The organism is Curtobacterium sp. LFS084, from assembly GCF_047977705.1.
GTDB lineage: Bacteria > Actinomycetota > Actinomycetes > Actinomycetales > Microbacteriaceae > Curtobacterium.
Genome location: NZ_JBFPFM010000003.1, coordinates 57,672 through 115,342 on the forward strand (window position 1 = coordinate 57,672; position 57,671 = coordinate 115,342).

At 71.7% G+C, this 57,671-nt stretch carries 56 protein-coding genes (2 of these 56 cut by a window edge); 50 read left to right on the top strand and 6 right to left on the bottom strand.

The annotated features are described in order from the left end of the window. From ACNQOV_RS03065 to rbfA, 12 genes are all read left to right on the top strand, one after another. On the top strand, window positions 1–263 hold the 3' portion of the coding sequence (locus tag ACNQOV_RS03065; protein WP_416393339.1) for an OsmC family protein. 214 nt of this gene lie to the left of the window's left edge; 263 of the gene's 477 nt are visible here — the last part of the coding sequence; its start codon lies off the left edge, out of view; it ends in the stop codon at window positions 261–263. Between the two features lie 6 nt (window positions 264–269). Next, the gene (locus tag ACNQOV_RS03070; protein WP_416393340.1) at window positions 270–1,241 is read left to right on the top strand and encodes an FKBP-type peptidyl-prolyl cis-trans isomerase; all 972 of its coding nucleotides are present in this window, start codon (window positions 270–272) and stop codon (window positions 1,239–1,241) included. Window positions 1,242–1,243: 2 nt separating this feature from the next. Then, complete coding sequence (gene dxr / locus ACNQOV_RS03075; protein ID WP_416393342.1) at window positions 1,244–2,374, top strand: 1-deoxy-D-xylulose-5-phosphate reductoisomerase; 1,131 nt, start codon at window positions 1,244–1,246, stop codon at window positions 2,372–2,374. A 128-nt stretch (window positions 2,375–2,502) separates the two neighbouring features. Continuing rightward, on the top strand, window positions 2,503–3,837 hold the full coding sequence (locus ACNQOV_RS03080) for a M50 family metallopeptidase (protein WP_416393343.1): 1,335 nt from the start codon (window positions 2,503–2,505) through the stop codon (window positions 3,835–3,837). Window positions 3,838–3,872: 35 nt separating this feature from the next. After that, on the top strand, window positions 3,873–5,318 hold the full coding sequence (locus tag ACNQOV_RS03085) for a purine-cytosine permease family protein (RefSeq protein ID WP_402263271.1): 1,446 nt from the start codon (window positions 3,873–3,875) through the stop codon (window positions 5,316–5,318). After that, a complete protein-coding gene (locus tag ACNQOV_RS03090) occupies window positions 5,315–5,875 on the top strand; it encodes a cysteine hydrolase family protein (RefSeq protein WP_416393345.1) in 561 nt (186 codons plus the stop codon). The genes ACNQOV_RS03085 and ACNQOV_RS03090 overlap by 4 nt, the downstream gene beginning before the upstream one ends. 74 nt (window positions 5,876–5,949) lie before the next feature. Then, the gene (gene ispG, locus ACNQOV_RS03095; RefSeq protein ID WP_031261050.1) at window positions 5,950–7,080 is read left to right on the top strand and encodes a flavodoxin-dependent (E)-4-hydroxy-3-methylbut-2-enyl-diphosphate synthase; all 1,131 of its coding nucleotides are present in this window, start codon (window positions 5,950–5,952) and stop codon (window positions 7,078–7,080) included. A 721-nt stretch (window positions 7,081–7,801) separates the two neighbouring features. After that, window positions 7,802–9,553 carry a proline--tRNA ligase gene (locus ACNQOV_RS03100; RefSeq protein WP_416393346.1) on the top strand — a complete coding sequence of 584 codons (1,752 nt, stop codon included), beginning with the start codon at window positions 7,802–7,804 and terminating at the stop codon, window positions 9,551–9,553. 218 nt (window positions 9,554–9,771) lie between these two features. Next, window positions 9,772–10,767, top strand: a complete 996-nt coding sequence (gene nusA / locus ACNQOV_RS03105; protein ID WP_022905479.1) for a transcription termination factor NusA — start codon at window positions 9,772–9,774, stop codon at window positions 10,765–10,767. Between the two features lie 66 nt (window positions 10,768–10,833). Then, complete coding sequence (locus ACNQOV_RS03110; protein WP_083857828.1) at window positions 10,834–11,151, top strand: YlxR family protein; 318 nt, start codon at window positions 10,834–10,836, stop codon at window positions 11,149–11,151. 75 nt (window positions 11,152–11,226) lie between these two features. After that, on the top strand, window positions 11,227–14,079 hold the full coding sequence (infB, locus tag ACNQOV_RS03115) for a translation initiation factor IF-2 (RefSeq protein ID WP_416393348.1): 2,853 nt from the start codon (window positions 11,227–11,229) through the stop codon (window positions 14,077–14,079). 89 nt (window positions 14,080–14,168) lie between these two features. Next, a complete protein-coding gene (gene rbfA, locus ACNQOV_RS03120) occupies window positions 14,169–14,642 on the top strand; it encodes a 30S ribosome-binding factor RbfA (RefSeq protein ID WP_416393350.1) in 474 nt (157 codons plus the stop codon). 9 nt (window positions 14,643–14,651) lie between these two features. Here the strand turns inward: rbfA and ACNQOV_RS03125 are convergent, their stop codons facing one another. Next, complete coding sequence (locus ACNQOV_RS03125) at window positions 14,652–15,419, bottom strand: A/G-specific adenine glycosylase (RefSeq protein WP_416393351.1); 768 nt, start codon at window positions 15,417–15,419, stop codon at window positions 14,652–14,654. 196 nt (window positions 15,420–15,615) lie between these two features. Here ACNQOV_RS03125 and ACNQOV_RS03130 point away from each other — a divergent pair, with 196 nt between their 5' ends. From ACNQOV_RS03130 to ACNQOV_RS03150, 5 genes are all read left to right on the top strand, one after another. Beyond that, a complete protein-coding gene (locus tag ACNQOV_RS03130) occupies window positions 15,616–16,062 on the top strand; it encodes a hypothetical protein (RefSeq protein WP_022905482.1) in 447 nt (148 codons plus the stop codon). A gap of 28 nt (window positions 16,063–16,090) precedes the next feature. After that, window positions 16,091–17,032 carry a tRNA pseudouridine(55) synthase TruB gene (gene truB, locus ACNQOV_RS03135; protein WP_402263254.1) on the top strand — a complete coding sequence of 314 codons (942 nt, stop codon included), beginning with the start codon at window positions 16,091–16,093 and terminating at the stop codon, window positions 17,030–17,032. Continuing rightward, the gene (locus ACNQOV_RS03140; RefSeq protein WP_402263251.1) at window positions 17,029–17,394 is read left to right on the top strand and encodes a hypothetical protein; all 366 of its coding nucleotides are present in this window, start codon (window positions 17,029–17,031) and stop codon (window positions 17,392–17,394) included. Before truB ends, ACNQOV_RS03140 begins: the two co-directional genes overlap by 4 nt. Window positions 17,395–17,476: 82 nt before the next feature. Continuing rightward, entirely contained in the window at window positions 17,477–17,920 is a 444-nt protein-coding gene (locus tag ACNQOV_RS03145) for a hypothetical protein (protein ID WP_416393352.1), read from the top strand. Window positions 17,921–17,928: 8 nt separating this feature from the next. Beyond that, window positions 17,929–18,891, top strand: a complete 963-nt coding sequence (locus ACNQOV_RS03150) for a bifunctional riboflavin kinase/FAD synthetase (RefSeq protein ID WP_416393353.1) — start codon at window positions 17,929–17,931, stop codon at window positions 18,889–18,891. A 78-nt stretch (window positions 18,892–18,969) separates the two neighbouring features. On the opposite strand, the gene ACNQOV_RS03155 is transcribed toward ACNQOV_RS03150, so the two are convergent. Both ACNQOV_RS03155 and ACNQOV_RS03160 read right to left on the bottom strand, forming a co-directional pair. Continuing rightward, window positions 18,970–20,202 carry a DUF349 domain-containing protein gene (locus tag ACNQOV_RS03155; RefSeq protein WP_416393354.1) on the bottom strand — a complete coding sequence of 411 codons (1,233 nt, stop codon included), beginning with the start codon at window positions 20,200–20,202 and terminating at the stop codon, window positions 18,970–18,972. Window positions 20,203–20,315: 113 nt separating this feature from the next. After that, entirely contained in the window at window positions 20,316–21,131 is an 816-nt protein-coding gene (locus ACNQOV_RS03160; protein WP_416393355.1) for a peptidylprolyl isomerase, read from the bottom strand. Between the two features lie 128 nt (window positions 21,132–21,259). Here ACNQOV_RS03160 and ACNQOV_RS03165 point away from each other — a divergent pair, with 128 nt between their 5' ends. The 9 genes from ACNQOV_RS03165 to aroB all read left to right on the top strand — a co-directional run bounded on the left by ACNQOV_RS03165 (window position 21,260) and on the right by aroB (window position 31,624). Next, a complete protein-coding gene (locus ACNQOV_RS03165) occupies window positions 21,260–22,636 on the top strand; it encodes a replication-associated recombination protein A (protein WP_031261054.1) in 1,377 nt (458 codons plus the stop codon). A 241-nt stretch (window positions 22,637–22,877) separates the two neighbouring features. Further along, window positions 22,878–23,507 (top strand): 30S ribosomal protein S4, encoded by a 630-nt coding sequence (gene rpsD, locus ACNQOV_RS03170; protein WP_022905490.1) that lies wholly within the window; start codon window positions 22,878–22,880, stop codon window positions 23,505–23,507. A 129-nt stretch (window positions 23,508–23,636) separates the two neighbouring features. Continuing rightward, the gene (locus tag ACNQOV_RS03175; RefSeq protein ID WP_022905491.1) at window positions 23,637–23,819 is read left to right on the top strand and encodes a hypothetical protein; all 183 of its coding nucleotides are present in this window, start codon (window positions 23,637–23,639) and stop codon (window positions 23,817–23,819) included. A gap of 49 nt (window positions 23,820–23,868) precedes the next feature. After that, complete coding sequence (gene alaS / locus ACNQOV_RS03180; protein ID WP_416393356.1) at window positions 23,869–26,526, top strand: alanine--tRNA ligase; 2,658 nt, start codon at window positions 23,869–23,871, stop codon at window positions 26,524–26,526. Between the two features lie 8 nt (window positions 26,527–26,534). After that, the gene (gene ruvX / locus ACNQOV_RS03185; protein WP_031263196.1) at window positions 26,535–26,978 is read left to right on the top strand and encodes a Holliday junction resolvase RuvX; all 444 of its coding nucleotides are present in this window, start codon (window positions 26,535–26,537) and stop codon (window positions 26,976–26,978) included. 100 nt (window positions 26,979–27,078) lie between these two features. After that, on the top strand, window positions 27,079–28,671 hold the full coding sequence (gene mltG / locus ACNQOV_RS03190) for an endolytic transglycosylase MltG (protein ID WP_416393357.1): 1,593 nt from the start codon (window positions 27,079–27,081) through the stop codon (window positions 28,669–28,671). 45 nt (window positions 28,672–28,716) lie between these two features. Continuing rightward, on the top strand, window positions 28,717–29,937 hold the full coding sequence (gene aroC, locus ACNQOV_RS03195; RefSeq protein WP_416393358.1) for a chorismate synthase: 1,221 nt from the start codon (window positions 28,717–28,719) through the stop codon (window positions 29,935–29,937). Continuing rightward, window positions 29,934–30,521 (top strand): shikimate kinase, encoded by a 588-nt coding sequence (locus tag ACNQOV_RS03200; protein WP_402263228.1) that lies wholly within the window; start codon window positions 29,934–29,936, stop codon window positions 30,519–30,521. Before aroC ends, ACNQOV_RS03200 begins: the two co-directional genes overlap by 4 nt. Before the next feature lie 20 nt (window positions 30,522–30,541). Next, window positions 30,542–31,624, top strand: a complete 1,083-nt coding sequence (gene aroB, locus ACNQOV_RS03205; RefSeq protein ID WP_402263829.1) for a 3-dehydroquinate synthase — start codon at window positions 30,542–30,544, stop codon at window positions 31,622–31,624. Window position 31,625: 1 nt separating this feature from the next. Here the strand turns inward: aroB and ACNQOV_RS03210 are convergent, their stop codons facing one another. Together ACNQOV_RS03210 and ACNQOV_RS03215 are read right to left on the bottom strand one after the other, a co-directional pair. Continuing rightward, on the bottom strand, window positions 31,626–31,820 hold the full coding sequence (locus tag ACNQOV_RS03210; RefSeq protein WP_022908381.1) for a hypothetical protein: 195 nt from the start codon (window positions 31,818–31,820) through the stop codon (window positions 31,626–31,628). Continuing rightward, the gene (locus ACNQOV_RS03215; protein WP_416393359.1) at window positions 31,820–32,119 is read right to left on the bottom strand and encodes a hypothetical protein; all 300 of its coding nucleotides are present in this window, start codon (window positions 32,117–32,119) and stop codon (window positions 31,820–31,822) included. The genes ACNQOV_RS03210 and ACNQOV_RS03215 overlap by 1 nt, the downstream gene beginning before the upstream one ends. 122 nt (window positions 32,120–32,241) lie before the next feature. On the opposite strand from ACNQOV_RS03215, the gene ACNQOV_RS03220 reads away from it, so the two are divergent. From ACNQOV_RS03220 to ACNQOV_RS03295, 16 genes are all read left to right on the top strand, one after another. Then, window positions 32,242–33,933, top strand: coding sequence for an ABC1 kinase family protein (locus ACNQOV_RS03220; protein WP_416393360.1), 1,692 nt, complete (start codon window positions 32,242–32,244; stop codon window positions 33,931–33,933). Window positions 33,934–34,052: 119 nt separating this feature from the next. Next, window positions 34,053–34,616, top strand: coding sequence for an elongation factor P (efp, locus tag ACNQOV_RS03225; RefSeq protein ID WP_022906721.1), 564 nt, complete (start codon window positions 34,053–34,055; stop codon window positions 34,614–34,616). 11 nt (window positions 34,617–34,627) lie between these two features. After that, window positions 34,628–35,080 carry a transcription antitermination factor NusB gene (gene nusB, locus ACNQOV_RS03230; protein WP_402263220.1) on the top strand — a complete coding sequence of 151 codons (453 nt, stop codon included), beginning with the start codon at window positions 34,628–34,630 and terminating at the stop codon, window positions 35,078–35,080. 24 nt (window positions 35,081–35,104) lie between these two features. After that, complete coding sequence (gene pyrR, locus ACNQOV_RS03235; RefSeq protein ID WP_416393361.1) at window positions 35,105–35,701, top strand: bifunctional pyr operon transcriptional regulator/uracil phosphoribosyltransferase PyrR; 597 nt, start codon at window positions 35,105–35,107, stop codon at window positions 35,699–35,701. After that, entirely contained in the window at window positions 35,698–36,669 is a 972-nt protein-coding gene (locus ACNQOV_RS03240; RefSeq protein ID WP_402263214.1) for an aspartate carbamoyltransferase catalytic subunit, read from the top strand. Before pyrR ends, ACNQOV_RS03240 begins: the two co-directional genes overlap by 4 nt. Continuing rightward, window positions 36,666–38,024: a dihydroorotase gene (locus tag ACNQOV_RS03245; protein WP_416393362.1), complete on the top strand. Its 1,359-nt coding sequence runs from the start codon at window positions 36,666–36,668 to the stop codon at window positions 38,022–38,024. Before ACNQOV_RS03240 ends, ACNQOV_RS03245 begins: the two co-directional genes overlap by 4 nt. Beyond that, window positions 38,021–38,563 carry a hypothetical protein gene (locus ACNQOV_RS03250; protein ID WP_402263209.1) on the top strand — a complete coding sequence of 181 codons (543 nt, stop codon included), beginning with the start codon at window positions 38,021–38,023 and terminating at the stop codon, window positions 38,561–38,563. The genes ACNQOV_RS03245 and ACNQOV_RS03250 overlap by 4 nt, the downstream gene beginning before the upstream one ends. Then, a complete protein-coding gene (carA, locus tag ACNQOV_RS03255; RefSeq protein ID WP_416393363.1) occupies window positions 38,563–39,783 on the top strand; it encodes a glutamine-hydrolyzing carbamoyl-phosphate synthase small subunit in 1,221 nt (406 codons plus the stop codon). Before ACNQOV_RS03250 ends, carA begins: the two co-directional genes overlap by 1 nt. Then, the gene (gene carB, locus ACNQOV_RS03260; RefSeq protein WP_416393364.1) at window positions 39,783–43,076 is read left to right on the top strand and encodes a carbamoyl-phosphate synthase large subunit; all 3,294 of its coding nucleotides are present in this window, start codon (window positions 39,783–39,785) and stop codon (window positions 43,074–43,076) included. The genes carA and carB overlap by 1 nt, the downstream gene beginning before the upstream one ends. Beyond that, a complete protein-coding gene (gene pyrF, locus ACNQOV_RS03265) occupies window positions 43,073–43,960 on the top strand; it encodes an orotidine-5'-phosphate decarboxylase (protein WP_416393365.1) in 888 nt (295 codons plus the stop codon). The genes carB and pyrF overlap by 4 nt, the downstream gene beginning before the upstream one ends. Next, entirely contained in the window at window positions 43,957–44,871 is a 915-nt protein-coding gene (gmk, locus tag ACNQOV_RS03270; protein WP_416393366.1) for a guanylate kinase, read from the top strand. Before pyrF ends, gmk begins: the two co-directional genes overlap by 4 nt. A gap of 38 nt (window positions 44,872–44,909) precedes the next feature. Further along, a complete protein-coding gene (gene rpoZ, locus ACNQOV_RS03275; RefSeq protein ID WP_022906709.1) occupies window positions 44,910–45,173 on the top strand; it encodes a DNA-directed RNA polymerase subunit omega in 264 nt (87 codons plus the stop codon). A 5-nt stretch (window positions 45,174–45,178) separates the two neighbouring features. Further along, the gene (gene metK / locus ACNQOV_RS03280) at window positions 45,179–46,393 is read left to right on the top strand and encodes a methionine adenosyltransferase (protein ID WP_416393367.1); all 1,215 of its coding nucleotides are present in this window, start codon (window positions 45,179–45,181) and stop codon (window positions 46,391–46,393) included. 8 nt (window positions 46,394–46,401) lie between these two features. Beyond that, window positions 46,402–48,384, top strand: coding sequence for a primosomal protein N' (locus ACNQOV_RS03285; protein ID WP_416393368.1), 1,983 nt, complete (start codon window positions 46,402–46,404; stop codon window positions 48,382–48,384). Between the two features lie 326 nt (window positions 48,385–48,710). Further along, on the top strand, window positions 48,711–49,760 hold the full coding sequence (gene tdh / locus ACNQOV_RS03290; RefSeq protein ID WP_416393369.1) for an L-threonine 3-dehydrogenase: 1,050 nt from the start codon (window positions 48,711–48,713) through the stop codon (window positions 49,758–49,760). Next, window positions 49,760–50,962 carry a glycine C-acetyltransferase gene (locus ACNQOV_RS03295; RefSeq protein ID WP_416393370.1) on the top strand — a complete coding sequence of 401 codons (1,203 nt, stop codon included), beginning with the start codon at window positions 49,760–49,762 and terminating at the stop codon, window positions 50,960–50,962. The genes tdh and ACNQOV_RS03295 overlap by 1 nt, the downstream gene beginning before the upstream one ends. Window positions 50,963–50,984: 22 nt before the next feature. Here the strand turns inward: ACNQOV_RS03295 and ACNQOV_RS03300 are convergent, their stop codons facing one another. Beyond that, window positions 50,985–51,443 (bottom strand): DUF4383 domain-containing protein, encoded by a 459-nt coding sequence (locus tag ACNQOV_RS03300; RefSeq protein WP_416393371.1) that lies wholly within the window; start codon window positions 51,441–51,443, stop codon window positions 50,985–50,987. A gap of 86 nt (window positions 51,444–51,529) precedes the next feature. Between ACNQOV_RS03300 and fmt the strand changes: the two genes are divergently transcribed. The 8 genes from fmt to ACNQOV_RS03340 all read left to right on the top strand — a co-directional run. Then, on the top strand, window positions 51,530–52,465 hold the full coding sequence (gene fmt / locus ACNQOV_RS03305) for a methionyl-tRNA formyltransferase (protein WP_416393372.1): 936 nt from the start codon (window positions 51,530–51,532) through the stop codon (window positions 52,463–52,465). Beyond that, the gene (locus ACNQOV_RS03310; protein WP_416393373.1) at window positions 52,462–54,132 is read left to right on the top strand and encodes an RsmB/NOP family class I SAM-dependent RNA methyltransferase; all 1,671 of its coding nucleotides are present in this window, start codon (window positions 52,462–52,464) and stop codon (window positions 54,130–54,132) included. Before fmt ends, ACNQOV_RS03310 begins: the two co-directional genes overlap by 4 nt. Window positions 54,133–54,199: 67 nt before the next feature. After that, window positions 54,200–54,859 (top strand): ribulose-phosphate 3-epimerase, encoded by a 660-nt coding sequence (gene rpe / locus ACNQOV_RS03315; RefSeq protein WP_416393374.1) that lies wholly within the window; start codon window positions 54,200–54,202, stop codon window positions 54,857–54,859. Between the two features lie 101 nt (window positions 54,860–54,960). After that, window positions 54,961–55,224, top strand: coding sequence for a phosphoribosyl-ATP diphosphatase (locus ACNQOV_RS03320; protein WP_031259753.1), 264 nt, complete (start codon window positions 54,961–54,963; stop codon window positions 55,222–55,224). Window positions 55,225–55,269: 45 nt separating this feature from the next. Beyond that, complete coding sequence (gene hisG, locus ACNQOV_RS03325) at window positions 55,270–56,109, top strand: ATP phosphoribosyltransferase (protein WP_022906699.1); 840 nt, start codon at window positions 55,270–55,272, stop codon at window positions 56,107–56,109. After that, complete coding sequence (gene hisF / locus ACNQOV_RS03330; RefSeq protein ID WP_402263171.1) at window positions 56,106–56,870, top strand: imidazole glycerol phosphate synthase subunit HisF; 765 nt, start codon at window positions 56,106–56,108, stop codon at window positions 56,868–56,870. Before hisG ends, hisF begins: the two co-directional genes overlap by 4 nt. 25 nt (window positions 56,871–56,895) lie before the next feature. After that, window positions 56,896–57,378, top strand: a complete 483-nt coding sequence (gene hisI, locus ACNQOV_RS03335) for a phosphoribosyl-AMP cyclohydrolase (protein ID WP_416393375.1) — start codon at window positions 56,896–56,898, stop codon at window positions 57,376–57,378. An 8-nt stretch (window positions 57,379–57,386) separates the two neighbouring features. Continuing rightward, on the top strand, window positions 57,387–57,671 hold the 5' end (the start) of the coding sequence (locus ACNQOV_RS03340; RefSeq protein WP_416393433.1) for an anthranilate synthase component I. 1,248 nt of this gene lie beyond the right edge of the window; 285 of the gene's 1,533 nt are visible here — the first part of the coding sequence; its start codon is at window positions 57,387–57,389; the stop codon falls past the right edge of the window.

The window sequence follows — 57,671 nt, forward strand, 5'->3', positions numbered from 1 at the left end:
GCTACCTGCACGTCGCCGTGACCGAGGGCTTCACGGTCGTCGCCTACGAGGATCGTGCGACGGCGAGCCTGAACCTCAACCGCGACGGGTCCGGCGAACTCACCGAGGCGACGCTGCACCCGGTCGTCACGATCCTCGAGGCGGACCGCGTCGCCGACGCCGAGGCTGCGCACGCGAGGGCCAACGCCCTCTGCTTCATCGCTCGCTCGGTGGCCTTTCCTGTGCACCACGTCCCGCGCACCGAGATCCGTGGGGCAGACTAGGGCCTCGTGAAGCGTCTGCGTCTCCTCCCGATCGCCCTCGTCCCCGCCGTCGTGCTGGGGCTCGCCGCGTGCTCCGGCTCCGGGTCGAGCGGTTCGACCGCCACCCCGAGCGCGTCCTCGAGCGCGAAGGCAGCCGCCATCACGTCGTGCCCCGACCCGGGCTCGGCGTCGAAGGCGATCACCGTGACCGGTGCCTTCGGTGGCACCACTGCTCCGACGGTGAAGTTCACGGGCGGACTGACGGCGAAGACCCCGCAGGCCAGCACGGTCGTGCGCGGCAAGGGCGCGGCGCTCGACGACGGTGACTACGCGCAGGTCTCGTACAGCGTGTACCAGGCGTCCGACGCGAAGAAGCTCGGCACGGTCGGGTTCGACCAGGGCAACCCGCAGGTCCTGTCGGTGGGCGGTTCCGGGTTCGGCGCCCTCCTCGCGTGCTCCAAGGTCGGCGACCGCGTCGCGGCGGTCGGCCAGTCGTCGGCGCTCGGCTTCAACACCGGCGGCGAGATCGTCGTCGTCGCCGACATCGTCGCGCAGACCCCGACGAAGGCGAACGGCACCGCCCAAAAGCAGGACCCGGCGCTGCCGACCGTGACGGACAAGTCCGACGATGAGCCGGAGATCACGATCCCGTCGGGCGTGAAGGCACCGTCCAAGACCACGGTCGAGGTCCTCAAGCAGGGCAGCGGCGCCACGATCGCCGACGGTGACACCGCGCTCGTGCAGTACAAGGGCGTCGTCTACGACACCGGCAAGGAGTTCGACTCCTCGTGGTCGAAGGGCGCGCCGACGACCTTCACCATCTCCGAGGGGTCGCTCATCAAGGGCTTCGTCACGGGGCTCGTCGGCCAGAAGGTCGGCTCGCAGGTCCTCATCGTCGTCACGCCGGAGGACGGCTACGGCGCGAACCCGCAGGAGGGTTCGGGCATCCCGAAGAACGCGACGCTCGTCTTCGTCGTCGACATCCTCGCCAAGGGCTGAGCGTGGGCGAGACGGTGGTGCCGACGCCGCACGCCTCGGACGGAGCCGGCCCGGCGAAGCGCCGCATCGTCGTCCTCGGCAGCACCGGTTCCATCGGCACCCAGGCGCTCGACGTCGTCGCGCGCAACCCGGACCGCTTCGAGGTCGTCGGCCTCACGGCGGGGAGCAACCGCACCCTCGTCGCCGAGCAGGCGGAGCGCTTCGGCGTCCGCGACACGGCCTTCGGGGCCGAGGACGCCGAACGCCTGGTCCGCAGCGTCCAGGCGGACGTCGTCCTCAACGGCATCACCGGCTCGGTCGGGCTCGGCCCCACCCTGGCCGCGCTCGAGTCCGGCGCGACGCTCGCCCTGGCGAACAAGGAGAGCCTCATCGTCGGCGGCCCGCTCGTGCAGGCCGCCGCGGCCCCAGGGCAGATCGTGCCGGTCGACAGCGAGCACTCCGCCATCGCCCAGGCGCTCCGGTCCGGCACCGCGGACGAGGTCCGTCGACTCGTCCTCACCGCGAGCGGGGGTCCGTTCCGCGGTCGATCGCGCGCTGAGCTCACGGACGTCACGCCGGCCGAGGCGCTTGCCCACCCGACGTGGGACATGGGCCTGGTCGTCACGACCAACTCCGCGACGCTCGTGAACAAGGGGCTCGAGGTCATCGAGGCCCACCTGCTCTTCGGTGTCCCCTACGACCGCATCGACGTGACGGTGCACGCGCAGTCGATCGTGCACTCGATGGTCGAGTTCGTCGACGGGTCGACGATCGCGCAGGCGTCGCCGCCCGACATGCGCCTGCCGATCGCCCTCGGGCTCGCGTGGCCGGACCGCGTCCCCGGAGTCGGCGTGCCGCTCGACTGGACGACCGCGAGCACCTGGACGTTCGAGCCCCTCGACACCGAGGCGTTCGGTGCGGTGGCGCTCGCGAAGCGCGTCGGGCAGCTCGGCGGGACCTTCCCCGCCGTGTTCAACGCGGCGAACGAGCAGGCCGTCGCCGCCTTCCACGCGGGTGCGATCGCGTTCCTCGACATCGTCGACACGGTCGAGCGCGTGGTCGACGAGCACACGGCGGGGGAGTCGTCCCTCGAGGGCGTGCTGGCAGCGGAGCGCTGGGCGCGCACCGCGGCCGACCGCATGCTGTCCCGCTGACGCGGGTCGCGCCTCCAGTCACGTCCCTGCGGCTGCGGGAGCAGACGGACGGAACGGTCCAGGAGGCGCGGTGCACCTCTCAGGGTGCGCTCGGCTCGGTCATGGCAACCGTCCCGTACCCTTTCCCGGTGACCGTCGAAACCGTCCTGCTCTTCGTCCTCGGCGTGGTCGTCTTCATCATCGGCCTGCTGGTCTCGATCGGACTCCACGAGCTGGGCCACCTGGCCTTCGCGAAGCTGTTCAACGTCAAGGTGACGCAGTACTCGTTGGGCTTCGGCAAGGCGATCTGGTCGTTCCGGCGCGGCGAGACCGAGTACGGCATCCGACCGATCCTGCTCGGCGGCTACATCTCGATGGTCGGCATGCTGAAGCCCCGCGCGTCCGGCCGGCCGAGCGCGATCACGAACACGGGCATGTACGGCGCCTTCGTGCAGGACGCCCGGCAGGCGAGCGCGGAGCAGATCGCGGACTCCGGCGGCGACGACTCCCGTGCGTTCTACCGACTGACCCCGTGGAAGCGGATCATCGTGATGGTCGCCGGCCCCGCGATGAACCTCGTGATCGGCATCGTGCTGTTCGGGGTGCTGCTGTGCGGCTTCGGCGCCCCGACGACCACGTTCACGTCGAGCGTCGACTGCGTGCTGCCGACGAGCCAGGCGACGACGTGCACCTCGGGTGACGCCGTCTCGCCGGCGAAGCAGGCCGGCATCCGCTCCGGCGACGTCGTGCTCTCGGTCGACGGGAAGCAGGACCCGACGATCGCCGAGGTCTCGAAGGTCTTCCAGGAGTCCGCCGGCGAGGACGTCACCGTCGTGGTGTCCCGCGACGGCGCCGAGAAGACGCTGCACGTCACGCCGACGACCGCCACGCGGGACGTCTACACCGCGGACGGCACGGTCGCGAAGAACGCCGACGGCAGCACGAAGACGCAGCAGGTCGGCGTCGTCGGAGTCAGCATCGGCCAGTCGCTCGTCCGGCAGTCGCCCGCGGCCGTGCTGCCGGCCACCGGGGCGCAGATCTCGGCGTCGGCGCACCTCATCATCGACCTGCCGCAGCGTCTCGTCGCGGTGTGGAACGCGGCGTTCGGCTCGCAGGCCCGCTCGCAGGACAGCCCGGTGTCGGTCGTCGGCGTCGGCCGCGCGATCGGCGAGGTCTCGTCGATGTCGGGTGTCCCGGTGGTCGACAAGGCGTACACGATCCTCGGACTGCTGGCGTCGCTCAACATCGGCCTGTTCGTGCTGAACATGGTGCCGCTGCTGCCGCTCGACGGTGGCCACATCGCCGGCGCCCTGTGGGAGGCCGTGAAGCGCCGTTCGTTCAAGCTCGTCGGCAAGGCTGACCCGGGGCCGATCGACCTGGCGAAGACGATGCCGCTGACGATGGTCGTCGTGGTGCTGCTCGCCGGCATGAGCGCACTGCTCATCTACGCCGACATCGTGCGGCCCGTGAACCTGTTCGGGTAGCGACGGGGTCTCGACCGCGCACTACGCTTTCGCACATGAGCACAGCTCCGGAAGTCCGCACGGTCGAGCGGCAGGGCACCGACGTCATCGCGGAGTCCGACCGGAAGGGACGTCCGCGAGACCTCTTCTGGCCGTGGTTCGCCGCGAACATCTCGGTGCTCGGCCTGTCCTACGGCTCGTTCGTCCTCGGGTTCGGCATCTCGTTCTGGCAGGCCACGATCGTCTCCGTCATCGGGGTCGCGTTCTCGTTCCTGCTGTGCGGCATCGTGGCGATCGCCGGCAAGCGGGGCTCGGCGCCGACGATGGTGCTCGGTCGTGCCGCGTTCGGCGTGCGCGGGAACCGCCTGCCCGCGTTCCTCAGCTGGATCCTCACCGTCGGGTGGGAGACCGCGCTGGCGTCGGCGGCGGTCCTCGCGACCTCGACGGTGTTCCGGGAACTCGGGTGGGACGGCGGCGTCCTGACGAAGCTCGTCGCGCTCGTGGTCGTCGCCGCGCTCGTCGTCGGTGCGGGCATCGCCGGGTTCGACGTGATCATGCGCCTGCAGACGTGGATCACGGTCATCACCGCGGTGCTCACCGTCGTCTACGTCGTGCTGGCACTGCCGTCGATCGACCTCGGCGCCATCGCCGCGCTGCCGGCCGGGAGTGCCCAGAACGTCGTCGGCGCGCTCGTGCTCGTGATGACCGGGTTCGGCCTCGGCTGGGTGAACGCCGCGGCGGACTACTCGCGGTACCTGCCGCGGTCGGCCTCGACGCGCGGGGTCGTCTGGTGGACCACGTTCGGCGGGGCCCTCGCGCCGATCGTGCTCGTCGTCCTCGGTGTCCTGCTCGCCGGTTCCTCGAAGGACCTCAACACGGCGATCGCCGCCGACCCGATCGGGGCGCTGACGACGGTGCTGCCGGTGTGGTTCCTCATCCCGTTCGCGCTCGTCGCGGTCCTCGGGCTCGTCGGCGGCGCGGTCCTCGACATCTACAGCTCCGGGCTCGCCCTGCTGAGCGCCGGCATCCGGATCCCGCGGCCCGTCGCGGCCGGGGTGGACGGCGTGTTCATGGTCGCCGGTGCCGTCTACGTGGTGTTCTTCGCCGACTCGTTCATCCAGCCGTTCCAAGCGTTCCTCGTGACCCTCGGTGTGCCGATCGCCGCGTGGTGCGGGGTCTTCGTCGCCGACGTCGTCATCCGCCGGGCGCCCTACGCCGAGCGGGAGCTCGAGGACCGCCGCGGCCGGTACGGCGACGTGCGCTGGCTCGCCGTCGGACTCGTGGTCGTCGGGACCGCCCTCGGCTGGGGACTCGTGACGAACACCTACGGGGTGCCGTCCTGGCTCAACTGGCAGGGCTACCTGCTCGAGCCGTTCGGCCTCGGCGGCCGGACCGGTGCGTGGGCGTACGCGAACCTCGGGGTGCTCGTCGCGCTCGTCGTCGGGTTCGTCGGGACGCTGGCGTTCGCCCGGGGCTCGGTCCGACGGCAGGAGCAGGCGTGAACGCGGTGGACGACGCCGTCGCGGGGGTGCCGGACGACGCGTGGCTCGTCGTCGTGGACATGCAGGAGGTCTTCACCGGCGACAGCCCCTGGGCGACCCTGCGCTTCGACCACGCCGCCGCCGGGATCGAACGGCTCCTGCCGCGGTTCACCGGCCGCACGGTGTTCACGCGCTTCGTCGCCCCGGAGCACCCGCAGGGTGCGTGGGTGCCGTACTACCGCGAGTGGCCGTTCGCACTGGTGCCGGACACCGACCCGCTCTGGGACCTGACCGAGCCGTTCGCGACGGCCGCCGCGGACCGACGCGACCCCGTCGTCACCGAGACGTCCTTCGGCAAGTGGGGGACGCGCCTCCAGGCCGTGACCGGCGACCGTCCGCACCTCGTCCTGGTCGGCGTGTCCACCGACTGCTGCGTCCTCTCCACCGCGCTGGCGGCGGCCGACGCGGGCGCGACCGTGACGGTCGTCGCCGAGGCGTGCGCCGGAGCGAGCGACGAGGACCACGAGCGGGCACTCGCGGCGATGCGCCTGTACGCGCCGCTCATCACGGTCGTCTGAACATCCTGCGCACGCGGGGCGGGCCGTCACCGGGAGCGCGTAGAGTGCACCTCGTGCCTGCAGTGAACCTCGGTCTGCCGAAAGTCCCCGAAACCCTGAGCCCACGCCGCAAGTCCCGGCAGATCCGGGTCGGCAAGGTCCTCGTGGGCGGCGACGCGCCGGTCTCCGTCCAGTCGATGACCACGACGCCGACGACGAACATCAACGCGACGCTGCAGCAGATCGCCGAGCTCACGGCCTCGGGCTGTGACATCGTGCGCGTCGCCGTGCCGAGCCAGGACGATGCCGACGCGCTGCCGATCATCGCGAAGAAGTCGCAGATCCCGGTGATCGCCGACATCCACTTCCAGCCGAAGTACGTCTTCCAGGCCATCGACGCCGGGTGCGCCGCGGTCCGAGTGAACCCGGGTAACATCCGGAAGTTCGACGACCAGGTCGGTGCCATCGCCAAGGCGGCGAAGGACGCCGGCGTCTCCCTCCGCATCGGCGTCAACGCCGGGTCGCTCGAGCCGAGCCTGCTGCAGAAGTACGGCAAGGCCACGCCCGAGGCGCTCGTCGAGTCCGCCGTGTGGGAAGCCTCGCTGTTCGAGGAGCACGACTTCCACGACTTCAAGATCTCGGTCAAGCACAACGACCCGATCGTCATGGTGAAGGCCTACCGCCAGCTCGCCGCCGCGGGGGACTGGCCGCTGCACCTCGGCGTGACCGAGGCCGGCCCCGAGTTCCAGGGCACCATCAAGAGCGCTACGGCGTTCGGCATCCTGCTGGCCGAGGGCATCGGCGACACCATCCGAGTTTCCCTCTCCGCCCCGCCTGCGCAAGAGGTCAAGGTCGGCCTGCAGATCCTGCAGTCCCTCAACCTGCGCGAGCGCAAGCTCGAGATCGTCTCCTGCCCGAGCTGCGGCCGTGCCCAGGTCGACGTCTACCAGCTGGCGAACGACGTGACGAAGGGGCTCGAGGGCATGACCGTCCCGCTGCGCGTCGCCGTCATGGGCTGTGTCGTGAACGGCCCGGGCGAGGCTCGTGAGGCCGACCTCGGCGTCGCGTCCGGCAACGGCAAGGGGCAGATCTTCGTCAAGGGCGAGGTCATCAAGACCGTCCCCGAAGCCGAGATCGTCCAGACGCTCATCACCGAGGCGAACCGGCTCGCGGACGAGATGGGGCCGGCCGCCGGGACCGGCAAGCCGCTCGTCGTCACCTCGTAGTCGCGGGCGCGTTGCTCCGCTGACGGGAGGCCCGGTGCCAGGTGGCGCCGGGCCTCCGGTCCGTCGTGGTGTGGGTCGGGTGGGGTGAGCCGGGTTGGGCGGGGTGAGCCCGGTTGGGCGGGGTGTGCCGGCCTGGGGCGGGGTGTGCCGGGTGCGGGTTGGGGCGTGCGCACCGTGCTGGGTTCCCCGTCCCGTGCGGGGTTGCTTGCTGGGTGCGGGTCTGTAGGCGCGCACGGAGCGGCTGGCGCTGCACCGGTTGGCGAACCTCGCACGGTGCGCGGTCGCGTCGGACTGGAGGCGCGGTGCGGCTATCGCGCGCTGCCCCGGTCCGCACCGTGCTGCGTTCGCGGCCGCGTGCGGGGTTGCTTGCTGGGTGCGGGTCTGTAGGAGCGCGCGGAGCGGCTGGCGCTGCACCGGTTGGCGAACCTCGCACGGTGCGCGGTCGCGTCGGCCTGGAGGCGCGGTGCGGCCACCGCGCGCTGACCCGGTCCGCACCGTGCTGCGTTCGCCGCGCGCAGCCGCGGCCCGCACCGTGCTCGGTTCGCCATCCCGTGCGAGCTTGCTTGCTGGATGCGGGTCTGTAGGTGGGCACGGGGCGGCTGGCGCCGCACCGGTCGGCGAACCTCGCACCGTGCGCGGTCGCGTCGGACTGGAGGCCCGGCGCGGAAGCCGCCCGCGACCCCGAGCGCCGCCCGCCCCGCACCGCCGCTAGGCTTGCCCCGTGGTCACACGGCTTTCGCATCTGTTCCTCCGTACGCTCCGCGACGACCCCTCCGACGCCGAGGTGACGAGCGCCAAGCTCCTCGTCCGCGCCGGCTACGTCCGTCGCCAGTCCCCGGGGATCTTCGCGTGGCTGCCGCTCGGGCTGAAGGTCCGCGCCCGCATCGAGGCGATCATCCGTGAGGAGATGGTGGCCGCCGGCGCGCAGGAGGTCCTGCTCCCCGCGCTGCTGCCCCGCGAACCGTACGAGGCGACGAACCGCTGGACCGAGTACGGCGACGGCATGTTCCGCCTGCAGGACCGCAAGGGCGCCGACTACCTGCTCGCGCCCACGCACGAGGAGATGTTCGCGCTCCTGGTGAAGGACCTGTACGGCTCGTACAAGGACCTGCCGGTCACGCTGTTCCAGATCCAGGACAAGTACCGCGACGAGGCACGCCCCCGCGCCGGCCTCCTGCGCGGCCGCGAGTTCACCATGAAGGACGCGTACTCGTTCGACCTCACCGACGAGGGCCTCGAGCGCAGCTACCAAGTCATGCGCGACGCCTACGAGAAGATCTTCGCGCGCCTCGGCCTCGAGTACGTCATCGTCAAGGCGGACGCCGGCGCGATGGGCGGCTCGAAGTCCGAGGAGTTCCTGCACCCGATCGGCGTGGGCGAGGACACCTTCGTCCGCAGCGCCGGCGGCTACGCGGCCAACGTCGAGGCCTACGTCACACCCGTCCCGGACGGGCTGCCGATCGAGGGCCAGCCGGAAGCGGTGCTCCTCCCCGCGTCGGACACCCCCACGATCGACACGCTCGTGGCACACGCGAACGAGGTCGCCCCGCGCGACGGCGCCCCCTGGACGGCCGCCGACACGCTGAAGAACGTCGTGCTCGCGCTGACGCACCTCGACGGCACCCGCGAGGTCGTGGTCGTCGGCCTCCCCGGCGACCGCGACGTCGACCTGAAGCGCGCCGAGGTGGCGTTCGCCCCGGCCGAGGTCGAGCCCGCGGGCGACGACGACTTCCGCAAGCACCGGGGCCTGGTCAAGGGCTACATCGGCCCGCAGGTCCTCGGCGCCGACAGCGCGACCGGCATCCGCTACTTCGTCGACCCCCGCGTGGTCGACGGCACCGCGTGGGTCACGGGCGCGAACGAGCGCGGCGTGCACGTGTCCGGCCTCGTCGCCGGTCGTGACTTCGTCGCCGACGGCGTGGCCGAGGTCTCCGACGTCCGCGCCGGCGACCCCGCGCCGGACGGCTCCGGCCCGCTCGAGACCGCTCGTGGCATGGAGATCGGCCACGTCTTCCAGCTGGGGCGGAAGTACGCCGAGGCGCTGGGCCTCAAGGTGCAGGACGAGAACGGCAAGCTCGCCACGGTCACGATGGGCTCGTACGGCATCGGCGTGACGCGCATCCTCGCGATCCTGGCCGAGGCGCACAACGACGAGAAGGGCCTCGCCTGGCCGAAGAACGTCGCACCGTTCGACGTGCACGTCGTCGCGACCGGCAAGGACGAGGTCGCCTACGACCTGGCGACATCGATCGTCGCCGACCTCGAGGGCGAGCGCTTCGAGGTCCTCTACGACGACCGCCCGAAGGTCTCGCCGGGCGTGAAGCTCCGCGACGCCGAGCTCCTCGGCATGCCGATCGTCGTCGTCGCGGGCCGCGGCGCGGCCGACGGCGTCGTCGAGCTGTGGAACCGTGCGAGCGGCGAACGCCGCGACGTGCCCGTGGCCGAGCTGCTCGAGGCGGTCCGCGCGATCTAGACGCGACCGACCAGCGGACGGGAGGCGCGGTGCCAGCTGGTACCGCGCCTCCCGTCTCGGCCGTCACCCGGCTGGCGCGGTGCGCGGGCACCGGCGGGCGGGGCCCACCTCTCGTCCGTCGTCCGGCCGGGTCCGCCACCCGCAGTGCGGTAGTCTGGTCGCCGACTTCCGCGCCGTTCCATCCGCGGAAGCGACTCATCTGAATACGGAGGCCCTCGGTGAAGATCGATCTCGCAGTCCTGCGACTCATGGAGCGTGAGCGGGAGATCCCGTTCGACGAACTCGTCCAGATCATCGAACAGGCCATCCTGACCGCGTACCAGAAGCACCGCGCGGAGAACGAGGAACCCGTCGACGCGCAGACCCGCGTCGAGCTCGACCGCAAGTCGGGCGAGGTGTCCGTCTTCGTGCCCGAGCGCGACGACGAGGGCGCCGTCATCGGCGAGGCCGTCGACCAGCCGAGCGACTTCGGTCGCATCGCCGCCTTCGCCGCGAAGCAGGTCATCAACCAGCGCCTGCGCGACATCGGCGACGACAAGATCCTCGGCGAGTTCCGCGGCAAGGAGGGCGACATCGTCGCGGGCGTGGTCCAGCAGGGCCCGAACCCGAAGATGGTGCACGTCGACCTCGGCACGGTCGAGGCGATCCTCCCGCCCGAGGAGCAGGTGCCCGGCGAGGAGTACAAGCACGGTTCGCGCATCCGCGTGTACGTGACGAGCGTCGGTCGTGGTGCCAAGGGCCCGCAGATCACCGTGTCGCGCACCCACCCGGGCCTGGTCCGCAAGCTCTTCGCGCTCGAGGTGCCGGAGATCGCGTCCGGTGTCGTGGAGATCACCTCCCTCGCCCGCGAGGCCGGACACCGCACGAAGATCGCGGTCAAGGCCAACGAGCCCGGCGTGAACGCCAAGGGTGCGTGCATCGGCGAGCTCGGTGCCCGCGTCCGCGCCGTGACGACCGAGCTCGGCGCCGAGAAGATCGACATCGTCGACTACTCGTCCGACCTGGCCTCGTTCGTGGCGAGCGCGCTGTCGCCGGCCAAGGTGACGAGCGCCTTCGTGCTCGACGCCTCGACGAAGGCCGTCCGCGCACTCGTGCCGGACTACCAGCTGTCGCTCGCGATCGGCAAGGAAGGGCAGAACGCCCGCCTCGCCGCGAAGCTCACCGGTGCCCGGATCGACATCCAGCCGGACTCGATCCTGGACGGCGAGGACTGACGGTTTCGCTCGTGGCACGTCCGATCCGGGCGCGCCGGATCGCGGTCGTCGGAGGGGAGGAGTAAGGTGGTTCCCGTCAGAACATGCATCGGCAGTCGCCGTCGTGCTCCCCGGTCCTCCCTCCTCCGTGTCGTCGCCCTGAGCGACGGTCGTGTCGTGGCGGACCCGAAGGCAGTCATGCCGGGGCGGGGAGCGTGGCTCACACCGACCGTCGAAGCACATGATCAGGCCGTCAAGCGCCGGGCTTTCCGCCGGGCGCTCCGGCTCGATCATGAACCGGACACGTCCGCGGTCCGTGACTACCTCGAAGCGCTCCGGCGCCCCGAACCTCAGGCACGCGACCAGGACATGACAGAACAGGCTGAACGGCTTATGGACAACTGATGAGCGGCTCGAAATGAGACCCGTCATCCATTGAGTCCTGCCCCTTGCACGGGGTGGGACCCGTGAAGGAGAACAGTGGCAAAACCACGCGTACACGAGATCGCATCCGAACTCGGTGTCGACAGCAAGACCGCAATGGAGAAGCTCAAGGAACTCGGCGAGTTCGTCAAGGGCCCGAGCTCCAGTGTCGAACCCCCCGTCGCACGCAAGCTCCGCGCTGCGTTGCAGGCTGACGGCGCCTCGGCGTCGAAGCCCGCTGCGGCACAGACCCCGAGCGCGCCGGCCAAGACCGCGGCGCCGAAGTCGGGCGCACCGAAGCCCGGCGGCCCCCGCCCCGGTCCGGTCCGTCCGGCCCCCACCCCCGAGCCCGAGCCCGAGGTGCAGGCGCCCGCCGCCGACGTCCCGACCCCGGCCGCCCCGAAGTCCGTCGCTCAGCGACAGGCCGAGGCCGAGGCTGCTCGCAAGGCCGCCGCTGCCGAGAAGGCCGCTGCCGAGAAGTCCGGCGACGCCGGTCCCGACGCAGCAGCCGAGCCGAAGGGCGACGCCGTCAAGCCCGGCGGCGCACCGAAGCCCGGTGCCGCAGCTGGCCCGAAGCCGGGTGGCCCGAAGCCGGGCGCACGCCCCGGCAACAACCCCTACGCGTCGAGCCAGGGCATGGGCTCGCGCCCGCCGCGTCCGGGCAACAACCCGTACTCGTCCAACCAGGGCATGGGCCAGCGCCCCGCCGGCGGCGCCGGTGGCGGCAACGGCATCCCGCGTCCCGCCCCGCCGCGTCCGGGCGTTCCCCGTCCGGGTGCGCCGCGTCCCGGTGGTCCCGGTCAGGGCAACCGTCCGAACGGCTTCGGGCAGCGCCCGGGCCAGGGTGGCGGCGGTCGTGGCGGCCCCGGTGGTCGTCCGGGCGGTGCCGGTGGTGCCGGTGGCGGCTTCCCGCGTCCGGCCTTCAGCGGCCCGCGTCCCGCCGGTGGCGGTGGCCGCGGTCGTGGCCCCGGTGGCGGTACCGCTGGTGCGTTCGGTCGCGGTGGCGGCAAGAGCCGTGCCCGCAAGTCGAAGCGGACGAAGCGCGCCGAGTACGAGATGCGGCAGGCGCCGTCGCTCGGCGGTGTGCAGGTCCCTCGAGGCGACGGCAACACGGTCGTCCGTCTGCGTCGCGGTGCGAGCATCTCGGACTTCGCGGACAAGATCGACGCGAGCCCCGGCAACCTGGTGACGGTGCTGTTCCACCTCGGTGAGATGGCGACCGCGACCGAGTCGCTGGACGAGGCCACGTTCGAGGTCCTCGGCGAGGAGCTGGGCTACAAGATCCAGATCGTCTCGCCCGAGGACGAGGACAAGGAGCTCCTCGAGGGCTTCGACATCGACCTCGAGGCCGAGCTGGACGACGAGGACGACTCGGTGCTGCAGCAGCGGCCCCCGGTGGTCACCGTCATGGGTCACGTCGACCACGGCAAGACCCGCCTGCTCGACGCCATCCGCAACTCGAAGGTCGTCGAGGGCGAGGCCGGTGGCATCACCCAGCACATCGGTGCGTACCAGATCGTCACCGAGCACGAGGGCATCGAGCGCCCGATCACCTTCATCGACACCCCGGGTCACGAGGCCTTCACGGCCATGCGTGCCCGTGGTGCCCAGGTGACGGACATCGCGATCCTCGTGGTCGCGGCGGACGACGGCATCATGCCCCAGACGATCGAGGCACTGAACCACGCGCAGTCGGCCGGTGTGCCGATCGTGGTCGCGGTGAACAAGATCGACAAGGAAGGCGCGAACCCGGCCAAGGTCCGCCAGCAGCTCACCGAGTACAACCTGGTGGCCGAGGAGTACGGCGGCGACGTCATGTTCGTCGACGTGTCGGCTCGTCAGAACATCGGTATCCAGGACCTCCTGGACGCGGTGCTGCTCACGGCCGACGCCGGTCTCGACCTGCGTGCGAACCCCGACAAGGACGCCCGCGGTGTGGCGATCGAAGCACGCCTCGACAAGGGCCGTGGTTCGGTTGCGACCGTGCTCATCCAGTCCGGCACGCTGCACGTCGGCGACGCCATCGTCGCGGGCACGGCCTACGGTCGCGTCCGTGCGATGACCGACGAGAACGGCGTGGCGGTCAAGGCCGCGACGCCGAGCCGCCCGGTCCAGGTGCAGGGTCTGTCCTCGGTGCCCCGCGCTGGCGACACGTTCCTCGTCACCGAAGAGGACCGCACGGCACGTCAGATCGCCGAGAAGCGTGAAGCCGCCGAGCGCAACGCCCAGCTGGCCAAGGCCCGCAAGCGCATCTCGCTCGAGGACTTCACCCGTGCACTCGAAGAGGGCAAGGTCGACTCGCTCAACCTCATCATCAAGGGTGACGTCTCCGGTGCCGTCGAGGCACTCGAGCAGTCGCTCCTGGACATCGAGGTCGACGACAGCGTCCAGCTCCGGATCCTGCACCGCGGCGTCGGTGCGATCACGGAGTCGGACATCGACCTGGCCACGATCGACAACGCGATCGTCGTCGGCTTCAACGTCCGCCCGGACGTCAAGGCCCGCGAGCGTGCGGCGCGCGAAGGCATCGACGTGCGCTTCTACTCGGTCATCTACAACGCACTCGAGGACATCGAGCAGTCCCTCAAGGGCATGCTCAAGCCCGAGTACGAAGAGGTCCAGTCGGGTGTCGCCGAGATCCGCGAGGTGTTCCGTTCCTCGAAGTTCGGCAACATCGCGGGTGTCATCGTCCGCTCCGGCACGATCACGCGCAACGCCAAGGCGCGCGTCATCCGAGAAGGCGTGGTGCTCGCCGATGGTCTGGCCATCGAGTCGCTGCGTCGCTTCAAGGACGACGTCACCGAGGTCCGCACGGACTTCGAAGCCGGTATCGGTCTGGGCAAGTTCAACGACATCCAGATCGGCGACGAGATCGAGACCACCGAGCTCGTCGAGAAGCCGCGCGACTGATCGTGTGACTACCCTGGGCCCCGGCTTCCTTCACGGGAGGCCGGGGCCCAGCCCCGTTCCAGAGCAAGACATCTCCACAGGAGGCACCCATGGCCGATCCGCAGCGCGCACGCAAGATGGCGGACCGCATCAAGGAAGTCGTCGCACGCCGACTCGACAAGGGGCTGCGCGACCCGCGGCTCGGGTTCGTGACGATCACCGACGTCCGTGTGACCGGTGACCTGCAGCACGCGTCGATCTTCTACACCGTGTACGGCACCGACGAGGAACGCGCCGACTCCGCGGCGGCGCTCAAGGCCGCGACGGGCCTGCTCCGGTCCGAGGTCGGCAAGAACATCACCGCACGGCTCACCCCGTCGCTCGAGTTCATCGCCGACGCGCTGCCGGAGACCTCGGCGCACATGGAGGACCTGCTCGTGCAGGCCCAGGTGCGTGACGAGCAGGTCCGTGCGGCGGCGGCCGGTGCGAGCTACGCCGGCGACGCCGACCCGTACAAGCACGACGAGGACGAGGACGAGGACGAGGACGAGGACGCGGACGACGCCGACGAGGCGCGTGCCTGACCCGTCTGGTCAGCCCTCCGGGAGCCGGTAGCCGCTCGCGTCGTCCCCGACGGCCAGTCCGTCGCGCAGGAGCGACGCGAGCGCCCGGTCCCGCTGTTCGGCGTCCGGCCACACCGGTTCGATCTCGTCGCGGGTGACCGGGACGTCGCTGGCGCGCAGCTCCGCCATGATGAGCCCGCGCACCTGGCGGTCGCTGCCGGCGAACTTCGCCTGTCGCGGGGCGCGTGGACCGTCGTGCTCGGGGTACCCGGCGGCGCGCCAGGCGCAACGGTCCGCGATCGGACAGGCGTCGCAGGCGGGGGAGCGGGCGACGCAGACGAGCGCGCCGATCTCCATCACCGCGGCGTTCGTCGCCGCCGCGTCGTCGCGGTCCCGCGGCAGCACCGACTCCATGAGCGGCAGGTCGCGCTTCGCCTTCGCCGGGCCGGGCTCGCCCTGCCCGAGCAGCGCGCGGGCGAGCACACGACGGACGTTGACGTCGACGACCGGGTGCCGGTCGCCGTAGGCGAAGACCGCGACCGCCCGCGCCGTGTAGTCGCCGATGCCGGGCAGCGCGAGCAGCGCGTCGACGTCCCGTGGCACGACGTTGCCGTGCTGCTCGGCGATCGCCGTCGCGGCCGCGTGCAGGGCGAGTGCCCGTCTCGGGTAGCCGAGCCGGTCCCAGGCCCGCACCGCGTCCGCCGGGGGCGAGGCCGCGAGGTCCGCAGGCGTCGGCCACCTCGTGAGCCATGCCTCCAGTCGGGGGATCACGCGCGCGACCTGGGTCTGCTGCAGCATGATCTCGCTGACCAGCGTGCCCCACGCGGGGAAACCCGGTCGTCGCCAAGGCAGGTCCCGTGCCTCGGCACGGAACCACGCGATGAGCGGTGTCGCGATGTCCGCTTGTCGGTTTGCGTCCTGTGGACGGGTCCGGTTGTCCACATCCGGACGGGAGGCACGACTTGCGTTCACCACGACAGCCTACGGTGGGTGCATGGCACGTTGGGCACCCCAGGAGATCGACACCATGGCCGCGATCGCGGCCGAGGTGATCGCGCAGGTCGGCACGAACCGGACCGTCGTCGGCATCGACGGGCAGGCCGGCACCGACCTCGAGCGCGTCGCGGCCGGCCTCGTCGGCGGCTTCGAGCAGCACGGTGTGTCCGCGATGGCGGCGGCGGCACCCTCCGGCGACGTGGACACCCTGCGAGCGGACCTGGTCGCGCCGTTCCGCTCCACCGGCGAGGGCCCCGGCGTGCTCGTCGTGCACGGGCACGGGGTCCTCGCGCACCACACGCGAACGCTCTGGCGCTGGTCGCTGTGGGTGGAGCAGGAGTCCGGGCGCCTCGAGCGTCGTGCGGACGTCAAGATCGCGGCCTCCGCGGTGCTGGACGTCACGGACCCGGACCACCCGCGTCGTGAGTGGAACGACGCCTGCTGACCGGCCGGAGCGCTGGTAATCTCCTCTGGTGCTCGAATCCGCGCCCGACGGCATCCTCCTCGTCGACAAGCCGCAGGGGATCTCCAGTCACCGGGTGGTCTCGATCGCCCGACGTCGGCTCGGATTGAAGAAGGTCGGCCACGCCGGCACGCTCGACCCGATGGCGACCGGTCTGCTGCTCCTCGGGATCGGTCCGTCGACCCGGCTCCTGACGCACCTCGTCGGCCTCGGCAAGACGTACACGGCGACGATCCGCCTCGGCGTGTCCACCGACTCCGACGACGCTGACGGTGCGCCCACCGCCGCGGTCGGCACGGCGTCCGCCGACGTCTCCGAGGAAGCGGTCGAGCGGGCCGTGGCCGCCCAGCGCGGCGTGATCTCGCAGGTGCCCTCGACCGTCAGCGCCATCAAGGTCGACGGTCGCCGCGCCTACGACCTCGCACGCAAGGGCGAAGCGGTCGTCCTGCAGTCCCGCACGGTCACGGTGTCGCGCTTCGACGTCACCGGCCGGGGCGACCGTGTGGTGACCGTCGACGGCACCGACACCGCCGTGGTCGACCTCGACGTGGTCGTCACCTGCTCGTCCGGGACGTACGTCCGCGCCCTGGCCCGGGACGTCGGCGCCGCGCTCGGGACCGGTGCGCACCTGACCGCGCTCCGCCGGACCGAGGTCGGCCCCTTCAGCGTCGACGACGCGATCGACCTCGAGGACGAGTCCGTCGACGTCCGCGCCGCACTCGCCCGACCGGTCGACGTCGCCCGCGCGCTCTTCCCGTCCGTGCCGCTCGACCCGGCCGACGCCAAGGACCTCGCCGACGGCAAGCGCGTCGCCGCCGACCACCCGGACACCGACGGCCCGGTCGCCGCCGTCGCGACCGAGGGGGACCGGCTCGTCGGCCTCGTCTCGGTGCGTCGCGGTCTCCTCCGCGTCATCACGAACTTCCCGACGGCGCCGGGGGTGGGCGCGTGATCGAGTGGTTCATGTGGGTCCAGCTCGTCGTCGCCGTGCTCGCCGGGCTCTTCGCCGTGGTCGTCGGCTTCGTCGGCTGGAAGCCGAACGACTACACGGTCGGGTCCCTCGCACTCATCGAGCTGCTGCTCGTCGCGCAGGGCGTGATCTCGCTCGTCCTGCCGCTCACGGGCAGCCCGCCGGTCGGCAACGCACTCGAGTTCGGCGTGTACGCGGTGTCGGTGCTCCTCGTCCCGCCGGCGGCCATCGTCTGGGCCCTCGTCGACCGGACGAAGTGGAGCACCGTCGTCCTCGGCGCCGGTGCGTTCACGGTCGCGGTGATGGTCTACCGGATGTACCAGATCTGGTTCGCCCTGAACTGACCCGCCCGCAGCCGCACCCCGGCTGCTGCGTGTTCGTCGTGGTGCGTCATGGTGGTCGTCCGCCGTCGGTAGAATCGGTGCAATGGCGACCAGATCCTCCCTCGCGACCGGCATCGGCCGCGTCCTCATCGCCGTCTACGGCATCCTCGCGCTGGCGGCGACGGGTCGCAGCGTCGTGCAGATCATCGAGAAGTTCTCGTTCGCACCGTTCGCGTACACGCTCAGCGCCGTCGCCGCGGTCGTGTACATCGTCGCGATGATCGCGCTCATCGTGCCGGGTCGGTTCTGGTACCGCGTCGCCTGCGTGACCATCGTCTTCGAGATGACCGGTGTGCTCGTGATCGGGACGCTGTCGCTCATCGACCGGCAGCTGTTCCCGGACGACACCATCTGGTCGTACTACGGCCTGGGCTACGCTTTCGCGCCGCTCGTGCTGCCGGCGGCCGGACTCTGGTGGCTCCGCAAGCACCACCGCACCGCCACCGCGACCGAGACGACCCCGTCCGCCGTTCCGGCCGGCGAGTAGGGACCGACGTGCAGTACTACGACGACACCGCCGACGTGGCGCAGGCCTTCGGCCCGAGCGCCGTCACCATCGGCAAGTTCGACGGCGTCCACGTCGGGCACCGCGCGGTCATCGCGCACCTCGAGCGTGCCGCGCGCGAGCACGCCCTCGTCTCCACGGTCGTCACGTTCGACCGGCACCCGCTCAACGTCATCGACCCGGACAAGGTGCCGCCCGCGCTGACGAGCCCCGCCCAGCGCCGGGAACTGCTCGACGAGGTCGGGGTCGACGCCACCCTGCTGCTCCGGTTCGACCAGGACCTGCAGTCGAAGGCACCAGAGGTCTTCGTGTCCGAGATCCTCGTCGACACCCTGCACGCGAAGCTCGTGTTCGTCGGCAGCGACTTCCGCTTCGGTGCGAAGGGCGCCGGCGACGTCGCGCTCCTGCGCACGTTGGGCCAGCGGTACGGCTTCACCGTCGAGCTCATCGACGACGTCGACCTGGTGGACGACGTCCGTCCGGACGGTGAGCGTCGGGTCTCCTCGACGTGGATCCGCGAGCTCCTCGGCGACGGCCGCGTGGCCGAGGCCGCGCGGCTGCTCGGCCGTGAGCACGCCGTGCGGAGCGTCGTCGTGCACGGGAACGAGCGCGGCCGGGCGATGGGCTACCCGACGGCGAACCTCGACCCGGCGTCCGAGGGCTTCATCCCCGCCGACGGCGTCTACGCGGCACGGGTGCTGCACGACGGCACCGTGTACCCGGCTGCCGTGTCCGTCGGCAACAACCCGACGTTCGAGGGGGTCCCGGCGAAGCAGATCGAGGCGCACCTGCTCGACGTCGACATCGACCTCTACGGCGACACGATCTCGGTGCTGTTCGTCTCGTACGTGCGGGGCATGGTGAAGTTCGACTCGATGGACGAGCTCGCCGAGCAGATGCGGCAGGACGACCGTGACATCCGGACGCTGCTGGGCCTGCCCGCGGTCGTCTGACCCCTCTGGTACGACGAAGCCCCCGTGACCGATCGGTCACGGGGGCTTCGTCGTACGGGATCCGTCGGACGGGACGGATCAGCCGCCGAGGGCGTCGAGCCAGATCTTGCGGGCGTCGAGGGCTTCCTGGGCGTCCTTGATCTTGCGGGCGTCACCGGAGGCCTGCGCCTCGGCGAGCTCGGACTCGAGCTTGCCGATGGCGTCCTCGAGCTGGCTCGCGAGACCGGTCTGTCGGGCCTTGCGCTCCGGGTCGGAGGCCTTCCAGTGCTCGTCTTCGAGGCTGCGGACGTGGTCCTCGACGGCGCGCAGGCGGTCCTCGATGCGCCGGACGTCCGCGCGGGGGACCTTGCCGATCTCGTCCCAGCGGCGCTGGATGCCCGTCAGGGTCTTGCGTGCGGCAGCTCGGTCGGTGACCTTCAGGAGCGGCTCGGCTTCGGTCAGCAGCGCCTGCTTCGCTTCGAGGTTCGCCGAGTACTCGACGTTCTCGGCAGCGGCTTCGGCGTGGCGCTGCTCGAACAGCACGTCACCCGCGGCCTTGAAACGAGCCCAGAGCGCATCGTCGTGCCGCTTGCCGGCCCGCCCCGCGCCCTTCCAGTCGTCGAGCAGTTCGCGGTACGCGGGGATCGCGTCGGACCCGCGGGGTGCGAGCGCCTCGGCCTGCTGCACGAGCTCCTGCTTGCGGTTGCGCGCGTCGCGGTGCTGCGCGTCGAGCTCGGAGTAGAAGGCACGACGGTGCTGGTCGACGGTCGAGCGGGCCGCGCGGAAGCGCTTCCAGAGCTCGTTCGCCTCGTTCTTGGGGATGCGCGGGCCGTCGTGCTGGTGCTGCTGCCACCGCGCGAAGACGTCGTCGAGCTGTGCGGTGATCTGCTTCCACTGCGCGCGTGCCGGGTCGACCGCGGCGAGGGCCTCGGCTTCCTCGACCAGGGCGGTGCGGTGCGCCAGGGCGTCCGCCAGTGCCTGCTGGGCCTGTTCCGCCTGCTCCTTCGTCAGGGAGCCGAGCTGCTCGGTCAGGGCGCCGACGCGGGTCTCGAGTGACTTGAGGTCGCCGACGACGCGGGCCTCGGCCACGAGGGCCTGCAGGTGCTCGACCGTGCGGGCGACGTCGTTCGCCGAGGCACCACGCTGGACGCGCTGCTCGGCGATCTTCACCTGCCCCTCGAGGTCGGCGTACTTCCGCGCGAAGTAGGCGAGGGCTTCGTCCGGTGTCGCGTCCGGGTACTCACCGACGGCTTTCTCGGTGTCCTCGTACCGGACGTACACCGTCCCGTTCTCGTCGACCCGCCCCCAGGTCGTTGCTTCGTCAGGTCCCACAGGTCTCGCCTCGATCGTGGTCGTGCATCACCGACGTCGCCGTCGGCACGGTCAGGTCGTCAGCCTATTGCACGGAGCGCATCTGCGACCCGTCCGGTCGGCGCGCCTGTGGACTACTTCTCCCGCGCGATCGTCGCGCCGGTGATCTTGGTCGCCACCTTCGGCTCGCCGGTGCCGTCGCTGCCGGCCGACGAGATGCCCTTCGACGTGATCTTCGACTCGAGTTCGTCGAGGCCGCTGGTGACCTTCCCGACGACGGTGTAGCCGCCGGTGGAGCCGTCCAGCGTGGTGTCGCCGTAGACGATGAAGAACTGCGTGGTCTGCGAGTACGGCGACGAGCCGCGGGCGATGGCGATGGTGCCCTTGGCGTACTTGCCGTCACTCGGGACGTTCTCGAGCGGGCCGTACTGGAAGCCGGCGTCGCCGGTGCCGTCGCCGTTCGCAGAGCCGCACTGCAGGAACGCGAACCCCGTGCTGTCGGCGAGTCGGTGGCAGGTGGTGCCGTTGTAGAACTGCTCCTGGATGAGTGTGATCTCGACGCTCGCGGCCTGGGGTGCCTTCTCGCCGTCCAGCTCGATGCCGAGCTTCACGTCCTTGTTGAGGGTGAGCGAACCGGTCCAGGTGGAGTCCTTCGCGATGGACTTGCTCGGGACGTCGCCGGTGTTCCCCGCGGTGGCACTCGCGGACGGGGTCGGCGTCGCGGTCGCGGAGGCACTCGCGCTCGCGTCCGCCCCGCCGCCCTGCGACCCGGCGAACGCGAGCTGCGAGCCGGTCGCGAGCGCGGCGACGAGCACGAGCACGCCGGCACCGACGACGTTGTCCCGCAGCCGACGGCGCCGCTGCCGTTCGTGCAGGCCCTGCCGTGCCGTGTAGAGGCGGAGGCGCTCACGCGCCTCCCGGTTGTCACGCGCCTGGTTCTTCGGTGCCACGGTGCTGGTCGTACCTCTCGTCGAGTGTGCGACGAGCGTACTGGAAACGGCTCTGTCGGAGGCCTGGAGGCACGCCCCTGTCGGTGGGTCGGCCTACGATTGGTCACATGGCAGCGGACCGTTCGGGCATGCGTGCGCCCACCACCGGCGGTCGCGCCGGGTTGGCGCAGGGGTCCGTCCCGCTCGCGGTCCGGATGCGGCCGACCAGCCTCGACGAGGTCGCCGGCCAGCAGCACCTGCTCGGCCGCGGCAGCCCCCTCGTGCAGCTCGCGACCGGCACGCGTGAGAACCCCGGCGGTGTCTCGGTGATCCTGTGGGGGCCGCCCGGCACCGGCAAGACCACCCTGGCGCAGGCCATCGCCCGGCAGTCCGGTCGCGAGTTCGTCGAGCTCTCCGCCGTCACCGCGGGCGTCAAGGACGTGCGCGAGGTCATGGAGAAGGCGCTCACCCACCGCGACCTCTACGGCTCCACCACCGTCCTGTTCCTCGACGAGATCCACCGGTTCAGCAAGGCGCAGCAGGATGCCCTCCTGCCCGGCGTCGAGAACGGCTGGGTCATCCTCATCGCGGCGACGACCGAGAACCCGTCGTTCTCGGTCATCTCGCCGCTGCTGTCCCGGTCGCTGCTGCTGACGCTCAAGCCCCTCACCGACGAGGACCTCGGCATGCTCGTCGACCGTGCCGTCGAGGACCCGCGGGGCCTCGGCGGATCGGTCGTCCTCGGTGACGAAGCCCGCAGCGCCATCGTCCGGCTCTCCTCCGGCGACGCCCGTCGCGCCCTGACCGCGCTCGAGGCCGCGGCGTCCTCCGCCGTGGCGGCGCAGGCCGACGACGACGCGGACGGCACGCTCGACGGCGTCGACACCGTGCCGGTCGTCGACGCCGACACCGTCGCGGCAGCGGTCGACCGGGCACTGCTCCGCTACGACCGCCAGGGCGACGAGCACTACGACGTGATCAGCGCCTTCATCAAGAGCGTCCGGGGGAGCGACGTCGACGCCGCACTCCACTACCTGGCACGCATGATCGAGGCGGGGGAGGACCCTCGGTTCATCGCCAGGCGGATCATCATCTCGGCATCCGAGGACATCGGCATGGCCGACCCCCAGGCGCTGCCGATCGCGGTCGCCGCCGCACAGGCCGTCCAGCTGATCGGCATGCCCGAGGGCCGGATCCCGCTGGCCGAGGCGGTCGTCTACCTGGCGACCGCGCCGAAGTCGAACGCCGCCTACAACGGCGTGAACGCCGCGATCGCCGACGTCAAGGCCGGTCGGCTCGGGGTCGTGCCGATGCACCTCCGCGACGCCCACTACCCGGGGGCGAAGCGGCTCGGTCACGGCAAGGGCTACGTCTACTCGCACGACGCCGAGCACGGTGTCGCCGAGCAGCAGTACCTGCCCGACGCGCTCGAGGGCACCGAGTACTACACGCCGACGGCGAACGGCTTCGAGCGCGAGGTCGGGCCGCGACTCGAGCGACTCCGGAAGATCACCCGCGGCGAGTAGTGACCGCGCCGAGATCCTGCTAGCATTGCCGGGCCTACGTCCTGGTCCTCGAGCACGGCTGCGTCGAGGACAGAGTGCCACTCCGGTGGTACGGGGGCAGAGGTTCGGACTGTAGCCGTCCGATCCCACAGGCTCATCCCTCTGGATCCCGTCGTCGGGGCTCGTTCCGTCCGTGTGTCTCGTTTCCCACGGTCGAGCGGTTCCCCTCGAGTCATTCAGTTCAGACAGAGAAAAGGACCCTGTGTCTACCAAGTCACGTACCCGCAGCAAGACCCGCCTCTCGCGCGCGCTCGGCATCCCGCTGACGCCGAAGGCGGCCCGTTACCTCGAGAAGCGCCCCTACGGCCCCGGTGAGCACGGCCGCACCCGCCGTCGTGCGGACAGCGACTACGCCGTCCGTCTCCGTGAGAAGCAGCGTCTGCGCGCCCAGTACGGCATCCGCGAGAAGCAGCTCCGCATCGTCTTCGAAGAGGCCCGCAAGACGAAGGGCCTGACCGGTGAGAACCTGGTCGAGCTCCTCGAGCAGCGCCTCGACGCCCTCGTGCTGCGTGCCGGCTTCGCCCGCACCACCGCGCAGGCCCGTCAGCTGATCGTGCACCGTCACATCCTCGTCGACGGCAAGCTCGTCGACCGTCCGTCCTTCCGCGTGAAGGAGGGGCAGCTCATCCACGTGAAGCAGCGCTCCGAGTCCCTCGAGCCGTTCCAGGTCGCCGCCGCCGGTGGGCACCAGGAAGTCCTGCCAAAGGTCCCGGGCTACCTCGAGGTCGAGATCGACAAGCTCCAGGCCCGCCTGGCTCGTCGTCCGAAGCGCGCCGAGGTCCCCGTGACCTGTGAAGTGCAGCTCGTCGTCGAGTACTACGCAGCTCGCTGATCCACTGATCACACCCGAACGGCGGGTCGTCCTCTCAGCAGGACGGCCCGCCGTTCGGCGTCCCCGGTCGGCACCGCCGGTAGGATCGTCTGGGCACGCACCGCTCGCGTGCGCAGAGGGAGAGGCACCGTGAAGCAGCTGTTCTTCGTCGCCGTCGGCGTCGTCATCGGGTTCGCCGTCGCGCACAAGGTCGCGAACACCCCCGGTGGTGCGCGGTTCTTCGCCGACGTGAACGCTCGCACGAAGGCCTTCACCGGCGCCGTCGCGGACGGCTACCGCTCCCGCGAGGCCGAGCTCCGCACCGACGTCTGACGTCCTCCTCGACGCACACTCTCCCGCCGAACCTGAATCAGGAAGCACCATGCAGACCGCAGAGATCCGCCGCCGTTGGCTCCAGTTCTTCGGCGACCGCGGACACACCGTCGTCCCGTCCGCCTCGCTCGTCTCGGACGACCCCTCGCTCCTGTTCACGGTCGCCGGCATGGTGCCGTTCATCCCGTACCTGACCGGACTCATCCCGGCGCCGTACCCCCGCGCCACGAGCGTGCAGAAGTGCATCCGCACGAACGACATCGAAGAGGTCGGCAAGACCCCGCGGCACGGCACGTTCTTCCAGATGAACGGCAACTTCTCGTTCGGCGACTACTTCAAGGAACAGGCGATCGAGTTCGCCTGGCAGTTCCTGACGACGCCGGAGTCCGACGGCGGCCTCGGCTTCTCGCCCGACGACCTGTGGGTCACCGTGTACGAGGACGACGACGAGGCGATCGCGTTCTGGAAGGCGCACTCCTCGCTCCCCGACGAGCGGATCCAGCGGCTCGGCAAGGACACCAACTACTGGTCGACCGGTCAGCCCGGTCCGGCGGGCCCCTGCTCGGAGATCTTCTTCGACCGCGGTCCCGAGTACGGCATCGACGGCGGTCCGGCGACCGACGACGACCGCTACGTCGAGATCTGGAACCTCGTGTTCATGCAGTACCAGATCGCCGACGTCCGCTCGAAGTACGACTTCGAGATCACCGGCGAGCTGCCGAACAAGAACATCGACACCGGCATGGGGCTCGAGCGCGTCGCCTTCATCAAGCAGGGCGTCGACAACATGTACGAGATCGACCAGGTGCGGCCGGTCCTCGACAAGGCGGCGGAGATCTCCGGGCGCCGGTACGGCGCCGTGCACGAGGACGACGTCCGGATGCGCGTGATCGCGGACCACGTCCGGTCGGCGCTCATGCTCATCGCCGACGGCGTCTCCCCGTCGAACGAGGGACGCGGGTACATCCTCCGTCGCCTGCTCCGCCGCACCGTGCGGGCGATGCGGCTCCTCGGTGTCGAGGGCGCGACGTTCCCGCAGCTGTTCCCCGAGTCCCGCGACGCCATGCGCGACGCCTACCCCGAGGTCGCGAGCGACTACGACCGGATCGCGCGCATCGCCTACGCGGAGGAGGAGACCTTCCTCCGCACGCTCGCGCAGGGCACGACGATCCTCGACGTCGCGGTCGAGCGCGCGAAGCAGGACGGTGCGCCCTCGATCGGCGGCGACACGGCGTTCCTGCTGCACGACACCTTCGGCTTCCCGATCGACCTCACCATGGAGATGGCCGAGGAAGCCGGCGTCCGGGTCGACCGCACCGCGTTCGAGACCCTGATGTCCGAGCAGCGTGCGCGGGCCAAGGCGGACGCGAAGAGCAAGAAGACCGCCCTCGCCGACCTCAGCGTCTACAGCGCGTTCCGCGCCAAGGGCGAGACGGTGTTCCTCGGCTACGACGCACTCGAGGCCGAGACGAACGTCCTCGGCATCATCGTCGGCGGCGTGAGCGTCGACCGCGCGGTCGCGGGCGACATCGCCGAGGTCATCCTCGGCGAGACCTCCCTCTACGCCGAGTCCGGTGGTCAGGACGCCGACCAGGGCTCGATCGTCGGCAACGGCTTCGACCTCGAGGTGCTCGACGTGCAGCGTCCCGTCGCCGGTCTCTGGAGCCACACCGTCCAGGTCCGCTCGGGCGAGGTCGGGGTCGGTGCACCGGCGACGACCGTCGTCGACGCCGAGTACCGCCGGGGCGCGACCCAGGCGCACTCCGCGACCCACCTCGTGAACGCGGCGCTGCGGGACATCCTCGGCCCGGAGGCACTGCAGGCCGGTTCGTACAACAAGTCGGGCTACATGCGCCTGGACTTCTCGTGGTCGCAGCCGGTGTCGCTCGAGACCCGCTCCGAGATCGAGGAGGTCGTCAACACCGCGATCCGCTCCGACCTCGAGGTCTCGACCAGGGTGCTGCCGCTCGACGAGGCGAAGTCCCTCGGTGCGCAGGCGCTCTTCGGTGAGAAGTACGGCTCCGAGGTGCGCATGGTCGACATCGGCGGCCCGTGGTCGCGTGAGCTCTGCGGTGGCACGCACGTCGCATCCAGCGCGCAGGTCGGCCTCGTCAACCTCGTGGGGGAGTCGAGCGTCGGTTCGACCAACCGTCGCGTCGAGGCGCTCGTCGGGCTCGAGGGCTTCCGTGACCTCGCGGTCGAGCGCACCATCGTGTCCCAGCTGTCGAGCGCCCTCAAGGCCCCCCGGGAGGACCTGCCCTCCCGCGTGCAGTCCCTGATGGAGGACCTGCGTCAGGCGCAGAAGCGCGTCGCCGAGTTCGAGTCGGCGAACCTGCAGCAGCGTGTCCCGGCGATCGCCCGCCAGGCGACCACGGTGGGCGCGACGACCGTGGTGGCGGAGTCCGTCCAGGGCCTGCAGTCCGGTGACGACCTGCGCGCGCTCGCGACCGGCGTCCGCGGCCAGCTCGGCGACGGCGCGGCCGTGGTCGTCCTCGGCGCGGTGATCAACGACAAGCCCGTCGTGATCGTCGCCACGAACGACGCGGCCCGCGCCGCGGGTGTGCAGGCGGGACCGCTCGCGAAGGAGGCCGCCGGCGTCCTCGGTGGCGGTGGCGGCGGCAAGCCGGACCTCGCGCAGGGCGGTGGCACCGACGCGTCGGCGCTCCCTGCGGCACTCCGCGCGGTCACCGACCGGCTCGCGGCCTGACCGTGGCGATCCGCTCCGGGCGCCGGCTCGGCGTCGACGTCGGCCGCGCCCGGATCGGGGTCGCCGTGTGCGACCGTGACGGGCTCCTCGCGACGCCCGTCGAGACGGTCGCCCGTCACGCCGCCACGGACGTCCGGCGGATCCTCGAGATCGCCCAGGAGTACGACGTCCTCGAGATCGTCGTCGGGCTGCCGCTCTCGATGTCGGGCGGGGACACCCCGTCCACGGCGGACGCCCGGGAGTTCGCGGAGCGCCTGGCGGAACACCGTCCGGTGCGCCTGGTCGACGAACGGCTCTCGACCGTGACGGCCCAGCGCGGCCTCCACCAGGCCGGCAAGAACACGAAGAAGTCCCGCGCCGTGATCGACCAAGCGGCCGCTGTTATCATTCTGCAACACGCGCTCGACCACGAGCGTGCGGCCAGTGCCCCACCCGGGGCCACGCTCCCCTGAACCTGCGGACCATCGCAGTGCTCGCCTGAACGCGGCTGCCACACCGTCGCCCAGCACACCGAGCCCAGGCGGAGTTCCCGACCGAGAGACCCGAGGACCGTTGGCAGACGACCTGGACTGGAACGCGATCATCGCGCCCGGCAACGACGCCGAGCGGCGGAAGACGACTTCCGACCGTGCGGAGACCCCCGACCCGGACGCGACCGGTCGACCGATGTCCCGACGCGAAGCACGCGCGGCCGAAGCCGCGCGTGCACGCGCCGACGCGGAGCCAGCGGACGCGAGCCCGGCCAGCACCGACGCGGCCGGGCCGAGCACCGACCGTCCTGACCTCGTCCGAGCCGATGTCGACCGTCGCGCCGCCGCGGCGGACGCCCCGGTGGCGTCCTCACCCGACGAACTGCACCCGGACGTGCACGCCCTCCTCACCGGGGAGCTCCGTGTCGACGACGACCAGCGCGCCGCGGCGCGCGGGGACTCGGCTGGCGGTGCGGCCGCCGCTGCGGGCGCCGGTGGACCCGACCAGACCGGCCACGGCCCCGGAGGCGCGGGAGACGGCGGTCGCGGCGGTCGCGGTCGACGCGGGGGCGCCTCCAGGCCGCCACGCGGCCCGCGTGAACCGCGTCCGAAGCGGCGTCGCGGCCCGCTGATCGCGGGCATCGTCATCGTCGCGATTGTCCTCGCCGTCGGGGTGTCGGCCTACGCGTTCGCGGCCCCGAAGATCCAGCAGGTGGTCGCGGCGATCAGCGGCTCCCAGGAGCCCGACGACTACTCCGGCGACGGCACCAGCAAGGTGACGATCACCATCAAGCAGGGCGACATCGGCGAGAACGTCGCCGCGACCCTGCAGCGCAGCGGGGTCGTGAAGGACTCGAAGGTCTTCTACAAGCTGCTGCTCGCGTCCCCGGACGTCCAGTTCCAGCCGGGTTCCTACTCGCTCAAGAAGAAGATGAGCTCGAAGGCGGCACTCGCGGCCCTGCAGGACAAGGACAACCGGGTCCAGGCCTCGATCGTGATCCCCGAGGGCACGGCGCTCAAGGACATCGAGGCCGGCATGGTCTCGAAGGCCGGACTCTCCGCCGCCGAGGTCTCCGCCGCCGCGAAGGACCTCAGCGCCTACGACCTGCCGTCGAACGTGACCACGCTCGAGGGGTGGCTGTTCCCGGCGACCTACCCGATCAACCCCGGGTGGACCGCCACGCAGTACTTCAAGTCGATGGTCGACACCATGAAGGAGCACCTGTCGGCGGCCGGCGTGGCCGAGGCCGACCAGGAGCACGTCATCATCTTCGCCTCGCTCGTGCAGAAGGAAGCAGGCCTCGCGGCCGACTACCCCAAGGTCGCGCGGGTCTTCCAGAACCGGCTCGACATCGACATGCCGCTGCAGTCGGACGCGACGGTCGCCTACGGCACGGGGAACACCCACCGGGTGACGACCACCGACGCCGAACGGAAGGACGCGTCGAACAGGTACAACACCTACGTGCACGACGGCCTGCCGCCGGCGCCGATCTCGAACCCGGGCGACATCGCGATCAAGGCCGTCACGAACATGGCGCAGGGCAAGTGGCTGTACTTCGTGACGGTGAACCTCGAGACCGGCGAGACGGTGTTCTCGGACACGTACGCCCAGCACCTCGTCGCCGTGGACCAGTTCCAGGCGTGGCTCCGGGCGCACCCCGACTACCAGTAGCCCGGGGGCGTCGCACGGCACCCGGGCTGTGGGAAGATGGACACCATGCTTCGTTGGTTGACTGCTGGTGAGTCCCACGGACCCGAACTGATCGCGATGCTCGAGGGCCTGCCCGCGGGTGTCCCGGTGTCGTTCGAGTCCATCCGTACCGATCTCGCGCGTCGCAAGCTCGGCTACGGCCGCGGCTCCCGCATGAAGTTCGAGCAGGACGAACTGCACGTCTCCGGTGGTGTCCGTCACGGGTACTCGCTCGGCAGCCCGATCGCGATCCGCATCGGCAACACCGAGTGGCCGAAGTGGGTCGAGGTCATGAACCCCGAGCCCGTCGAGCAGACCGACGCCTCCCGCGGTCGCAGCGCCCCGCTGACCCGACCGCGTCCCGGCCACGCCGACCTCGTCGGCATGCAGAAGTACGGCTTCGACGAGGCCCGCCCGATCCTCGAGCGCGCGAGTGCGCGCGAGACGGCCGCGCGCGTCGTCCTCGGTGCCGTGGCCAAGGCCTTCCTCGCCGAGCTCGGCATCCGCTCGGTCGCGCACACGCTGCAGGTCGGGACGGTCCGTGTCCCGGACGGCACCGCGCTGCCGATGCCCGACGACGTCGACCGCCTCGACGACGACCAGTTGCGCTGCTTCGACGCCGAGACCTCGGCCCGCATGGTCACCGAGGTCGAGGCCGCGAAGAAGGACGGCGACACCCTCGGCGGTGTCGTCGAGGTCCTGTTCTACGGCGTCCCGCCGGGGCTCGGTTCGCACGTGCAGTGGGACCGTCGCCTCGACGCCCGCCTCGCCGCGGCGATCATGGGCATCCAGGCCATCAAGGGCGTCGAGGTCGGTGACGGTTTCGCGACCGCTGCCCGCCGCGGGTCCGAGGCGCACGACGAGCTCTTCCGCGAGGACGGCGAGATCTACCGGACGTCCGACCGCGCCGGCGGCACCGAGGGCGGCATGTCCACGGGCACCGTCCTGCGTGTCCGCGCCGGCATGAAGCCGATCGCGACGGTCCCGCACGCGCTGCACACCATCGACGTCGCCACGGGTGAGGACGCCTCGGCGCACCACCAGCGGTCCGACGTGTGCGCGGTCCCCGCTGCCGGCGTCGTCGCCGAGGCCATGGTGGCGCTCGTCCTCGCCGACGCCGTCCTCGAGAAGTTCGGCGGCGACAACGTCGTCGAGACGAAGCGGAACCTCGAGGCGTACCTGGCGTCGATCCCGGAGACGCTGCGCACCCGCAGCACCGAGGCCGCCGAGCACACGCCGGCCTGGTGACGCACACACCCGAGCCGGCGACGGGTTCGCCGTCGGCCGGTCACGCGGCACCGGTCGTCATCATCGGACCGATGGGCGCTGGCAAGTCGAGCGTCGGCAAGCGCGTGGCGAAGGCCCTCGGTGTGCCCTTCACCGACACCGACCGGGCGATCGTCCGCGAGCACGGCCCGATCCCCGGGATCTTCGCGGACCGCGGCGAGCCGGCGTTCCGCGCGCTCGAGGCCGAGGCCGTGCGTGCGGCCGTCGCGCGCGGTGGCGTGATCGCCGTCGGTGGCGGCGCGGTGACGCACGTCGACACGCGCGAGGCCATGGTCGGCGCGCGCATCGTCCTCCTGACCGTCTCGCCCGAGGCGGTCGCCGACCGGATCGCCGGCAGTGACCGCCCGCTGCTGGCCGACGGCGGCATCGACGCCTGGCAGACCATCATGGACGCGCGAGCGGCGACCTACGCCGAACTCGCGCACGCGGTGTTCGACACCTCACGCCGGCCCATGTCGCACGTCGTCGACGACGTCGTCGCCTGGCTGCGGGACGGACACCGGCCGTCCACCACCGGCACCCCCACGAGCGAAGGAACAGCGTGACCGAAACGACCCAGTCCGTCCTGCCCGACGGAACCACCGAGATCCGCGTCGGCGGCGAGGACGGTTACGTCGTCGCCGTCGGCAACGGCCTGCTCGGTTCGGTGCCGGCGCTCCTCGGTCCCCGCGTCGCCAAGGTCCTCATCGTGCACGCGCCGACGCTGGGCGCCCGGGCGAACGCGCTCCGGGACCTGCTCGTCGACGCCGGCCTCGAGGCGCTCATCGCCGAGGTCCCCGACGCCGAGGGTGCCAAGCGTGTCGAGGTCGCCGCGTTCTGCTGGCAGATCATGGGGCAGTCGGACTTCACCCGCACCGACGCCGTGATCGGCCTGGGCGGCGGCGCCGTGACCGACCTCGCCGGGTTCGTCGCGGCGACCTGGCTGCGCGGGGTCCCGTACATCGCGATCCCCACGAGCGTGCTCGGGATGGTCGACGCCAGCGTCGGCGGCAAGACCGGCATCAACACGAACGAGGGCAAGAACCTCGTCGGCGCCTTCTTCGCACCCCGCGCGGTCGTCGCCGACATCGACCTCGTCGCCACCCTGCCCCGCAACGAGATCCTCACCGGCTTCGCCGAGATCGTGAAGGCCGGGTTCATCGCCGTGCCGGAGATCCTCGACGTCATCGAGGCCGACGTCGCCCGCGTCACCGACCCAACCACGCCCGAGTTCCGCCGCGTCGTGGAACTCGCGATCGCGCTGAAGGCACAGGTCGTCTCGGACGACTTCACCGAGCAGGGCCGCCGCGAGATCCTGAACTACGGCCACACCCTCGGGCACGCGATCGAGCACGCCGAGCGGTACCAGTGGCGGCACGGCGCGGCCGTCGCGGTCGGCATGGTGTTCGCCGCCGAGCTGGCGCGCCTCACCGGGCACCTCGACGACGCCACGGTCGACCGGCACCGCTCGATCCTCGAGTCCCTCGAACTGCCGACGACGTACGGCATCGGCCGCTGGGAGGGGCTGCTCGCCACGATGCGTCGTGACAAGAAGGCCCGCGCCGGCATGCTCCGGTTCATCATCCTCGACGGGGTCGGCAAGCCCCTCACGCTCGAGGGACCCGAGGACCACCTGCTCTTCACCGCCTACCAGGAGGTCGGGGTCTAGCTCAGCGGAGGACGCGTCGGGTCCGTCGCCACCACCACTTCACCCGCATCGACACGGTGACGACTCCGGTCCGTTCGACCTCGTACCACTCCGCCAGGGTGGCGCCGTCGACCCACGCGTCGAGGATCGCGTCGTCCTCGTCGGTGCCGTCGAGCTTGAACTGGGGTGCGTCGGGCAGTGGACGGAAGAGCGGCATCAGTCGGCCTCCGGTTCTCGGTCGCGAACGTGCTCGAACCCGTGCCGCCGGAGTGCCCGTCGCGCGAGGTTCCGGTCGGGTTTCGGCGCCCACGGTACTTTCATCAGACGCTCGAGCACAGTTCTCGAAATGTCGTACTCCGACTGCGTCTCGGCGCGACGGATCGCCCAGGTCAGCCGCCGCCAGGCATGGTCGCGATCGGCTGTCCGGCGGTTCTGGAACGCGCCGAACCAGCTGACGGCGGCGGCCGCGATCGCCGCGCCCGCGGCGATGAGCGCCGTGACGAGTGCTGTCTGCATGACCGCAGCCTGATGCAGTGGAGGCGAGGGGACGGCGGGCCTCGGCCGACCTGTGGAGGGCGAGCCGCGCCTCCGGGCTGTGGAGGACCGGCCACGCAGGACGGGGGAGCAGACTGGGACCCGTGCCCACCCCGCCACGCCTGAGCGACCTGTCCACACCGGACGCAACCGATGCCGGGACCATCCGGTCCCGTGCCCGCCGGTTCACCGAACTGCTCTCGATCGCCCGCCGACACGGACTCGTGCCCTTCCGTCGGCTCGACTTCTCGCACGACCCGGCGACGTCCGACCTGCGCCGCAGCCAGGCCGAGCACCTCCGCCGCGCGCTCGAGGAGGCCGGTGGCGGCTTCGTGAAGATGGGACAGCTCCTGTCGACGCGTGACGACCTGTTGCCCGAGGAGTGGACCGAGGGCCTCGCGCACCTGCAGCGGAACGTGACCCCGGCTCCCGCGGACGAGGTCACGGCGTTGCTCGAGCGCCAGCTGGGCGCACCCGTCGACCAGGTCTTCGCGGCGTTCGACCCGGTCCCGGTCGCCGCCGCGTCCATCGCGCAGGTGCACCGGGCACGTCTCGCGGACGGCACGAGCGTGGCCGTGAAGGTGCAGCGGCCCGGCATCGACCGCGCCGTGCGCCGGGACGTCGACATCGCGCTCCGCGTCGTGCGCTTCATGGCCCGCTGGTCGACCGAGGCGCGCCAGGTCGGCGTGCAGGACGTCGCCCAGCAGTACGCCGACGACCTCGTGCGCCAGGTCGACTTCAGCTCGGAGCTCCGGAACCTCGAGGCGCTGCGAGCCGCCCAGCGCCGGAGCGCACGCCCCGACGAGGTGCGGTTCCCGGACCCGTACCCGGAGCTCTCCGGTCGCCGCGTGCTCGTGATGGAGTACCTCGAGGGGGACACCCTCAGCGCCATCCGTGCCGAGCGCAGCGACCGCGACCTCGACGAGCCGATGCGGGCGATCCTCCGGGCGTTCCTGCGGCAGGTCGTGTTCGACGGCATCTACCACGGTGACCTGCACCCGGGGAACGTCCTGCTGCTGCCCGACGGCCGCCCCGCCCTGATCGACTTCGGGTCGGTGGGACGGCTCGATCCCGGCCTGCGCGACGTCGTGCAGGAGCTCCTCGCCGCCTACATCCAGGACGACACCTCGCGGATCGCCGACGCGGTCCTGCGGATGGCCCCGGTCCGCGACGCCCAGGACGAACCGGACTTCCGCCGGGACATCGCGCGCTTCGTCGCGGACGAGCTCGGCCCCGGGGCGCGGATCGGCGTCGAGACGGTCGACGACGCCGTCGCGGTCTTCGGGCGGTACCGGCTCAAGGCGCCACCGGACTTCGTCGCCGCGGCGCGCGCCCTGGCGATCTTCGAGGGGACGCTCCGCACCCTCGCGCCCTCGTTCGACCTGCTCGAGGAGTCACGGGGTCTCGCCTCCGAGCAGATCCGCGACCAGCTGCGTCCCGGCAAGATCCGCGACGTGGCCGTCCGCGAGCTGTTCGGCGCCGTCTCGGCCGTCCGTCGGCTCCCGCGGCGGGTCGACCGCATCGGCGAGGCGATCGAGACCGGGAAGCTCTCGGTCAACATCCGGCTGTTCGCGGACCGCCGTGACCGACGCACGCTGAACGGTGTCGTCCGTCGCGTGCTGCTCGTGCTGCTCGGCGCCGGCGCCGGCGTGCTGTCGCTCGTCTACCTCACCCTGCCGGCCCGCCCGACCGCGGTCATGTCGACGGGGGTCGCCGGCGGGCTGCTCGGGGGAGCGGCGGTGGTGCTGCTCGTCTGGGCGGCCGTCGACGCGATCCGGGCGCGACGGCGGGAGTGACCCACGGCGGGCTCCAGCGCACCCGCGCGGGGGCCCGCCGACCGGTCCGCTACACTCGTCCGGGACCCAGCGCGGTCCGCAGACCTTCACAACACGATCGAACGGGACATCGAAGACTCATGGCCAGTACCACTGACATCAAGAACGGCGCCGTTCTCATCATCGACGGGCAGCTCTGGTCGGTCGTCGAGTTCCAGCACGTCAAGCCGGGCAAGGGCGGCGCGTTCGTCCGCACCAAGCTGAAGAACGTCGTGTCGGGCAAGGTCGTCGACCGCACCTTCAACGCGGGTGCGAAGATCGACACCGCGACGGTCGACCGCCGTGACTACCAGTTCCTCTACGAGGACGGCGACTCGTACGTGTTCATGGACACCGACACCTACGACCAGATCCCGGTCTCGGCGACGGTCGTCGGCGACGCGAAGAACTACCTGCTCGAGTCCGCGATGGTCACCATCGCGATGAACGAGGGCAACCCGCTCTACGTCGAGCTCCCGACGTCGATCGTGACCGAGGTCGAGACGGAGCCCGGTCTGCAGGGCGACCGCTCGTCCGGTGGCACGAAGGACGCGACCATCATCGCGACCGGTCACCGCATCCAGGTCCCGCTCTACCTCGAGAGCGGCACCACGGTGAAGATCGACACGCGCGACGGCAGCTTCCTCGGCCGCGTCAACTCCTAGGCGCCGGCCGTATGAGTGCTCGTTCGAAGGCCCGCAAGCGCGCCCTCGACATGCTGTACGTGGCCGAGGTGCGTGAGCTCCCGATCGCGGACGTCCTCGCCACCGAGACCGTCCGTCACCTCGACCAGCCGGAGCGCGCCTCCAGCTGGGACTACGCCCGTCAGATCGTCACGGGCATCGACGACGCGCGCCACGAGATCGACGCGGTGATCGTCGAGCACGCCCAGGGCTGGTCGATCGCCCGCATGCCGGTGCTCGACCGCTGCATACTGCGCATGGGCGTCTGGGAGCTCCGGTTCAACCCGGAGGTCCCGGACGCGGTCGCGATCGCCGAGGCCGTCGAGCTCGCCCAGTCGCTCTCGACGGAGGAGTCCGCGGGGTTCGTCAACGGCGTGCTCGGCGCCGTCGCCGGCGGTCGTGCACCGTCCGGTCGGACGGTCGCAGAGGACCAGGAGTCCCGGTAGGGTTGACCACGTCAGCATCCTTTAATGCCGTCCGGTGAGGCGGGGAAGGAGGTCGGCGTGGGCACCAGAACGGTCCTGCAGCAGCCCGACATCACGCGTGCTCTGACACGCATCGCGCACGAGATCCTCGAGGCCAACCACGGCGCCTCGGACCTCGTGCTCCTGGGCATCCCGACACGGGGTGCCGTCCTGGCCGAGCGGCTCGACCGCGTCCTGGCCGACATCGATCCCGAGTGGGGTCCGGCGGGCGGTCAGCGCGTCGGGACCCTCGACGTCACGATGCACCGGGACGACCTCGGGCACGGCATCGGTCGCGCGCCGCACCGCACGACGATCCCGACGACCGGCATCGACGGCAGGGTCGTCGTGCTCGTCGACGACGTGCTGTACTCCGGGCGGACCGTCCGGGCGGCGCTCGACGCGCTGCAGGGCATCGGGCGTCCGCGGGCCGTCCGGCTCGCGGTGCTCGTCGACCGCGGCCACCGCGAGCTGCCGATCCGCGCGGACCACGTCGGCAAGAACCTGCCGACGGCGTCCGACGAACGGGTGACGCTCCGGCTGACCGAGACCGACGGCAGCGACGAGGTCGTCATCGAGCAGGGCGACGGGGGTGCGGCGTGAAGCACCTCCTCTCCACCGCCGACCTCTCCCGCGCCGAGGCGATCCACATCCTCGACGTCGCCGAGGAGATGGCCGAGGTCAACTCCCGCGAGGTCCGCAAGCTCCCCGCGCTGCGCGGCAAGACCGTCGTGAACCTCTTCTTCGAGGACTCGACGCGCACCCGGATCTCCTTCGAAGCCGCCGCGAAGCGCCTCTCCGCCGACGTCCTCAACTTCGCCGCGAAGGGGTCGAGCGTCTCGAAGGGCGAGTCGCTCAAGGACACCGTGCAGACCCTCGGCGCGATGGGCATCGACGGCATCGTCATGCGCCACGGCGCCTCCGGCGCGCCGCGGGTCCTCGCCGACGCCGACTGGATCGACGTGCCGGTCGTCAACGCCGGTGACGGCACGCACGAGCACCCCACCCAGGCGCTGCTCGACGCGTTCACGATGCGTCGGCGCCTGCACGGTGCCGGCAGCCGTGGCCAGGGCCTCGACGGCGTCCGCGTGCTCATCGTCGGTGACGTCCTGCACAGCCGGGTCGCCCGGAGCAACGCCTGGCTGCTGCGCACACTCGGTGCCACCGTCACGTTCGCGGCGCCGCCCACGCTGCTGCCCGCGACGACGACACCGTTCGGTGCCGCCGTCCACCACGACCTCGACGTCGCCCTCGCCGAGGACCCGGACGTCGTGATGACCCTCCGGATCCAACAGGAGCGGATGAACGACGCGTTCTTTCCGAACCCGCGCGAGTACACCCGGCACTGGGGTCTCACCGCGAGCCGGTTCGCGCGGCTGGCCGAGCGCACGCTGATCATGCACCCCGGCCCGATGAACCGCGGGCTCGAGATCGCCGGTGTCGCCGCCGACGACCCCCGCTCGACGGTGGTCGAGCAGGTCGAGAACGGCGTGTCGGTCCGGATGGCCGTGCTCTACCTCGCCCTGACCGGGTCCGAACCGACCGCAGCACCGAAGGAGACCATCGCATGACCGCCCACCTCATCCGCGGCGCGCAGCTGGTCGACGGCACGCGTGCCGACATCCGTCTGCAGGGGACGCGCATCACCGCGGTCGGCTCCGGTCTCGACGCCGACGGCGCCACGGTCACGGACGCCGACGGTCTGATCGCCCTGCCCGGCCTCGTGGACCTGCACACCCACCTGCGCGAGCCCGGCTTCGAGGAGTCCGAGACGGTCCTGACCGGCTCGCGTGCCGCCGCGGCGGGCGGGTTCACCGCCGTCAACGCGATGGCGAACTCCTCGCCGGTGGCCGACACCGCCGGCGTGGTCGAGCAGGTGCAGGCGCTGGGCGACGACGCCGGCTACGTCACGGTCCGCCCGATCGGCGCGGTCTCGCAGGGGCTGCAGGGCACCCACCTGTCCGAGATCGGCGCGATGGCGACGAGCCGGGCGCGGGTCCGGGTCTTCTCGGACGACGGCTCGTGCGTGTCCGACCCGCTCCTCATGCGCCGGGCGCTCGAGTACATCAAGGGCTTCGGCGGCGTGCTCGCCCAGCACGCGCAGGAACCCCGGCTGACGATCGGCGCCCAGATGAACGAGGGCCGGCTGTCGTCGGAGCTCGGGCTCGCCGGGTGGCCGGCCGTCGCGGAAGAGGCGATCATCGCCCGCGACGTCCTGCTCGCCGACCACGTCGGCGCGCGGCTGCACGTGTGCCACGTCTCGACCGCCGGCAGCGTCGAGGTCATCCGCTGGGCGAAGTCGCGCGGCATCGACGTCACCGCCGAGGTCACGCCGCACCACCTGGTGCTGACCGAGGACCTCATCGCCGGCCGCGACGGCGCCCCCGGGTACGACGCCCGGTACAAGGTCAACCCGCCGCTCCGCTCCCGCGAGGACGTGGACGCGCTCCGCGCCGCGCTGGCCGACGGCACGATCGACATCGTCGCGACCGACCACGCACCGCACACGGCCGAGGCGAAGTGCTGCGAGTGGCCGGCGGCCGCGAACGGCATGGTCGGCCTCGAGTCCGCGCTGAGCGTCGTGCAGGCCGCCGTGGTCGACGACGGTCGGCTCGACTGGGCCGACGTCGCCCGGGTCCTGTCCGAGGCGCCCGCCCGGATCGGCCAGGTCGAGGGCCAGGGGCAGCGGATCGCCGAGGGGGCACCTGCCGAGATCACCCTCTACGACCCGTCGGTCAGCCGGGACTTCGCCCTCGGGGACCTCGCCGGGCAGTCGCAGAACTCGCCGTACCTCGGCATGCGGCTCCCCGGACGGGTCGTGGCGACCTTCCACCAGGGGTACCCCACCGTCACGGACGGGCAGCTCGTCGACGCCGAGACCGTGGCCGCGCACGCCCGGTCCGCGCGGATCGGGACGTCCCGGTGAGCGGCGACGCCCTACGCTGGCTCGAGGGCGCGGTGATCCTCGCCCTCGTGGCCCTGCTGTTCGTCGCCATGGCGCGCACCTGGCGGACGCGGGCGCGCGCGCAGGCGGGATCCGTGCCTCCCGTCCCCGTGCCGGCCGACATCGGACCGGCGGCCGGGTCGTGGGACGGCTTCACCGTCGCGACGACCCGCGCCGACGAACCGCTCGAGCGGATCACGGCCGGCGGCCTGGGGTTCCGGGGCCGTGGCGGCGTGACCGTCCACGAGACCGGTGTGGTGCTGCACCACGCCGGGACCACCGACCGGTGGATCGCGGCCGACGCCGTCCGCGGCGCCGACCGCGCCACGTGGGCCATCGACCGCGTGGTCGAGCCCGGGGGACTGGTCCGTCTGCGATGGACGGCGACCGGCGCCGCAGGTGCGACGGACCTCGACACCTACTTCCGGTTCCCGGAGGGCGACGGCGCAGTACTGGCCGCCCTGCAGGGACTGTCGACGAAGCACGAACACCCGCACACCGCGGGCGAAGGGACGAACTGATGACACGCGAACGGGCCGTACTGGTCCTCGAGGACGGCGCCCGGTACGACGGCTGGGCCTACGGCGCCCGCGGGCGCACGCTCGGCGAGGTGGTCTTCGCGACCGGCATGACCGGGTACCAGGAGACGCTCACCGACCCCTCCTACGCCGGTCAGATCGTGGTGCAGACCGCACCGCACATCGGCAACACCGGGGTGAACGACGAGGACCCCGAGTCCCGTCGCATCTGGGTCGCCGGCTACGTCGTGCGCGACCCCAGCCGCATCGTGTCGAACCACCGCGCGAACGCGACGCTCGACGAGCACCTGGTGCGTGACGGCATCGTCGGGATCTCCGGTATCGACACCCGGGCGCTCACCCGCCGGATCCGCGACGCCGGCGCCATGAAGGGCGGCGTGTTCAGCGGTGCCGACGTGGCGCTGACCGCCGACGAGCAGCTGGACGCGGTCCGGTCGCAGGCAGCGATGGAGGGTGCGAGCTTCTCGTCGATCGTCTCGACGCCCGAGACCTACGTGGTCCCCGCGGTCGGCGAGCAGATCGGCCGGCTTGCCGTGCTCGACCTCGGCGTCAAGGCATCGACCACCCGCTACCTCGCCCAGCGGGGCTTCGAGGTGCACGTCGTGCCGCAGGACATCGACGCCGCCGCGCTCGAGGCGCTCGCTCCGGACGCGCTCTTCTACTCGAACGGCCCGGGCGACCCCGCCGCGAGCGATGCCCAGGTGGCGCTGCTGCAGGAGAGCCTGAAGACCGGACGACCGTTCTTCGGCATCTGCTTCGGCAACCAGCTGCTCGGTCGCGCCCTCGGGTTCGGCACGTACAAGCTCCCCTTCGGCCACCGCGGCATCAACCAGCCGGTGCTCGACACGACGACCGGCAAGGTCGAGATCACGAGCCAGAACCACGGCTTCGCGGTCGACGCGCCCCTCGGGGAGGTCATCGAGTCGCCGGCCGGCTTCGGCCGGGTCGAGGTCTCCCACTACTCCCTGAACGACCAGGTCGTCGAGGGCCTCCGCGCGCTCGACGTGCCCGCGTTCAGCGTGCAGTACCACCCCGAGGCGGCGGCCGGCCCGCACGACTCGATGTACCTCTTCGACCGGTTCGCGGACCTGGTGCGCGCGCGTCGTGACGGGACGCCGCTCGACGCGGCGACCGCCGACGCAACGACCCCCGCAGCAGACCCGACGCACGCGTCGGGTGCGACGAACGAAAGCAGCAACTGATGCCGAAGCGCCAAGACATCAACTCCGTCCTCGTCATCGGCTCCGGCCCGATCGTCATCGGCCAGGCCGCCGAGTTCGACTACTCCGGCACCCAGGCGTGCCGCGTCCTCCGTGCCGAGGGCGTCCGCGTCATCCTCGTCAACCCGAACCCGGCGACGATCATGACCGACCCGGACTTCGCCGACGCGACGTACATCGAGCCGATCACCGACGCCTCGCTCGAGGAGATCATCCGCATCGAGAAGCCCGACGCGGTCCTGCCGACCCTCGGTGGGCAGACGGCGCTGAACGCGGCGATCTCCCTCGACAAGGCAGGGATCCTCGAGAAGCACGGCGTGGAGCTCATCGGCGCGAAGGTCGACGCCATCCAGCGCGGCGAGGACCGCCAGCTCTTCAAGGAACTCGTCCTCGAGTCCGGCGCCGACGTCGCCCGCAGCCACATCGCGCACACGCTGGAGGAGGCGAAGGAGTACGCGGCCGACCTCGGCTACCCGCTCGTCGTCCGCCCGTCCTTCACGATGGGTGGTCTCGGCTCGGGCTTCGCCTACAACGAGGAGGAGCTCGTCCGCTTCGTCGGTGACGGCCTGCAGTCGAGCCCGACGACCGAGGTCCTGCTCGAGGAGTCGATCCTCGGGTGGAAGGAGTACGAGCTCGAGCTGATGCGGGACAACTACGACAACACCGTCGTGATCTGCTCGATCGAGAACGTCGACCCGGTGGGTGTCCACACCGGCGACTCGATCACCGTCGCGCCCGCGCTGACGCTGACCGACCGCGAGTACCAGAACATGCGGAACATCGGCATCGACATCATCCGTCGCGTCGGTGTCGACACCGGTGGCTGCAACATCCAGTTCGCCGTCGACCCGTCGAACGGCCGCGTCATCGTCATCGAGATGAACCCGCGCGTCTCCCGTTCGTCGGCGCTCGCGTCGAAGGCCACCGGCTTCCCGATCGCGAAGATCGCCGCGAAGCTCGCCATCGGGTACCGCCTCGACGAGATCGAGAACGACATCACCCGCGTCACGCCGGCGAGCTTCGAGCCGACGCTCGACTACGTGGTCGTGAAGACCCCGCGGTTCGCGTTCGAGAAGTTCCCCGCGGCGGACGCCACCCTGACCACGACGATGAAGAGCGTCGGCGAGGCGATGGCGATCGGCCGCAACTACGCCACCGCCCTGCAGAAGTCGCTCCGCTCGCTCGAGAAGCGCGGATCGTCCTTCCACTGGGACACCCCGGCGGCGGAGCTCGACAAGGACGCCCTGCTCGCGAAGTCGGCGATCCCGACCGACGGTCGCATCGTCACCGTGCAGCAGGCGCTCGTCGCCGGCGCCACCGCTGCCGAGGTGTTCGAGGCCACGAAGATCGACCCGTGGTTCATCGACCAGATCGTGCTCATCAACGAGGTCGCCGACGAGGTCCGGGCCGCCGAGACCCTCGACGCGGACACCCTGCGCTGGGCGAAGGAGCACGGCTTCAGCGACGCCCAGATCGCCTCGCTCCGGAGCACCGGCGACCAGATCGTCACCGAGCAGGACGCGCGCGACGCCCGCCAGGCGTTGGGCATCCGCCCGGTCTTCAAGACCGTCGACACCTGCGCCGGCGAGTTCCCCGCCCTCACGCCGTACCACTACTCGTCGTACGACGCCGAGACCGAGGTCGCCCCGAGCGACCGCAAGAAGGTCGTCATCCTCGGTTCCGGTCCGAACCGCATCGGGCAGGGCGTCGAGTTCGACTACTCCTGCGTGCACGCGTCCTTCGCGCTGAGCGCCGCCGGGTTCGAGACGATCATGATCAACTGCAACCCCGAGACGGTCTCGACCGACTACGACACCTCGGACCGGCTGTACTTCGAGCCGCTCACCACCGAGGACGTCCTCGAGGTCATCGAGGCCGAGGCCGCGTCCGGCGAGCTGGTCGGCGTGGTCGTGCAGCTCGGCGGTCAGACGGCCCTGGGTCTGGCGAAGCCGCTCGAGGCGGCGGGGATCCCGATCCTCGGCACCAGCCCGAGCGCGATCGACTCCGCCGAGGAGCGCGGCCAGTTCTCCGCGATCCTCGACGCCGCGGGCCTCCTCGCGCCGCGGAACGGCACCGCCCACGACCTCGCCAGCGCGACCGCGGTGGCCGAGGAGATCGGCTACCCCGTCCTCGTCCGCCCGTCCTTCGTGCTCGGCGGCCGCGGCATGGAGATCCTGTACGACTCCCCGTCGCTCGCGGACTACTTCGACCGGATGGCCGACCAGGCGATCATCGGCCCGGAGCTCCCGCTGCTGGTCGACCGCTTCCTCGACGACGCGGTGGAGATCGACGTCGACGCGCTCTTCGACGGCGAGCGGCTCTACATCGGCGGGATCATGGAGCACCTCGAAGAGGCCGGCATCCACTCCGGCGACTCCGCCTGCACCCTGCCGCCGGTGGGCCTCGGCCGTGCCGAGATCCAGGGTGTCGTCGACGCGACCGAGAAGATCGCGCGCGGCATCGGCGTCCAGGGCCTGCTCAACGTGCAGTTCGCCATCGGTGCCGGGGTCCTCTACGTGCTCGAGGCGAACCCGCGCGCCAGCCGCACGGTGCCCTTCGTCTCGAAGGCGCTCGGCATCCCGCTGGCCAAGGCGGCTTCGCGGATCATGACCGGCACGACGATCGACACGCTCGTCGCCGAGGGGCTCCTGCCCGCCCGTGACGGCGCGTTCGTGCCGATCCAGTCGCCGATCGCCGTGAAGGAGGCCGTGCTGCCCTTCCGCCGGTTCCGCACCCACGACGGCCAGGTCGTCGACTCGGTGCTGAGCCCCGAGATGCGCTCCACCGGCGAGGTCATGGGCATCGACCGCGACTTCCCGCGCGCGTTCCTCAAGTCGCAGGAGGCCGCGTACGGCGGACTCCCGACGAGCGGCACCGTGTTCGTGAGCGTCGCCGACACCGACAAGCGCGCCATCGTGCTCCCGGTGCACCGGCTGCAGCAGCTCGGCTTCACGATCACCGCGACCGAGGGCACGGCGGAGATCCTGCGCCGGAACGGCATCGAGGTCACGCTGGTGGGCAAGTTCAGCGAGGGCGGCGAGAGCGTCGTCGACCTGCTGGCCCGCAACGAGGTCGACATCGTCATCAACACGCCCTCGGGTGCCGCCGGTCGTGCGGACGGGTACGAGATCCGTGCGGCGACGGTCGCGGCGGACAAGCCGCTGTTCACGACGATCGCCCAGCTCGGGGCCGCGGTCGCGGCGATCGAGACGATCGGGTCGCCGCACAGCGTGCGGAGCCTGCAGGACTACGCCCTCGAGCGCGCCACCTGGTGAGCGCCACGACCGATCCGGGAGGCGCGGCCTCCTTCGGCGTCCGGCTCGCGTCCGCGATCGGGTCGCGGTCCGCCCTCTGCGTCGGCATCGACCCCCACGCCGCCACCCTGGCGGCGTGGGGGCTCAGCCGCGACGAGCAGGGCCTGACCCGGTTCGGGGCCATCCTGGTCGACGCGGCCGCCGGACGCGCCGCGATCGTGAAGCCGCAGATCGCGTTCTTCGAGGCTGCGGGGGTGGCGGGCTACCGCGCGCTCGACGCGACGATCCGTCGGGCACGCGATGTGGGCCTCCTGGTCGTCGCGGACGTCAAGCGCGGCGACATCGGGTCGACGGGGGACGACTACGCACTCGCGTGGCTGGACCGCGACGGACCCTTCGCCGCCGACGCGATGACGGTCTCGCCGTACCTCGGCTACGGCTCGCTGACCGGCACGGTGGACGTCGCACGTCGGAACGGTGCGGGCGTCTTCGTGCTCGCCGCCACGAGCAACGCCGAGGCGCGCGTGCTGCAGACCGCGGTGCTCGCTGAGGGTCCGCGTTCGGGGCGGAGCGTCGCTGCCGGTATCGTCTTGGACGTGGCAGACGACAACCGGAGAGGCGGCGACCAGCCCCTCGGCGATGTCGGGCTCGTGCTCGGCGCGACCCTCGACCTCGACGACTTCGGCATCGACGCGGACACGATCGGCACCTCGCCGATCCTCGCACCGGGCTTCGGTGCCCAGGGCGCCCGCATCGAGGACCTCCGCGCGCTGTACGGCGTCCGCGCCGAGCAGGTCCTCGTCAGCGAGTCGCGCGGCCTGCTCACCGACGGTCCCGACGGCGTCGCCGCCCTCGTGGCCGACCGTGCGGACCGGATCCGTGCCGCGCTGGGGGCCGCCGCATGACGTCGGACCGCGACGACCTGCCCGCACACCGGAACCCGCCGGAGGTCGACCGGGTCGCTGCTGCTGCCGCCGCCGTGGCCGCACGTCGTGCCCGCGCCGCCGTCAAGGCCGCGGTTGCCTCGGGGGAGCGCTCCGCGCTCGAGGTGGCCCGCACCGCCTGGTCGGACGCCGACGCCCCGGCCGAGAAGTCGCTCCGGCTCCGCGACCTGCTGACGAGCCTCGCCGGCATCGGCCCGGCCCGGGCGGAGTCGATCATGGGCGAGCTGCGGATCGCCCCCTCGAAGCGCCTCGGCGGGCTCGGCACCCGGCAGCGCTCCGAGCTCGCCGACTGGCTCGCCGCCCGTGGTCGGAAGCGCGGCACCTCGAAGCTCGTCGTCCTCGCCGGCCCCACCGCGGTCGGCAAGGGCACGGTCAGCGCGTACATCCGCGAGCAGTACCCGGACGTCAACCTCAGCGTCTCGGCGACGACCCGCAAGCCCCGCCCCGGCGAGGTCGACGGCGTGCACTACTACTTCGTCGACGACACCGAGTTCGACCGGATGATCCGCGACCGCGAACTCCTCGAGTGGGCCACCGTCCACAACTCGTACCGGTACGGCACACCCCGGCCGCCGATCGACCGCGCGCTCGACGCCGGCGAGAAGGTCATGCTCGAGATCGACCTGCAGGGCGCGCGCCAGGTCCGGGACGCCATGCCCGAGGCGGTCCTCGTCTTCCTGCTGCCCCCGTCGTGGGAGGAACTCGTCCGCCGACTGATCGGCCGCGGCACCGAATCCGCCGAGGAACAGGCCCGCCGACTCGACACCGCCAAGGTCGAACTCGCCGCCCAGGACGAGTTCGACGTGCGCATCGTGAACTCCGATGTCGGCACCGCGGCGCGCGAGGTCGTAGACTTGTTCACTGCGCCCTAGCCGGGCGACCCCCCCCCGACCCGTCGACTGGAGACACCATGGCCAACCCCCAGGGCATCATCGACCCGCCCATCGACGACCTGCTCGCCAAGGTGGAGTCGAAGTACGCGCTCGTCATCTTCGCCTCGAAGCGTGCGCGGCAGATCAACGACTACTACGCCGACCTCCACGAGGGGTCGCTGTTCGACAACGTCGGCCCGCTGGTCGACTCGACGATCGACGACAAGCCGCTGTCCGTCGCGCTGCACGAGATCAACGAGGACAAGCTCACCGTCACCAAGCAGCAGCAGCCCACCGACTGATCGCGGTGACGAGCAGCAGCCTGCGCCTCTTCACGTCCGAGTCGGTGACGGAGGGGCACCCCGACAAGATCTGCGACCAGATCTCGGACACGATCCTCGACGCGCTGTTGACCGTCGACCCGCACGCTCGCGTCGCGGTGGAGACCATGGTCACGACCGGGCTCGTGCACGTCGCCGGCGAGGTCACGACCTCCGGCTACGTCGAGATCCCGAAGCTCGTCCGTGACGTCATCACGGGCATCGGGTACAACTCGTCCGAGGTGTCCTTCGACGGCCGCACCTGCGGTGTCGAGGTGTCGATCGGCGCGCAGTCGCCGGACATCGCCCAGGGTGTGGACGAGTCGCTCGACACGCGCTCCGGCGCCGGTGTCGACCCGCTCGACCGCCAGGGTGCCGGCGACCAGGGCATCATGTTCGGCTTCGCGACGAACGAGACGCCCGAGTACATGCCCGTCGCGATCTGGCTCGCGCACCGGCTGGCCGAGCGGCTCGCAGCCGTCCGCAAGTCCGGCGAGCTGACGTTCCTGCGTCCGGACGGCAAGACCCAGGTCACCGTCGGCTACGACGGCGTGGTGCCGAAGACCGTCGAGACCGTGGTGCTGTCCACCCAGCACGCGCCGTCCGTGACGCTCGACGAACTCACCGCTGCGATCACCGAACACGTGATCCGTCCGGTGCTCGACCAGGTCGACCTCGACTCGTCGCACGTCGACGTGATCGTGAACCCGACCGGCCGCTTCGAGATCGGCGGCCCCCAGGGCGACGCCGGTCTCACCGGCCGCAAGGTCATCGTCGACACCTACGGCGGCGCCTCCCGGCACGGTGGCGGCGCGTTCAGCGGCAAGGACCCGTCGAAGGTCGACCGCTCGGCCGCCTACGCCCTGCGCTGGGTCGCGAAGAACGCGGTCGCCGCGGGCCTCGCCGACCGCCTCGAGGTGCAGGTCGCGTACGCGATCGGCCGCGCGAAGCCCGTCGGCCTCTACGTCGAGTCGTTCGGCACCGGTCACGTCGACGACGCCACGATCGAGGCCGCGATCCTGCGGGTCTTCGACCTCCGTCCGGCCGCGATCATCCGTGACCTCGACCTGCTCCGCCCGATCTACGCGCAGACCGCGACGTACGGTCACTTCGGACGCGAGCTCCCCGGGTTCACCTGGGAGCAGCTCGACCGCGTCGAGGAACTCCGCGTCGCCGCAGGACTCGTCGCCGCCACCGTCTGAGGCTCCGCGTGACCACCGTCGCGCGCGTCGTCCTCGACTCGCCGCTCCCGCAGTTGGACCGACTGTTCGACTACCGGGTGCCGGCCGAGTTCGAGGACGACTGCGTGCCGGGGGTCCGCGTCAAGGTGCCGCTGCGCACCGGGGCGCGGATGTCCGACGGGTACGTCGTCGAGATCGTCACCGAGGGGGAGTACCCGGGCGAGCTCAGCGCCATCGAGACGGTCGTCTCCCCGGTGCCCGTCCTCGCGCCGGAGATCTGGTCGCTCGCACGGGCTGTGGCCGACCGTGCCGCCGGGGTCGCGTCCGACGTGCTCCGGCTCGCCGTCCCGACCCGTCAGGTCCGCGCCGAGAAGGCCTGGCTGGCCCGCGACACCACCTGGTCGCCGCCGGCGGTGACGCCACCGCCGGTCACGGACTACGCCGAGGGCGCCCTGGAGGCGCTGGTCGCCGACCACGGTCGGGCTGCGGTCTCCGCCGTCCCCCACCCCGTCGCGCTCGGTGTCCAGGACGCGCCCGTCTGGGTCCCCGGCTGGGCCGCGACGCTCGCCCAGGCGGCGGCGCACACGCTCGCCACCGAGCAGTCGGCGGTGATCGCCGTACCGGACTTCCGCGACGTCATCGACCTCGAGCGCGCGCTCCTCGCGGTGCTGCCGCCGGAGCGGGTCGTCCGGTTCGACGCCAAGCAGACGAACGGGCAGCGCGCGAAGGCGCTGCTGCAGGCCCGCACGCACGCGGTCGTCGCGATCGGCAACCGTACGGCGGTGTACGCGCCCGCGACCGAGCTCGGGCTCATCGCGATGTGGGACGACGGCGACGCCTCCTTCACCGAGCCCCGCGCGCCCTACGTGCACACCCGCGACGTCGCCCTGGTCCGGGCCGCGCAGTCCGGTGCGGCGCTCCTGCTCGTCTCGCACGCGCGGAGCACCGACGTCCAGCGCCTCGTCGAGCTGCACTGGCTGCAGGAGGTCGCACCGCACCGCGTCCGGACGCCCAAGGTCATCCCGACCGTGCAGCAGACCGGGGCCGAGGGCTTCGCGGCCGAGGCCCGCATCCCGAGCTCTGCCTGGCGTGCCGCCCGCGAGGCGAGCCAGCACGGCGCCGTCCTCGTGCAGGTCGCCAGTCCCGGCTTCGGGACGGGGCTGGTGTGCGCCGAGTGCGGGGAGCGGGCGCACTGCCGGATCTGCGGCGGACCGCTTGGCAGCCCTCATCGCGGAGCGACGCCGCAGTGCCGGTTCTGCGGTGCGCTGGCCGTCGGGTTCCGGTGCCCGACGTGCGGCAACGGCACCGTGAAGCCGGTCGGCCAGGGGGCGCAACGCACCGCGGACGAGCTCGGCCGGGCGTTCCCCGGCACCCGCATCGTGGTGGCCGACGGGTCCCGTCCGCTCGACGAGGTCCCGGCGCGCCCCTCGGTCGTGGTCGCCACGCGCGGAGCCGAGCCGAGTGTTCCGGGCGGGTACGCGTGCGTGCTCCTGCTCGACGGAGAGCGCATGCTCGCGCGCGAAGGGCTCCGCGTGCAGGAGGACGTGCTGCGCTTCTGGACGAACGCCGCCGCCAAGGGAGCGCCGGGCGCCGAGGCCTACCTCGTCGGCATCGGCGGGAAGCTCGCGACGGCCATGGCGCTGTGGCGGCTCGACCAGCCGGCGCACGACGAGCTCGCCGACCGCCGGGAGCTGCACTTCCCGCCCGCCGTCCGGGTCGCGACGCTGACCGGCACGGACGAGGCGGTCGCGGCCGCGGTCGAGGCGCTCGACGGCCTCACGGTCGGCCCCGTGCTCGGTCCGGTGCCCGTCGAGGACGATGCGGCTCCGGGTGCCGTGCGTGCGATCGTGCGCTTCCCGTACGCGCACGGTGCCGAGGTCGCGGCGACCCTCAAGGCCGAGGTGATCCGGCGCGCGTCCACCCGGCGGGTGCTCCCCGGGGGGAACCGACGGCGGGCAGCGCCGGCGTTGCGGGTGCGGCTCGACGACGCGGAGCCCTTCAGCGAGGTCTGACGAGGGGTCGTCGTGGGGTGGCGGTACGACGTCGAACGACATCGTCGACGTCGTACGACAGCGGTGTCGTCGCTCGTTCCGTGTCGCGACTGCCGGCGTCTGCACGGAGCGACATCGTCGACGTCGTGCGACAGCGGTGTCGTCGCTCGTTACGTGTCGCGACTGCCGGCGTCTGCAAGGAGCGACGTCGTCGACGTCGTACGACAGCGGTCTCGTCGTTCCGAGTCGGCCACCCTGCCCGCTCGACCTGTGCCAGGCTGGACGACGGTGGCCACGAACCACCGCCGAACACATCACACGCACGACGAAGTGACGAGGTGACGCCGATGCGGGCGCTCTACAAGCCGGACGCTGCTCCGGGACTGATCATGACCGAGCGGCCGGTGCCGGTCCCCACCGAGGACGAGGTCCTCATCCGGGTGCTCCGGACCGGGATCTGCGGGACCGACCTGCACATCCGGCGGTGGGACGACTGGGCGGCCTCGGCGGTCACGGCTCCGCTCGTCCCCGGCCACGAGTTCTTCGGCGAGGTGGTCGAGGTCGGCGCCGCCGTGCGCGACGTCGCGGTGGGGGACCGGGTCTCCGGCGAGGGGCACATCGTGTGCGGCACCTGCCGGAACTGCCGGGCCGGACGCCGTCAGATGTGCATCCGCACGAAGGGCCTCGGCGTGCAGCGAGACGGCGCCTTCGCGGAGTACCTGACGCTGCCCGGAGCGAACGTGTGGGTCCACCACGCCGACGTCGACCCCGAGGTGGGCGCCCTGTTCGACCCGCTCGGCAACGCGGTGCACACGGCGCTCGCGTTCCCGGTCGTCGGCGAGGACGTGCTGGTCACCGGGTGCGGCCCGATCGGCCTCATGGCGATCGCCGTCGCACGGCACGCCGGTGCGCGGTTCGTGGTCGGCACCGACGTCAGCGCGAACCGGTTGGCGATGGCATCGGCGATGGGCGCCGACCTCGGCGTCGACGTCGGCACCGACGGCGACCCGATCCGCGTCGCGCAGGAGCGGCTCGGCATGCGCGAGGGCTTCGACGTCGGCTTCGAGATGTCCGGGGCGCCGCGTGCCCTGCCCGCGATGGTCGACAACATGAACCACGGCGGACGGGTCGCGATGCTCGGCCTGCCGACCGGCGAGATCGCGGTCGACTGGGGCAAGGTCGTGACCCACATGCTCACGGTGAAGGGCATCTACGGCCGCGAGATGTTCGAGACGTGGCAGACCATGAGCTCGATGCTGCAGACGAGCGCAGTGCTGCGCGACCGCATCGCCTCGATCGTCTCGGGGCGCTTCGCGGCGGGTGACTGGGAGGCAGCGTTCGCCGCGGCGGCGAGCGCGGACGGCGGCAAGGTCGTCATCGACTGGACGGAGATCTGATGTACGGCGCGATCAAGGACCACCTGGCGGCCGAGCTGGCGGGCATCGAGTCCGCCGGGCTCACGAAGCGCGAGCGAGGCATCGCCGGACCGCAGCGTGCGGCGATCGAGGCGGACGGTGCGCCGCTGCTGAACTTCTGCGCGAACAACTACCTCGGGCTCGCCGACTCCACCGACCTCGTCGACGCGGCGAAGGACGCCCTCGACCGGTGGGGCTACGGCATGGCGAGCGTCCGGTTCATCTGCGGCACGCAGGACCTCCACCTCGACCTGGAGCGCCGCGTCTCGGCGTTCCTCGGGACCGAGGCGACGATCCTGTACTCGTCGTGCTTCGACGCGAACGGCGGCCTCTTCGAGGTGCTCCTCGGCGCGGAGGACGCGATCATCTCGGACGAGCTGAACCACGCGTCGATCATCGACGGCGTCCGGCTGTCGAAGGCGCAGCGGTTCCGCTACCGCAACCGCGACGTGCAGGACCTCGAGGCGCAGCTCGTCGCCGCCGGGGACGCCCGGTTCCGCGCGATCGTCACCGACGGGGTGTTCTCCATGGACGGCTCGATCGCCCCGCTCGCCGAGATCTGCGACCTCGCGGACCGGTACGACGCGCTCGTCATCGTCGACGACTCGCACGCCGTCGGGTTCGTCGGCGAGCACGGCCGCGGCACACCCGAACTCTGCGGCGTCGCCGACCGGGTCGACGTGTACACGGGCACGTTCGGCAAGGCCCTCGGAGGCGCGTCCGGCGGGTACGTCGCGAGTCGGCGGGAGATCGTCGACCTGCTGCGCCAGCGCTCACGCCCCTACCTGTTCTCGAACTCGCTCGCCCCGGTGATCGCCGCGGGGACGGTCGCGGCCCTCGACCTCATAGAACGGTCGGACGACGCCCGCGAACGGCTGCGGGCGAACGCGGCGCGGTTCCGGTCGCGCATGACCGACGCCGGGTTCGAGCTGCTGCCGGGGGAGCACCCGATCGTCCCGGTGATGTTCCACGACGCCGCCCTGACCGCGCGGGTCGCCGACGAGATGCAGGCACAGGGGATCTACGTGACCGCGTTCAGCTACCCCGTGGTGCCGAAGGGCCGCGCGCGGATCCGGGTGCAGCTCTCGGCAGCGCACACCGAGGAACAGGTCGACCGGTGCGTCGCGGCCTTCGTCGCGGCGCGCGACGCGGCCGGGGCCGACGGCGCGGTCGGGCCGCGCTGACGGGTCGGGGCCGACGGCTCGGTCAGCCCGCGCTGACGGGCCGGGGGCGCTCGCGCGGGAAGACCACGCCGAGCGCCACCATCCCGATCGCGAGGACGAGGTGCAGCCAGTTGTCCGCCCAGTTCAGCGGCACGAAGTTCGCCCCGAAGTCGTGGCCGGCGGTGAACAGCCCGTAGACCCAGAGCACGAAGTAGACGACCCCGCCGATCACGAGGTACATGCGCGATCCGGTCGCGTACCGGGCCGCCAGCAGCCCGACGACCCCGAACAGCAGGTGCACGACGTTGTGCAGCACCGACACCTGGAACAGCCCGAGCAGCATCGCCATCGAGCCGTGTCCGGCGCCACCGAGGTCGCCCGTCGTCAGCCCGGGGACGAACCCGGCGATCCCGACGAGCAGGAAGACGATCCCGACGACGAGCGCGATCGCCTGGATCGACGAGCCCGCGTAGCGGTTGGTGGACGTGGTGACGTCGGACATGGGACCTCCTGGTGAGCCGTGCCGCCGAACCTACCGGCCCGCCGCCCGGCGCGTCCGGCAGCCGCGGGCATGGGAGGATCGAACCCATGCGTCTCGTCGTCGCCGGCAGCCCCGCTGCGGCCGTCCCCACCCTCCGCCGCCTCGCGGCGTCCGAGCACGAGATCGCCGCCGTGCTCACCCGTCCGGCGACCCCGCAGGGCCGGAAGCGCGTCCTCACGCCCACGCCCGTCGCCCAGGCAGCCGAGGACCTCGGCCTCCCCGTCATCGAGGCCGTCCGCGTCGACGACGAGGTCACGGCGCGGATCGCCGCCCTCGACGTCGACCTCGGTGTGATCGTGGCCTACGGCGCCCTGCTCCGACGTCCGGCGCTCGACGCTCCGCGGCTCGGCTGGGTGAACCTGCACTTCTCGGACCTGCCGCGGTACCGCGGCGCCGCTCCCGTCCAGCGTGCGGTGATGGCCGGCGACACCCGCACCGCCGCGACGGTGTTCCAGCTCGTCGAGGCGCTCGACGCCGGTCCGGTCTACGCCAGCGACCCGTTCGACATCGACTCCGAGGCGACCTCCGGCGAGGTCCTCGCCGCGATGGCCGAGACCGGTGCCGAGACCGTCGCCCGTGTCGTCGACGGCCTCGCCGCGGGCACCGCGGTCGCCGTGGAGCAGACCGGCGATCCCACCCTCGCCCCGAAGCTGACCATCGAGGACGGCCGCATCGACTTCGCCGCCTCCGCCGCGGTCGTGCACGCACGCCTGCGCGGCGTCACGCCCGAGCCCGGCGCGTACGCCCACCTCGGCGAGACCCGCGTCAAGCTCCTCCGCAGCACCCGCCTGCCAGGAGGCGCGGCAGACCCCGCCCCGTCGCTCGCCCCCGGTGCGCTCGGCGTCCAGGGCGGTCGGCTGCTCGTCGGGACCGCCGACGAGCCGCTCGTGCTCACCGAGGTGCAGCCCGCTGGCAAGCAGGCCATGGACGCCGCGGCCTGGGCCCGGGGCCTCGGCTCCCTCGACGGGAAGGTCCTGGCATGAGCGCCGCGAGCACCGGCCAGCGCCGACACCACGGGCCACGGCGGACGAGCGCCCGCCGTGTCGCCTTCGACGTCCTGCGGGCGGTGCAGGTCGACGACGCCTACGCCAACCTCCTGCTGCCGACCCGGATCCGCCGCGCCGGGCTCTCCGCGCGGGACGCCGGGTTCGCCACCGAGCTGACCTACGGGTCGATCCGCATGCTCGGCCGCTACGACGCGATCATCGCCCTCGCCTCCGGCCGCCGCATCGACAACGTCGAGTCCGACGTGCTCGACGTGCTCCGGCTCGGCGCCCACCAGCTGCTCGCGATGCGCACGCCGACGCACGCCGCCGTGGACGCCACGGTCGAGCTCGCCCGCGAGGTCGGTGCCCGTCGCGCCACCGGCTTCGTCAACGCTGTGCTGCGCAAGGTCGCGGCACGCACCGACGACGAGTGGGACGCGCTCATCACGGCGGGTCGCGGCGGGGACGCACTGCTCGCCACCCGGTGGTCGCACCCCACGTGGGTGGTGTCGGCGCTGCGGGACGCCCTGGCGGCCGAACGCTCGCGGGACGAGCTCGCGGCGCTCCTGGCGGCCGACAACGCCGCGCCCCGGGTGCAGCTCGCCGCGCTCCCCGGGCTGGCCACCGACGAGGACGTCGCCGCGGCACGTTCCCACATCGCGACCGCGGCCGCCGAGCACGCCGAGCACGCCGAGCACGCCGAGCACGCCGAGCACGTTGAGCACGCCGAGCGGGCGGATCCTGCCGAGCGGCCCGCGGCGACCGAGGACCGGACCGGGTCCGACGGGCCCGACGCGTCGGCGGCGTCGACCGAGCCGACCGAGCGCACCGAGTCGACCGAGCCGACCGCCCCGACGACCGGAGCCGACGACGTGACGCGGGTCGCGCCTCCCGGACCGCCCACGGACCCCGAGGCGGACCTGCCGGTCTCGCCGGTCGGGATCCGCGGTCTCGCCGGCGACCCCGCCCGGGTACCGGGCGTGGCAGCCGGACGGCTCCGCGTGCAGGACGAGGGCTCGCAGCTCGCCGCGCTCGCCCTGAGCCGGTCGTCGGCGATCCGGCCGGGGGAGCGGTGGCTCGACCTGTGCGCCGGACCCGGCGGCAAGGCGGCGCTGCTCGCCGCCGAGGCAGCCGAGGGCGGCGCGACCCTCGTCGCCAACGAGCTCGTCCCGGCGCGTGCCGGACTCGTGCGGAAGGCCCTCGCCGGTGCCGGTGACGGCGTGACCGTGGTCGAGGGCGACGGACGGCGCTTCGGCCGCGACGGCTCCGGCGTCACGTTCGACCGCATCCTGCTCGACGCACCCTGCACCGGACTCGGCGCCCTCCGCCGCCGTCCCGAGGCCCGGTGGCGCAAGCAGCCCGAGGACGTCCCGGAGCTCGCCGCGCTGCAGGCGGAGCTCCTCGACGCCGCGGTCCGGGTGCTCGCGCCCGGCGGGACCCTGGCGTACGTGACGTGCTCGCCGCACCTGGCGGAGACGCGCGGCCAGGTCGATGCGCTGATGGCCCGGCACGGTGGGGAGCTCGAGCAGCTCGACACCGCGTCGGTGGTGCGGTCCGTGGCCGCTCGGGACCCGCGCGTGGCGGACGGCGACACGGTGCAGCTCTGGCCGCACCGCATCGGCACGGACGCGATGTTCATCGCGCTGTTCCGCCGCGTCGCCTGACGCCGGTCGGCGCGAGGGAGACCCGGCGCACGGCGATCGCCGACCGGGGCGCCGGTAGGGTTGGCGGGTGACGATCCGCATCTCGCCGAGCATCCTGTCCGCCGACTTCGCGAACCTCGAGCGCGAGCTCCACCGCATCGAGACCGCCGACATGGTGCACGTCGACGTGATGGACAACCACTTCGTGCCGAACCTCACGCTGGGCCTGCCGATCGTGCAGCGCCTGCAGCAGGTCTCGCCGGTGCCGCTCGACGTCCACCTCATGATCACGGACGCCGACACCGAGGCCCCGAAGTACGCCGAGACGGGTGCGTCGAGCGTCACGTTCCACTTCGAGGCCGCGTCCGACCCCGTGGCGACCGCCGCGGCCATCCGGTCGAACGGTGCCCGTGCCGCCGTCGCCGTGAAGCCCGGCACGCCGATCACCCAGGTGCTCCACCACCTCGACGCCTACGACATGATCCTGCTCATGACGGTCGAGCCCGGCTTCGGCGGGCAGTCCTTCATGCCCGAGGTGATGCCGAAGCTCGCCGATGCCCGCGCAGCCGTGGACGCCTCGGGGCTCGACGTCTGGCTCGAGGTCGACGGCGGCATCGCGGTCGACACCGTCCCCGAGGCGGTGCGGAGCGGTGCCGACACGCTCGTGGCGGGGTCGGCGGTCTACGGCGGCGAGCCGGCCGAGCGCATCGCGGACCTCCGCCGGGCGGCGGCGGCAGCGCGCTCGTGACCCGACCGGCACCCGAGGTGACGGGCGAGGCGAACGCGCGCCGTGCCTCCCGTCCGGACGGTCGGTCCACCGCGTCGGCGGAGGGCGGTAGCCTGGTGCGCGTGAAGACGTTCGACGACCTGTTCCAGGAGCTCACCGAGAAGGCGCGTACGCGCCCCGAGGGCTCCGGCACCGTCGCCGAACTGGACGCCGGCGTGCACCAGATCGGCAAGAAGATCGTGGAAGAGGCAGCCGAGGTCTGGATGGCGGCCGAGTACGAGGGCGACGAGCGCACCTCGGAGGAGATCTCGCAGCTCGTGTACCACCTGCAGGTGCTCATGGTCGCCAAGGGGCTCACCCCGGCGGACGTCTGGCGACATCTCTGATCCGCTGATCAGCCGCCGACCCCTCCACCAGAAAGCAGACCCCTGATGCTCCGCATCGCCGTGCCCAACAAGGGCTCCCTCTCCGAGACCGCCTCCGACATGCTGCGCGAGGCCGGGTACGCCGGCCGCCGCGACCCGAAGGCGCTCCACCTGCTCGACGAGCGCAACGGCGTCGAGTTCTTCTTCCTCCGCCCGCGCGACATCGCCACCTACGTCGGTTCCGGCGCGCTCGACGTCGGGATCACGGGCCGCGACCTGCTGCTCGACTCCGGCTCCGCGGCGCACGAGGTGGACGCGCTCGGCTTCGCCGACTCGACCTTCCGGTTCGCCGGGACGCCCGGCCGGTTCAGCACGCTGCAGGACCTCGACGGTGTGCGGGTGGCGACGAGCTACCCCGGCCTCGTCGGTGAGTTCCTCGCGAAGCACGGCGTCACCGCGACGCTCGTGAAGCTCGACGGTGCTGTGGAGAGCGCCGTGCGCCTCGGCGTCGCCGACGCGGTGGCCGACGTGGTGTCGACCGGCAGCACGCTCCGCGCCGCCGGGCTCGAGATCTTCGGGCCGGTCATCCTCGAGTCGACCGCGCTGCTCATCTCCACCGACGAGACGATCCCCGGCATCGACGTCCTGCGTCGGCGCCTGCAGGGCGTCCTCGTCGCCCGAGGGTACGTGATGCTCGACTACGACATCCCCACCGGGCTCCTGGAACAGGCCACCGCGGTCGCCTCCGGCATCGAGTCGCCCACCGTCTCGCCGCTGCACGGTCGCGACTGGTCGGCCGTCCGCGTGATGATCCCGCGCGACGACGCCAACCTCATCATGGACGCGCTGTACGACCTCGGCGCCCGCGCCATCCTCGTCAGCCCGATCCACGCCGCGCGGCTGTGAGCGGGGTCTCCGTCCGGGTCATCCCGTGCCTGGACGTCAAGGGCGGCCGGGTCGTCAAGGGCGTCAACTTCCTCGACCTGCAGGACGCCGGTGACCCGGTCGAGCTCGCCGCGCGCTACTACGAGCAGGGCGCCGACGAGCTGACCTTCCTCGACGTGGGCGCAACGGTCGAGAACCGCGCGACGATGTACGACACCGTGACGCGGACCGCCGAGCAGGTCTTCATCCCGCTGACGGTCGGCGGCGGCGTCCGGAGCGTCGACGACGTGTCCCGGCTGCAGCAGTGCGGTGCCGACAAGATCGGCGTCAACAGCGCCGCGATCGCGCGCCCGGCACTCGTCGGCGAGATCGCCGACCGGTTCGGCGCGCAGGCCGTCGTGCTGTCCCTGGACGTCAAGCGGTCGGACCGGATGCCGTCCGGCTTCGTCGTCACCACGCACGGCGGACGGACCGAGTCCGACCTCGACGCCCTCGCCTGGGCGCGCGAGGCCGTCGAACGCGGCGCGGGGGAGCTCCTCGTCAACTCGATCGACGCGGACGGCACGAAGAACGGGTTCGACCTCGAGCTCGTCGCCGCGGTGCGCGCGATCGCGACGGTGCCGGTCATCGCTTCGGGAGGCGCGGGTCGGCTCGAGCACTTCGCCCCCGCGATCGACGCGGGTGCGGACGCCGTCCTCGCCGCCAGCGTCTTCCACCGTGGCGAGATGACCATCGGCGACGTGAAGGCCGCGCTGGGCGCGACCGGGCACGCCGTCCGCTGACCCGCCGCCGTAGGCTAGGAGTCTCATGACCGACAGCACCAGCACCAGCACGGACGCGGTCCTCGACCGCGCACGGTTCGGTGCGGACGGGCTGCTCCCCGCCGTCGTGCAAGAGGAGTCGTCGAAGGACGTCCTCATGCTCGGCTACATGGACCGGGAAGCCCTCCGCCGCACCCTCACCGAGGGACGGGTGACCTTCTGGTCGCGCTCCCGCAAGGAGTACTGGCGCAAGGGCGATACCTCGGGGCACGCGCAGTACGTGCGCGGCGCCGCGCTCGACTGCGACGCGGACACCCTGCTCGTCACGGTCGAGCAGGTCGGTGCGGCCTGCCACACCGGTGCCCACCGCTGCTTCGACGTCGACCCGCTCGACCCCGTGACGGCGTCCGCGCCCGCCGGCGGCGTGTCGGCACCCGCCGACGGCGGCGCCGCTCCCGCCGACGGCACGTCCGCTCCCACCGACGGCACGTCCGCTCTCGCCGGTGGGGCCGTGGAGGCGACCCGATGACGACCGCGATGCTCTCCGACACGCCGCACACGACCTCCCGTCCGGAGTTCGACGGCCTGCTGGACGGCCACCGCGTCGTCCCGGTCGTCCGTGCCCTCTACGCCGACAGCGAGACGCCGGTCGGCGTCTACCGCAAGCTCGCGGACGGCCGGCCCGGCACCTTCCTGCTCGAGTCGGCCGGGCAGGGCGGCCTCTGGTCGCGCTGGTCGTTCGTCGGCGTGCGCAGCTTCGGGGTGCTCACCCAGGACGACGACCGCGCGGCCTGGATCGACACCGGCATCCCGGCTTCACGC

Coding starts and splice junctions, on each gene's coding strand:
- ACNQOV_RS03310 (WP_416393373.1), top strand. CDS start 52,462: ATGAGCGCCGCGAGCACCGGCCAGCGCCGACACCACGGGCCACGGCGG.
- ACNQOV_RS03145 (WP_416393352.1), top strand. CDS start 17,477: ATGGCGACCAGATCCTCCCTCGCGACCGGCATCGGCCGCGTCCTCATC.
- ACNQOV_RS03130 (WP_022905482.1), top strand. CDS start 15,616: ATGGCACGTTGGGCACCCCAGGAGATCGACACCATGGCCGCGATCGCG.
- gmk (WP_416393366.1), top strand. CDS start 43,957: ATGACGTCGGACCGCGACGACCTGCCCGCACACCGGAACCCGCCGGAG.
- rpoZ (WP_022906709.1), top strand. CDS start 44,910: ATGGCCAACCCCCAGGGCATCATCGACCCGCCCATCGACGACCTGCTC.
- ACNQOV_RS03210 (WP_022908381.1), bottom strand. CDS start 31,820: ATGCCGCTCTTCCGTCCACTGCCCGACGCACCCCAGTTCAAGCTCGAC.
- ACNQOV_RS03085 (WP_402263271.1), top strand. CDS start 3,873: ATGAGCACAGCTCCGGAAGTCCGCACGGTCGAGCGGCAGGGCACCGAC.
- rbfA (WP_416393350.1), top strand. CDS start 14,169: ATGGCCGATCCGCAGCGCGCACGCAAGATGGCGGACCGCATCAAGGAA.
- ACNQOV_RS03245 (WP_416393362.1), top strand. CDS start 36,666: ATGACCGCCCACCTCATCCGCGGCGCGCAGCTGGTCGACGGCACGCGT.
- tdh (WP_416393369.1), top strand. CDS start 48,711: ATGCGGGCGCTCTACAAGCCGGACGCTGCTCCGGGACTGATCATGACC.
- efp (WP_022906721.1), top strand. CDS start 34,053: ATGGCCAGTACCACTGACATCAAGAACGGCGCCGTTCTCATCATCGAC.
- ACNQOV_RS03300 (WP_416393371.1), bottom strand. CDS start 51,443: ATGTCCGACGTCACCACGTCCACCAACCGCTACGCGGGCTCGTCGATC.
- alaS (WP_416393356.1), top strand. CDS start 23,869: ATGCAGACCGCAGAGATCCGCCGCCGTTGGCTCCAGTTCTTCGGCGAC.
- hisG (WP_022906699.1), top strand. CDS start 55,270: ATGCTCCGCATCGCCGTGCCCAACAAGGGCTCCCTCTCCGAGACCGCC.
- nusB (WP_402263220.1), top strand. CDS start 34,628: ATGAGTGCTCGTTCGAAGGCCCGCAAGCGCGCCCTCGACATGCTGTAC.
- fmt (WP_416393372.1), top strand. CDS start 51,530: ATGCGTCTCGTCGTCGCCGGCAGCCCCGCTGCGGCCGTCCCCACCCTC.
- ACNQOV_RS03125 (WP_416393351.1), bottom strand. CDS start 15,419: ATGCTGCAGCAGACCCAGGTCGCGCGCGTGATCCCCCGACTGGAGGCA.
- ACNQOV_RS03295 (WP_416393370.1), top strand. CDS start 49,760: ATGTACGGCGCGATCAAGGACCACCTGGCGGCCGAGCTGGCGGGCATC.
- ACNQOV_RS03215 (WP_416393359.1), bottom strand. CDS start 32,119: ATGCAGACAGCACTCGTCACGGCGCTCATCGCCGCGGGCGCGGCGATC.
- aroC (WP_416393358.1), top strand. CDS start 28,717: ATGCTTCGTTGGTTGACTGCTGGTGAGTCCCACGGACCCGAACTGATC.
- hisI (WP_416393375.1), top strand. CDS start 56,896: ATGACCGACAGCACCAGCACCAGCACGGACGCGGTCCTCGACCGCGCA.
- carB (WP_416393364.1), top strand. CDS start 39,783: ATGCCGAAGCGCCAAGACATCAACTCCGTCCTCGTCATCGGCTCCGGC.
- carA (WP_416393363.1), top strand. CDS start 38,563: ATGACACGCGAACGGGCCGTACTGGTCCTCGAGGACGGCGCCCGGTAC.
- pyrR (WP_416393361.1), top strand. CDS start 35,105: ATGCCGTCCGGTGAGGCGGGGAAGGAGGTCGGCGTGGGCACCAGAACG.
- ACNQOV_RS03165 (WP_031261054.1), top strand. CDS start 21,260: ATGCGTGCGCCCACCACCGGCGGTCGCGCCGGGTTGGCGCAGGGGTCC.